The sequence below is a fragment of the Andreprevotia lacus DSM 23236 genome, assembly GCF_900176275.1.
Lineage (GTDB): Bacteria > Pseudomonadota > Gammaproteobacteria > Burkholderiales > Chitinibacteraceae > Andreprevotia > Andreprevotia lacus.
Genome location: NZ_FWXD01000012.1, coordinates 79,018 through 136,688, shown reverse-complemented (window position 1 = coordinate 136,688; position 57,671 = coordinate 79,018). Strand labels below are relative to the sequence as shown.

The window sequence follows — 57,671 nt, the reverse complement described above, 5'->3', positions numbered from 1 at the left end:
GCCCAGCTCAAAATCGTCAGTGCCGTTACCGTTGCCGCCTTGCTCGGCCTGGGGGTATGGATCAGCACACAGATCAGCCTGCTGCAGAATGACTACCGCCGCTATCACGACAGCCAGCAAGCACAGGCTGCGGTAGCCGCCATGCGCAGCACCATGCTCATTGTCTCCCGTGCCGACCCGCTGGCACCGGATACTGGCGAGCGCCTTAACGAAGCCGAGCAGGCAGTGCAGAAGCATGCCGCCGGGCTGCTGGACAACAGCGATGCCGGCAAGGCACTGAGCGCCGCGCTGAACCAGCACTGGCAGGAGTACCTCAAGCAGTTCCGCAGTGCGGTCAGGATTTCCGAGACCAGCCCGCAGGATGCGCTCAACATTCCCGAGCAAATCTACAAGAACGAGCTGGTGCCCGTGCTCGGCGCGCTCGACACCAGCAGCGGCGCCATGCAGTCCGAAGCGCGCGAAGTCACCAATGCCATCGGCAACCGGATGCTGGCGCTATTGGCCAGCACACTGGTGCCGTTGACGCTGACCGCGCTGCTGATCGTTGCCAGCCAGCTCTACTTCGCCCGCAAGCTCAAGGCCCGCCTTGCCACCATGAGCGCCGCCAGCGAGCAGCTGGCCCAGGGCGACCTGACCGGCCGCATGGTCGAGAGCGACGACGAAATCGGCGACCTGGGCCGCAGCCTCAACCGTTTTCTGTCCAGGCTGACCGAGACATTATCGCAAGTCAGCCTGGCTGCACAGACCACGCGCAGCGATGCCGGCGATGTCACCCGGCTGGCCGATGCCATCCATGCCGACGCCGCGCGCCAGACCGCCCACCTGCAGGATATCGGCGGCGCCAGCCAGACACTGCAGAGCGCCGTCAATGCGGTTGCGGAGCAAGCCGAACAGGCCGCCGAAGTAGCAGCAGAAACCCGCGATGCAGCCGGTAGCGCCACCGCTGCCGGGCGGAACTCCATCGTGCGCCTCAACGCGCTCGGCAGCGAGTTTGCCGATGCTGAAACCGCACTATCGACGTTGACCGACGCCGTGCAGGACATCGTACGCGTAGCGCAGGGCATCGAGGACATTGCCGGCCAGACCAATCTGCTGGCATTGAACGCCGCCATTGAAGCCGCTCGCGCCGGCGAGGCCGGGCGTGGCTTTGCAGTAGTGGCCGATGAGGTACGCAAGCTGTCGGTGCAGACCGCCAGCTCGACCCGCGATATCCATCACATCCTCGATACCACGCGCGAGAAAGCCCGCCAGACCCTGCAGGCCATGCAGGCCGCCAGCTCGCGCGTTGGCGAATGCCTGGGCGACGGCGAAGCCATCGCCAGCTCGCTGGGCCAGATCGGCGCGGATGCGCAGCGCGTCAGCGAATTGATGGATGCCATTGCAGTGGCGGTGGAAGAACAGGGCCAGGCCAGCGTAGCCATTCACGAACGTCTGGCCGGCATTGGCGACGGCGCACAGCAAAGCAGCCGCCGCAGCGAGGAAATGCTGGGCGACATGCGCGACCTGACCGAAACGGCCAACCAGCTGGATCGCCAGCTGGCAGCATTCAGATTCCGGCGTTGAGCGGTTGCACGGCGACATGGATGGCCAACGGCGCCGCATCGAAATACTTGAACAATGCTGGGCATAGCCAGCCTTCCTGTGCCAGCTCAGCGCAGTAGTACCAGTTGCCCGTCTCGTCTTCGCGCCGCCACAGCAAGGTAAGCTGGCTACCGGCAAACGGCTGGTCGGCAAAGTACAACTCGAACCCGTTGTCCGCGTCTGGTATGCCAGCTACTGCACGCTCAATCAGGGTATCGGTGCCTTCGACGAAGGGCTCTTCAACCAAGCCGACAGTCGCATCATCAAAGACCCAAAGACCCTGTAACAGATAGGGCTGGATATGGTGTATCACGCTCATATGGTGCACTCCTGCGTCGTGTGGGAACCCTCCGCACATTAGCAAAGCTGCGCAGCTTGAAACAGCCTTGGTGAATAGTGCCCCGGCGCTGGAACAAGCCATATGGATTTGCCAGCCATGATGTGAAAACTCACGTCACGGCTGGTGAAGCTGCATCAGAGTTGAAAGCGCATCGACAAGTCGATGGCGCGCACGTCCTTGGTGAGCTTGCCGACCGAGATGCGATCGACGCCGGTTTCGGCAATCGCCCGCAAGGTGCTCATGTCCACGCCGCCCGAGGCTTCCAGCACGGCACGGCCAGCGGTGCGGGCCACTGCTTCGCGCAGCAGGTCGAGGCTGAAGTTGTCCAGCAGTACCGACGGTGCGCCGGCGGCCAGCGCGGCGTCGAGTTCGGTCAGGTTTTCAACTTCGATCTGCAGGGTGACGTGGCTGGGGGCAATGGCACGCGCGGCAGCCAGCGCCTCGGCAATGCCGCCGGCAGCCATGATGTGGTTTTCCTTGATCAGCACGCCGTCATACAGGCCGATGCGCTGATTGGCGCCCCCGCCGACCAGTACGGCGTATTTCTGCGCACGGCGCAGACCCGGCATGGTCTTGCGCGTATCCAGCACTTTCGCGCGCGTGCCAGCCACCACGTCGGCATAGCGGCGGGTTTCAGTCGCTACGGCAGACAGCACCTGCAGGAAGTTGAGGGCGGAGCGTTCTGCCGTCAGCAGGCTTTGCGCACTGCCTTCGATCTCGCACAGCACGGTATCGGCGGCAACCTGCGCGCCCTCTTCCACCAGCCAGCGCACCGCAACACCGGCGTCGACCTGACGGAATACCTCGTTGAACCACGCCTGGCCACACACCATTGCGGCCTCACGCACCAGCACGGTGGCGCGGCCGATACGCTCGGCCGGGATCAGCCGGGCAGTCCAGTCGGCTTCGCCCACATCCTCTTGCAGGGCGGCGGCGACATTGGCGGCAATGATGTGTTGCGGGGGCAAGGCAAAGGTCATATTGGATCAGCAATCAAAATCGGGCAGGGTCAGCGGGGCAATGGCGGCCGCCAGCTCGGCGCGGATGCGCCATAGTGCAGGCGCATTGTCGGCCTCCAGCCGCAGAGTCAGCAAGGGCTGCGTGTTGGATGCGCGGATGAGGCCGAAACCATCGGCATATTCAATGCGCAGGCCATCGATCTCGGCCACGCGTTGCGCGCTGGGAAAGCGGGCGGTTTGCGCGATCTGTGCCACCAGCGCATGGCCGGGGCCATCCAGCGCGATCTGCAATTCCGGTGAGGCCAGCGGGGTCGGGAAACCGGCCAGCTCGGTATCGACGTCCAGTCCGGCGGCAATCAGCCGCAACAACTTGGCGCCGGCATACAGCGCATCGTCGATACGCCAGGTGGCAAAGGCAAAATGGCCGGACAGCTCGCCCGCCAGCAAGGCCCCTGTCTCACGCAGCCGCTTCTTCATATGCGTATGGCCGGTCGGTATCGTCTCGCTGGTGCCACCGTGCTGCGTCACCCAGGCCGCAACGGCGCGGCTGGATTTGACATCGTGCAGCACATGGCCGCCACCGTGCTCGGCCAGCTCGGCACCGGCAAACAGCATCAGCAAACGATCGCCCGGCACGCTGGCGCCACGGCGCGTCACCACGCCCAGCCGGTCACCATCGCCATCGAAGGCGAGGCCGACATGCGCGCCATGCGCGGCAACAGCCGCTTTCAGGTCGACCAGATTGGCTTCATCCTGCGGGTCGGGATGATGGTTGGGAAAGTGCCCGTCCACCTCGCAATAGAGGGGAATCACTTCGCAGCCCATGCGCCGGAACAGCGTTGGCGCAAAAGCACCGGCCACGCCGTTGCCACAATCAATCACCACCTTGAGCGGGCGCATCAAGGTGAGCCGGCCGGCAATGGCGGCCAGATAGTCTTCGGCAATATCCAGCACACGTATCGGCGCTGGCGTTTCGAGCGGGGGGGCCAGCTCATCGGCCTCGATGCGCTCGCGCAGGCGCTGCAGCGCAGCCCCGCCCAGCGCTTCGCCACCCAGCATGATCTTGATGCCGTTGTAATCAGGCGGATTATGGCTGCCCGTGACCACCGCACCGCAGCCATCGGCCACGTGGTTGGCGGCAAAGTAGAGCATGGGTGTGGCGGCCAGGCCAAGATCGCAGACAGCGATGCCCGTTTCGCTCACGCCTTGTGCCAGCGCAGCAGCCAGCGCCGGGCTGGACAAGCGGCCATCGCGCCCCAGCGCAAAGCGCACGAAGCCACGCTCGCGCAGCGTGCTGCCCAAGGCACGGCCGATCAGCCGGGCCGCATCGGGCGTGAGCAGTTCGGTGCGCGCGCGCACGTCGTAGGCTTTGAAGATTTCAGCAGGAATACTGGCCATGATGGCTCGCTTCAGCGCGGCAATGGCGCGTAATGCTGGAAGAAACGCCACATGACATCGGGCAGCCAGTTCAGCCGCCCCGGTGGCGCACCACCGACAAAGCCGACATGCCCCCCTTCGCGCGGCTGCAACAGGCTGACCCACTGCGAAACATCATCCGGCCCCGGCAGGCTGTGCGCGGGAATGAACGGGTCGTTCTTGCTGTTGATCAGCAAGGTGGGCACGGCGATATGGCGCAGCAGTGGCTTGGCGCTGGCGCTGTCCCAGTAGTGCTCAACCCCCTTGAAGCCGTGCAGCGGCGCGGTCACCAGATCGTCGAACTCACGCAAGGTACGCGCACGCTTGACGCGATCCCGGTCGATATAGGGATTGTCGGTCATCTTGAGCTTGAGCAGCGTTTTGCGCTTGAGCGTGCGCAAAAACTCGCGGGTGTAGATATGCCGGTTGACCCCGACATCCAGCATGTTGCCGCAAGCGGTCAGGTCCAGCGGCGCGCAAACCACGACGGCAGCGCTGATCAGCTCACCAGCCGATTCGCCCTGCTCGCCCAGCCACTTGGCCAGTGCATTGCCACCCAACGAGACACCAACTGCATACAGCGGCGATTCGGGGTTGCGGTCGCGGATGCGACGCAAAATCCAGTCGATTTCATTGCTGTCGCCGGCGTGATAGGCACGCGGCAAGCGGTTGGACACATTGCCGCAACTGCGGAAATGCGGCACCACGAAGCGATAGCCGCGCGGATAGAAATACTGCGCAATCGACAAGGAATAATGGCTTTTCGAGCCGCCCTCAAGCCCGTGAAACAACACCACGATGGGGGTGCCGGCACGGCCATCCACCCAATCGACCACGATGCTGTCCAGATCGGGCGTCACCCAGCCCTCGCGCCGGTAGCGCGTCAGCCGCTGCCAAAGGAACAGCGCGGGATAAAGCGTCTGCGCATGCCCGCCCGGCAGCCAGGCTGGGGCATGGTAATGGGGCAGTTCAAGATTGCGTTCACGTTGCATGGCTGCAGGCTAGTGATTTTGCGCAGGTCGCACAAGTTGGGAACGCACTTAGCGTGGCGTTGTTGCCGACGGAAGAAAAGCGGATTTGTCACAGTGTGGTGACATTCACACAACGACAGGCTGCAGCCGTTTGTACGACCGCAGCCTGCACAAGCAGCTTACTCAAGACCCTTGCTGGCAAGGTAGTCTTCATAGCCGCCAAGGAAGTGCTCGTAGCTGCCGTCGCCATTGAGCTCCAGAATCTGTGTAGCCAGCGACGACACGAATACACGGTCATGCGACACGAAGACCAGCGTGCCCTTGTACAGATCAAGCGCCAGGTTCAGCGATTCGATCGACTCCATGTCCATGTGGTTGGTCGGTTCGTCCATGATCAGCACGTTCGGCTTTTGCAGGATGAGCTTGCCGTACAGCATGCGGCCCTTTTCGCCGCCGGACAGCACCTTGACCGACTTCTTCACGTCATCACCGCCAAACAGCAAGCGGCCGAGGATGCCACGGATCACCTGATCGTCATCGCCCGGCTGGCCCCATTGCTTCATCCAGTCGAACAGCGTGATGTCTTCGGCGAAGTCTTCTTCGTGATCCTGCGCGAAATAGCCGAACTCGGCCTTGTCGGCCCACTTGATGCTGCCTGCATCCGGCTTGAGCTCGTTCACCAGCAGCTTCATCAAGGTAGACTTACCCACACCGTTGCCGCCGATCACCGCCAGCTTGTGGCCGGCCTCGAAAATCAGGTTCAGGCTCTGGATCAGCGGTTTGTCGAAGGACTTGGACAGGTTGGCGGCCTCGAATGCCTGACGATGCAGCTTCTGCTTGTCGTCCATCTCGAAGCGGATATACGGGTTCTGCCGCGACGACGGCTTCACCTCGACCATATTGTCCTTGATCTTGTCGGCAAGCTTGAGGCGCGAGGTGGCCTGACGGCTCTTGGACTTGTTGGCGGCAAAGCGCTGTGCAAATGCCTGCAGTTCAGCCACTTTTTCCTTGGCCTTGCTGTTGTCGGTCAGCAGGCGTTCACGTGCTTGCGTAGCGGCCAGCATGTAGTCATCGTAGTTGCCCGGATAAATGCGGATTTCGCCGTAGTCCACGTCGGCAATATGCGTGCACACCTGGTTCAGGAAGTGACGATCATGCGAGATGATCAGCATGGTGGAGTTGCGCTGGTTCAGCGTCTCTTCCAGCCAGCGGATGGTGTTGATGTCCAGGTTGTTGGTCGGTTCGTCCAGCAGCAGCACGTCCGGGTTGCTGAACAGCGCCTGCGCCAGCAGCACGCGCAGCTTCCAGCCTGGCGCCACTTCGGACATCGGGCCGTTGTGCAGCTCGATCGGGATGCCGGCGCCCAGCAGCAGCGCGCCAGCGCGCGCCTCGGCGGTATAGCCGTCGTATTCGGCGACCTTGCCTTCCAGCTCGGCAGCGCGCATGTAGTCGTCTTCGGTCGCTTCGAGGTTGGCGTAAATCGCATCACGTTCGTGGATGGCATCCCACAGCTCGGCATGGCCGTGCAGCACCACGTCCAGCACGCGCATTTCTTCATAGGCGAACTGATCCTGCTTGAGCTTGCCCAGGCGCACGCCCGGATCAAGGCTGACATTGCCGCCTGTCGGTTCGAGATCGCCACCCAGAATCTTCATGAAGGTGGATTTGCCGCAGCCGTTGGCGCCGATCAAGCCGTAGCGGTTGCCGTCGCCGAACTTGACGTTCACTTTCTCGAACAACGGCTTGGCGCCGAACTGCATGGTGATATTGGCGGTACTGATCATGTGTCTGCTGGCCTCGTGCGTGCGCCCTTGCGGGCGCAGCGCAGGTAAAATGCGGGAAAATTTCGAATCGCCGGATTCTACCACATGCCCACCCCACCCTTCGCGGCGCGCCTGCAGCAGATCGAACCCTTCCACGTCATGCGCATCCTCGCCGATGCACAGGCGCTGGAAGCGGCTGGCCGCGACGTCATCCACCTGGAGGTCGGCGAGCCCGATTTCGCCACCCCGCAACCCATTGTGGATGCCGGCATGCGTGCGCTGGCCGAGCGCAAGACCTTCTACACCGGCGCCTGCGGGCTGCCCCAATTGCGCGAGGCCATTGCCGGTTTTTACGCGGATCGCTTCGGCGTGCGGGTTGATCCGGCACGCATCGTCGTCACCCCCGGTGCATCGGGTGCGCTGCAGCTGATCCTGGCGCTGCTGGTCGGCCGTGATGACGAGGTGCTGCTGACCGACCCCGGCTACCCGTGCAACCGCCACCTGGTCAGCCTGTTCGAGGGGCGGCCGGTCAATGTGCCGGTGGGGCCGGATACCCGTTATCAGCTCAGCGCCGATGCGTTGGCTGCGCACTGGACTGATCGCACGGTGGCCGCACTGGTCGCCAGCCCCGCCAACCCGACTGGCACGGTGCTTGAACCAACCGAGCTGGCAGCCTTGGCTGCGGCAAGCCGAGCACGCGGCGGCCAGCTCATCGTCGATGAAATCTACCAGGGACTGGTATATGGCCGACCGCACGAAACAGTGCTTTCGGTGGCCGACGACGTATTCGTCGTCAACAGCTTCTCCAAATTCTTCCAGATGACGGGCTGGCGGCTGGGTTGGCTGGTGGCACCGCAATGGGCCGTGCCGGCGCTGGAAAAACTGGCGCAGAACCTCTTCCTTGCCCCGCCAACGCCGGCGCAGCATGCAGCACTGGCCGCTTTCCAGCCGGCAACACTGGCAATACTGGAGCAGCGCCGGCAGGAACTCGCCGGGCGGCGCGATGTACTTGCGGCCGGCCTGCAAGCCCTGGGGCTGGCCATTCCCTGCCTGGGCGATGGCGCCTTCTATCTATGGGCAGATGCCAGCGGGCATACCAGCGACGCAGCCGATTTCGCCGCCCGCCTGCTGGCCGAACAAGCCGTTGCCGTTACGCCGGGGCTGGATTTCGGCCTTGCGCCCACCATGCTGCGCTTTGCCTATACCCAGCCCGTGCACCGGCTTGATGCTGCATTGCAACGGATTGCACAGTTCTGTGACCGCCGTCTGTCCTGAATTTGCGACTCTCGCGCGCTTTGCCTAATCTGATGAACGGCGATTTGACTTACAATCGCAGCCAATAAAAATACCGAGAGATGGAAACTGATGTTTGATTTCAAAGGTTTGGTTGGCGCCTTGTTCGGCAAGCGCGACCAAGAGGGCGTTTACGACCTCAAATCTGCCACCGTCATGATGCAGGAACTGCCCGAATCGGACATCCTGCAAGCGCAGATCGAAATCGTGAAGGCGTTGAAACAGCTCAACACCAATCCGAAGATCAGCCTGAAAGACAGGATGAAAACCGTCCCCTATCTGGACGAGAAAGCAAGAACCTTACAGCAGCATCTGGTCGACATCTATCTTGGCCGGGTCATAGTCGAGCACGTCGGCCCGCCCCATGTGCTGCCCACGCTGCTCGCCTTCTGGGCTGAAATGGGTGATGCCTACCGCATCACGCTCAAGCAGGCACAGCAAGCCAGCAACCGCCCGCTCGACAAGAGCATGCACACCTTCATTCTGCGTGGACTTGCCTACTTCGGCCAGCAGGCCAAATGGGCGTATCTGCGCTATCTGGAGCTGGACCCCAAGGTCTGGCGCAACCTGAACCGCCTTTACCTGCTGGCCGAGCAACAAGGCTGCGCCGCCACGCCGATGCAGGGCTATGCCGACGGTGAAATCACCGAAATCCGCCGCGAATACCTGCAGGTGCTGATGCTGGCGCTGGCCAACCCCGAGCGTCTGCAATCAACACAAATCGAAGTCTTGTCGCAATGGCTCAAACGCTGGGCCGGCCGCATCGACCTGGAAAGCCAGATCCGCCCCAACCGCCAGCTGTTTGCCATCAATATCGCCGGCTCCACACCGCCCAAACGACTGCGCCGCGACATGGTGGGCGAAAACTGGCGTTACTGGACCACCGAGCCGCTGGTGCAGCACATGCGCGAAACGCTGGAACAGCTGCTGCATGACAGCCCGGATCCGATTGCGCACGGACTGCCGGCTGAATCAGCCGCTCCGGCCAATATCGATTTGCTGCAAGGGCTGGTCGAGCTGTGGTCGCGTGACACCCCCGCCCCCATCCGCAAACACGAGCGCCGCACCGCCAAGAAAGTCATCAACGTCATCCGCGGCCTGGACGATGTGATCCAGTTCCTGCGCGGCGAGCGTACCGTGGACGGGCGCGGTCCGGCTGGCGGCCGCTGGGAGATCGAGAACGAAAGTGCAGGTGGCGTCGGCGTCACTTATCAGGCTGCGGGCGAAGACAAACTGCAGGCCGGCGAAGTACTGGGACTGTCCGGCATCGGCAACCAGCCATTCTCGGTCGGCATCGTGCGCCGCATCAGCAAATCGCTGGATGGCATCGTCCATGTCGGGATCGAAGTGCTGACCCAGACCGCCGTGGTGGTCGAAATGACCCCGCTGCTGAGCGACCGCAGCTTCAGCGGCGTCTATTCACCCGACGCCACCGCCAACCCGCGCGGGCGCTTTTTGCTGCTGCCGCAAGCCTTCTTCGCCGACAGCCGCGAATTCCGCCTCTCTGCACAGGGCAAGAGCTACCGCATCCGCCTCAACGCCGCGCTGGAGCACACCGCTGACGCCACCCTCACCCGCTTTGCAGTACTGGAAAAGCTGGGCTAGCTGACGGCAGCGACGGTATTTGCTACACTGCGCAGCTTCGGAAGCGTGGCTGAGCGGTTTAAGGCAGCGGTCTTGAAAACCGTCGGGGATGCAAGTCCCCCCAGAGTTCGAATCTCTGCGCTTCCGCCAGAACTAACGAAAAAGCCCCTGATGTCTCTGGGGCTTTTTCTTTGTTATAGCAGTTAATGTGCCCTTCAGTCTGCTTAACCCATGTGGGCGACGTCGATGAGGCACCTTGATGCGAGGATTGCAACCTAGGCTTGAGATCAGGCATCCAGCGTCGCCCCACCATCAACGCGCAGATCGTGCATGGTGATGTGGCGGGCGCGGTCAGAGGCGAGAAAGCAGACGGCCTCGGCAATGTCGTCGGGGTGGGCAATACGCTGCAGCGGAATCCCCAGCCGGTAGGCAGCGAGGTTGCCGGCGATGACGGCGGCCTCGCTTTCCGGGCCGGTCCAGAGCTGGCGCTGCATTGTGGTATCGGTCGAGCCGGGGGACACCAGATTGCAGCGCACGCCATGGCAGGCCAGCTCCAACGCCAGGCAGCGTGCAAACTGGGCAGTGGCAGCCTTGGAGGCCGCATAGGCAGCCATGTGCAGCCGTGGTGTGCTGGCTGCATTCGAGCCGACGATGACGATGCTGCCGCTGCGCCGTGCTGCCATTTGCCGGCCCACGCTGCGGCACAGCCGGAATACAGCCGTGGTATTGACCGCGAAGGTGTCGTCCCAGTCGGCATCGCTCAGGGACAGCGCATCGCCGGGGCGCAGGATGCCGGCGACGCTGGCAAGGATATCGACCTGGCCCAGCTCGCGCGCAACTTGATCAACAGCGGCTTCCAGCGCCTGTGCGTCGCACAGGTCCAGTGCAATCGGCAGTGCCGGACCGTTGGCTGCGCAGATGGACTCTGCGGTACGTGCCAGACCGGCAGCATCCCGGTCCAGCAGCGCCACCGCTGCACCACGCGCGGCCAGCATGCGGGCGACAGCTGCACCTATACCCTGCGCCGCGCCAGTCACCAAGGCCACACGGCCGTGAAATTGATGATTGTTGTTCGAGATTGGGCTCATCGCTGTTCCTGTTCAAGCTGGGCGGCATGCAGCATGGCCGGGGTATCCGGCACGGCTGGCTGCTTGGCAATGGCAGAGGCACCCAGCGGCACCACCACCGGTGCGCCGTCACCGGGTGCGGCCAGCACGGCAGCCTCGATGCCATACACATCGCGGATCAATGCTGGCGTAACCACGTCGCGCGGTGCCCCTTGTGCAATGACCCTGCCTTCGCGCATGACCAGCAGCACGTCGGCATAACGCGCCGCAGCGGCAAGGTCATGCAACACGATGACGACACTGCGGCCGGCAGCAGCCAGCCTGCGTATGCACTCCAGCACGTCAACCTGATGGCCGAGGTCCAGCATGCTGGTGGGCTCGTCCAGCAACAGCAGTGGCGTCTGCTGTGCCAGCACCATGGCCAGCCAGCAGCGCTGCCGCTGTCCGCCCGAGAGCTCGTCGATGCGAGCCCCTGCCAGATGCAGCGTATCGGTCATCGTCATTGCATCGCGTACGGCTGCATCATCGCCGGGTGACCATTGCCGGAACCAGCCTTGATGCGGATGGCGGCCATAGCGCACCAGCGCGGCAACGGTAATCCCTTCGGGCGCCGTCAGCGCTTGTGGCAACAGGGCCAGCCGCAATGCCACCTCGCGTGGTTTCAACTGCCAGAGCGGGCTGCCCCCCAGGCGAATCTCGCCGCCATCGGGCCGGTGCAACCGCGCCAGACAGCGCAACAAGGTCGATTTGCCGCAACCATTGGGGCCGACAATGGCCACCACCTGCCCCGCATCCACGTTCAGATCGATACCCTGCAGCACCGGCCGTTGCCTGTGGCTGGCCCTGAGCTGCCTTACTTGCAACAACGTCATTCCCGCTTCCCTGCCGAGCCCTTGCCCAGCAATACCCATAACAAAAAAGGCCCGCCCAGCAGATTGCAGATCACCCCGGCCGGCAGCTCGGCATTGGGCAGCAATATGCGCCCCAGCAAATCAGCCAGAACCACCAGCATGCCGCCAAGCAAAGCGCACGCCGGCAACGGCATGGCTGCGCCACCGGCCCAGCGCTCGGCAATGATGGGGGCTGCAAGCGCAACAAAGGCCAGTGGCCCGCACAGCCCAACGGCAAGACCGGCCAGCGATACGGCGGTCAGCAAGGTCAGCCACTGCACCGCCCGCACCGGCACACCCAAGGTCGCGGCGACATCCACATCCAGCCGCAATAGCGCCAGTTGCCGGCGGCACAACATGGCCAGTGGCAACAACACCGCTAAACCTGCCGCCAGTGGCAACAGGGTTGCCGTCCCCTTGCCGGCCAGACTGCCCGTGGTCCATGCGTAGATGGCGCTGGCGTGCTGCAGCGATTGCTGCGACAGCGCCAACTCGGCCATTGCGCGCAACAGGCAGGCCAGCCCGATACCTACGATCAGCATGCGCTGGCCGCGTTGCCCCACGCCGCCAGACACAACCAGCAACGAGGCCATGGCCAGCAGTGCACCCAGTGGCCCTACCCACCACGGGCCAAAGCTGCCCTCGGGGCTAAGCACCAGCGCGATCAGCATGGTGCAGGTGGCACCATCGGTCAGGCCCAGCAACTCGGGCGAGGCCAGGCGGTTGCCGGTCAGCGTCTGCAACAGCCCTCCCGCCAGTGCCAGCGCCATGCCGGCCACGACAGCCACCAGCACCCGGGGCAAACGGAATTCAAGAATCAGCAGACTGGACGACGCATCGCCCTGCACGACCTGCCAGATGACGGCCGGGCTCAGCCACTGGCTGCCCACCAGCAAGGCCAGCACCACTGCGCCCAGCAAACCAGCGGCCAGCAAGGTGGTGACGCACAGTGGCCGCCAGGCCAGCAGCCATGAACACGCCCGCCAGCGCAGCACCAACACGCCGGATTCCAATACCTGTGGCTGCGCGCTCATGCCAAACCCTCCCGGCTGCTGCGCCGCGCAATCCACACCAGTAATGGCGCACCGAGCAAGGCAGTGACCACGCTGGCAGGCGTCTCGAACGGGCGAGCCAGCAAGCGCGCAGCAATATCGGCAGCCAGCAACAAGGCCATGCCGAACAGGGCGGCCAGCAGCAGGCGGGCCGCCGGCGTGGTGCACTTGCACTGGCGCGCCAGAAACGGCGCCAGCAGGCCAAGGAAAGCAATCGGCCCAGCCAGCGCCACCGCGCTGCCGGTCAGCAGGGTTGCCGCGCAGGCAATGCCGGTGCGAACCAGTGCCGGGCGATGGCCCAGCGCACACGCACTATCGTCGCCCAGCTGCAGCGCGGCCAGCGCACGGGACAACAGCAACGCCAGTGCGGCGCCCGTTACGATGGCCGGCGCAACCCAGCCCAATGCAGCCGGGCTGATGCCGGACAGCGACCCCATGATCCAGAAGCGGTACTGGTCATAGCCGCTCTGCTGCGCCAGCAGAATGGACGAGGTCAGCCCGTGAAAGGTCGCACTCAATGCGGCCCCGGCCAGCACCAGGCGCAGTGGTGCATCGACATACTGGTCCAGCCGGGTCGCCAGCAGTACGCAGCCATTGCCCAGCGTTGCCCCCAGCAGGGCCCACAGCAGATAGCCCGCACCGACATCCGCACCGGCACACGCAATGCCGATCACCACGCCCAGTGCAGCGCCAGCGTTGACGCCGAGCAAGCCCGGCTCGGCCAGCGGATTGCGCGTCACCGTCTGCAGCAGCATGCCCGCCATGCCCAGTGCTCCGCCAACCAGCACGGCAGCCAGCATGCGCGGCAGGCGCATCTGCCACATCACCATGGCCATGTCCTGCGGCAGCTGCGCCGGGGCGGCCAGCCCGAGCAGATAGCGCAGGCTGTCGGCCGGGCCGATCTCGCCAGCGCCAAGCAGCAGCGAGGCCAGCATCAACAAGGCCAGCATCAACAAGGCGAGCACCACCAGCAACGCGCCCTGCTCGGCCCCGGAAAAAACCCGGGCTGTCATCTTTTGACCATCGCCTTGTCGACATCATCGACGATGGCCAGCGCGGCCAGCGGCCCGCCCAGGCTGGTCCACAGCGAGCCATCAATCACCACCATCTGCTGGCGCTTCACCGCAGCCAGTTGCTGAAAGGCCGGCATGGCCTTGGCACTGGCCAGTGCGCTGCTGGCCTGACCGGCCGGCGCCAGGGTGCCAATGAACAGCCAGTCGGCATCGATGCGGTTGAGTGCTTCCAGGCTGAGCGGCGGCGAGTGGGCAATACCGGGCTGCAGCTGCCCGGCCGGGCGCTTGAGCTGCAAATCGGCCAGCACCAGGCTGGCAAAGGCATCCTTGAGCATGTAGGCCGGCCCTTGCGGGTTCCAGCGCACCACGCTGACCGTAGCCCCGGCCTGCTTGCCCAACTGGCTACGCACCTGGGTCAGACGCTGCTGGTACGTCGCCATGAAACTTTGTGCTTGCGCATCGCGCGCGGTGATTTGCGCAATGCGGGCAAAGGCCGCCTTCCAGTCGTCACCCAGCTTGTAGGTCACTGCCGTGGGCGCGATGCGGCGCAGCTGCGCCAGCAACTCCGGGTCCGGCAGGCCGCCGGCGAGGATGAGGTCAGGCTGCAGCGCGATCACCTTGTCGAGTACCGGCGTACCGAAATTGCCCACACTGACCAGCTTGCTGCCCACAGCCCCCAGATAGCGCGGTGCACCGTCCTGACCGCGGCCATTGGTGGTGCCCACCGGCTTGATCTTGAGTGCCAGTGCGGCATCCAGATCGAGTTCGGACAACACCAGGATGCGTTCGGGGTGGTCGGGCACGCTCAACTGCGTGCCATTGGCATCGGTGATGGTGCGCGCCGCCCATGCGGCCGTGCTGGCGGTCAGGCAGGCCAGCAGCAATGCCGGCAAAAACAGTGATTTCATGTTGGCTCCGTTGTAACAGTTTCGGGCACCTGGTTTGGCACGGCATCCAGCTCGTCCATGATGCGATGCCGCTCCAAGTGGTAGGCCTCCTCGGTGTAGCAATCGCGCCAGTACGGCACTGCATACAACTGCCGGCGTGGCAGCTGGCGTTGCTGCAGCAGGAAATCGCGGATGGCCACCACCTGGGCGCTCTCCCCTGCCAGCGTCACCGACGGCGTGGCGGGCCATGGCAGTGCAGCCACGGCATCCAGCAGCAGACGGCTCTCGCCAGCCGGCGCACCGTGGCGCACCAGCCAGCGCAGGCGCATGCCGGCCGGATGCGCAAGGGCCTGGATTTCACCCTCATCAGGCACCTCGATCAGCACCTCGCCTTGCGCATCTGCCGACAAGGCGCGCAGCACCGCGGTCAGCAGCGCCAGCGAGCTGGGGTCACCAATCAGCAGGTACCACGGCGCACCGGGCTGAAACAGCGCCGGCCCGGCCGGGCCGGCCACGCCGATGGCATCGCCCGGCTGTGCGCGTAACGCCCAGGCCGAGGCAGGGCCGCTGTCGCCGTGCAGCACGAAATCGACATCCAGCTCGCCGCTTTCCGGGTGATAGCGGCTGACGCTATAGGTGCGGGTGATTGGCCGCTGATCGGCCGGTGGCCAGACCGGGCCATTCGGCCCCAGGGTCGGCAACATCGGCTCGTTCTGGTGCGCCTGCGGCAGCATCAGTTTGATATGGCTGCCATCCATGCCCAGCGGAAAACCGGCCATGGCCGGGCCACCCAGCGTGATGCGGCGCATTTGCGGGCTGAGATCAACAGTGCGAATCACGCGCAACAGGCGTGGCGGGGTACGGGGCGTGCTCATGCTTGTTCCTGTGGCCAGCATCTGGCCAGTTCCTGCCCGATATGGGCCAGCGGTGCCGGCCGGGTCATGGCTGAATGCGTGCAATCGACATCGACCACCTGCACCCGTCCGCCCACATGCGGCTGCCAGCTTCCGCTGTCGGGCGCATTGGGCTGGCGCTGCGCTGCGCGGAACAGCAGCATGTCACCATCGAAGTGCGGGGTCTCGGCAGCGCGGAACAGCTGCATGGTATGCAAGGCCACGCTGCTCATCTGCTTGATGCGCTCGCTGCCGAAGCCGGCCAGCGCGCTGCCGGGGCGGCACAGTCTGGCCAGGATGGCGTCTTCATCCAGCGGCTGGCCGTCCGCGTCCAGCGCATCGTCACCGGTCACATCGAGCAAGGCTTCGAGCGCATCGCGCCCGGTCGGTTGCGGGCGCCCGATCCACGCGCTGGCCGGATAGCTGTCGAGGATGGCAAGCAGGTCGACTTGCTCGCCCATGGCGCGCAGCCCGGCCGCAATCGCATGCGCCACCGCCCCGCCGGACGACCAACCCAGCAACTGATACGGCCCCTGCGGCTGTTGCTGGCGGATTTGCTGCAGGTAATCGGCCACCATGTCGTCGAAGCTGGCTGGCAGTGCGCCAGTCAGGCCGCGTGCCTGCAAGCCGTGGATGGCGGCGTCCGGCAAATGACGCGCCAGGCCAAAGTAGCACCAAGCCAGCCCTTCGGCGGGATGAATGCAGAACAGCCCGGCACCCTCACCGCGCTGTATGGTCAGCAGCGGTGCGAACTCGTTGCCCGCAGTAGCCGGCGGCTGATGGCTGGTCGGCGCATCCAGTGCCTGCGCCAGCGCGGCCACCGTGCTGTGACGGAACAGCCACGACACCGGCAGCTCGCGCGCCAGTGCCGCACTCAGGCGGTTGGCCACCTGGATGGCCTGCAATGATTTGCCGCCCAGCGCGAAGAAATCATCGTGCGGTGCAATGTCATGCGCACCCAGCACGGTCTGCCACACCTCGGCGATGCGTAACTCGGTCGCAGTCATGGCAGCGGCCTGTTCGGACGGTGCCGGCGCGGGCAAGGCACGCAGGGCATGACGGTCTATCTTGCCGTTGGCATTGCGTGGCAGCCGCGCCAGAGATACGTAATAGGCAGGAATGGCCGGTGCGGGCAGCAGATCAGCCAGCGTGCGCCGCATGGCAGCTTGACCGGGCAATTCAGCCCCTGCCGCCTGCACCACAAACGCCACCAGCCGCTTCAGGCCAGCCGGCAAGGTCTGGCCGATCACGGCAGCCTCATGCACGCCAGCCATGCCGAGCAAGGCCGTTTCGACCTCGGCCGGATCAATACGGTGACCGCTGATCTTGAATTCATCATCCAGCCGGCCAAGGAAATAAAGCTGGCCGTCGGCCTGCAGTTTTACCCGGTCCCCCGTGCGATAGGCGCGCGGTGCGCCCGGCAAGGCATTCAGCTGGATGAAACGCGCCGCCGTAAGGGCTTCGCGCTCGAAATAACCCAGCGCCAGCGCGGGGCCAAGCAAGCACAGCTCACCCTCGCTACCCTGCGCCACAGGCTGCATGTGCGCATCGACCACCACGCACCCCACGCCCGGCAAGGGGCGACCCACCGGCACGGCATCGCCATGCCAGTCCAGTTGATCAGGCCCTGCCAGTTCGGCCGTGGTGCAGATCACCGTGGCCTCAGTCGGGCCATAGGTATTGAGCAAGCGCGCGGCTGGGCCGACCTGGCTGCGCCAGCGGCTGATCCGTTCGGCAAGCGCGGCTTCGCCACCGATGATGACCAAGCGCACGCAAGCGGGCAGCGCCAGTGCGCCATGGTCAAGCGCAAACGCCAGCTCGTGCCAGAATGCGGTCGGCAGATCGAGCACGCTGATGCGCAAGCGGGCCAGCTCGGCCAGAAAATGCGGCAGCGAATCGAGCATGGCATCGGTACGCAGCACCAGACTGCCGCCATTGCACAGCGGAAGGAAGACCTCCTCGATGCTGGCATCGAAATGCAGCGGTGCAAACTGCAATACCCGGTCGTTTGCATCGATGCCGTAACGCTGGCCGGCACTGACGACAAAATGCGCCAGTGCACCCCGGCTGATCATCACGCCGTTGGGTTTGCCGGTAGAGCCGGAGGTGTAAATCACATAGGCCGGCGCCACATCATCGACCTGCACCGCAACGGCAAGCGGTGCTGCCTGCGGTGCAGGCTGGGTATCCAGGCTCCAGCCCGGCCCCGGCCATGCCAGCCGTCTGGCGTATTCCGACAGCGTAAGCAGCAGCGCCGGGCGGCTGTCGTCCAGCACCATGGCAATCCGCGCCGCCGGGCTGGCCGGGTCGATGGGCACATAAGCCGCGCCGACCCACAACACGGCCAGCAAGGCCACGATGGTGCGCGGTTCGCGCGGCAGCAACAACGCCACGCGGCTGCCCGGCCCCACGCCCAGCGCATGCAGCTGCCCGGCCAACTGCTGCACGCCGGACAGCAATCCGGCATAGCTGATGCGGACACCCGCTTGCTGCAAGGCCAACCCTTGCGGTGCTGCGGCTGCTTGCGCAATCAAACGCTCAAGCACATCGCGTGGCACGTCATTCAATGCCTCACCCTGCAGCACGGCCAGCGGCAAGGCATGGTCGGATGCGACCTTCGGCAGCAAGCTGGCGATCGGCGCCAGCGGGTCGGCCAGCACGGCCTCCAGGGTGTGCAGCAGGCTGGCATGCAGCTCGTTCAGCAATGCCACCGGATAAGCATCGGGGTTGGCTTCCAGATCAATGCGCACCCCGCCCTGCCCCGGCGCGATGGTAATGGACAGGTCCTCTACCGGCCCGGCGGCCAGCGGGTGGTTTTCCACGGCCAGATCGCCAAATTGCAGTGGGCGCTCGAATGGCATCAGGTTCAGCACTGGGCCAAACAGCCGGCGTCGGCCACCGGCCAGGCCCAGATCGTTCTTCAGGTGTTCGTAGCGATAGCGTTGATGCGGCCGGATGGCGCGCAGGCTGGCAGCCAGCTGCTGCGCCAGCGCATCCAGCGTGCCGCCGCAATCAATCTGCATGGGCAGCGGCACGATATTCATCGCCATACATGGCACACCCAGCGCCACCGAGCCCAGCCGCCCCATCACCGGCCAGCCCAGCGTTTGCGCTACTCGCCCGGAGTGCTTGCGCAACCACAGGCCGACCACGCTGGCCAGCCACGACGGCCAGTCCACACTGCACAGCGCGGCGGCAGCCTGCCAGCGCTCGAATGCCGCCGCCGGCAACAGCCCGCGCTGCTTGCGCACGCTGCGCGCCAGCGTTTTCGGCACGGCAATGGTGGCTGGCTCCGGCAAGCCGGCCATGCGGGCCAGCCAGAAATCGCGGTCCTTGCCGGCACGTTCAGCCTGGTAGCGTTGGTCTTCAGCCACCACCGCCGCCAGCGTAGCCTGCTTCTCCGGCATCGCAGTCCCGGCACGCAAGGCCCCATAGCGCTGGGCAACGCGCTGGCTGAACAGTGCATGACCAAAACCATCGAGTGCGATGTGATGCGCGCACAGGCACCACACATGGCGTTGCGGCCCCAGGCACAGCAGGTAGTTGCCGTGGAGCGGGCCGGCCGCCAGATCAGCAGGCACGGCCATCTGCTGTTGCAGCCAGTGCAATGCAGCGGCCAGCGGATCGGCCTCGGTGCTGAAATCGTGCCGCAGCAGGCCCGCACCGGCCGACGGCAGCCGGCTTTGCCAGACTGCGACCCCATCGCTGTGGTAGCACATGTGCAGTGCTTCGGTTTCATCCACCACCTGCGTGAGCGCGGCGGTAAAGACGGCCTCATCCAGTACGCCATTCAATAGCAGCGCTTCGGCAGTCCAGTAAGCCGGGCTGGCAGGATCGAGTTGCTGGCCCAGCCAGATGCCGTATTGGGCCGAGGTCAGCGGCAGGCGGTTTTCATGCGGGCTTTGCGCCATCTCAGCACCCTGCGCCCTGCAGCAGCACCCACCAGCGCGCCAGCACCGGTTGCTCGGCCAGTGCGACAAAACCCACGTCAGCGCCGGCATCGCGCCAGCGCTCGGCCAGCGCCATCAGTCGGATCGAATCCAGCCCGTAATCCAGCAGATTGTCGTCGTCGGCCAGATCAGACACAGGCACTTGCAACAGCTTGGCCACTTCCTCGCGCAACCCTGCCAGGCTGGCCGGCAGTTGTGCCTTGGGCTTGGGGGCAAGCGCTGCCACGGTCTGCGCCGTCGACAACACCACGCCGCAGCGGCGCGATGCATAGTGCAGTGCCATTGCGTGCTCTTCGGCCGAGAAATCCGCCACCGCATCGCCAATCATGAATGCCTGTACATCGTTCATGAAGGCATCGGCCGTCGTCATCATCACGCCGATATGCGCATAGATGCCGCAGACGATGAGCTGGTCACGCCCCTGATCGCGCAAACGCTGCAGCAAGTCGCTCTTGGCAAATGCGCTATAGCGCCATTTGGTCAGCACCGTATCGGTATCGCGCGGCACCACCGGTTCGACCACCGGATACAGCTCCGGCTTGGCCGTAATGCCCGGCCCCCACCAGTCATTGAGCAAGCCACGTTGCTCGGCCGATTGCACCACCGGCTGGGCGGTATACACCACCGGCACGCCGGCCGCATCGCAGGCATCGCGCAAGGCTCGCGCATTGCGCAGCAGCTCGGGAATCGGGCTGGCGCTGGCATCGTAGAAATCGAGGAAGTATTGCTGCAGATCGTGGATCAGCAGCACGGCGCGCGCCGAATCGGGTTGCCAGGTCACACGATTGGCCGGCAGTGCGTCGGCGGTGGGCATGGGATAGGTGGCGATGCGGGGAATGGTCATGCGGTATGTCTCGGTATGCTTGGAATATCAGCCCTGCGCGGCAAGCGACAGCTGGGCCTGGATGTGTTCGCGCAATGCGCGCTTGTCGACCTTGCCCACGCCCGTTTTGGGGAAGCGATCAACAAACACGATGCGGTCGGGAATCTTGTAATCGGCAATGCCGCGCTGGCGCAGGAAGCGGTTCAGCTCCACCGGTTTGACCGGTGCGCCCTGCGCAATGATGAAGGCGCAGCTCTTTTCGCCCAGATAGGCATCGGGCATGGCCACCAGCGCAGCATCGTGTACTGCCGGGTGGGCAAGCAGGTGTTCTTCGACCTCGGCTGCGGCAACTTTCTCGCCACCCCGGTTGATCTGGTCCTTGGCACGCCCTTCCACCACCAGATGGCCCGACGGCAGTTGACGCACCAGATCGCCGGTGCGGTAAAAACCGTCGGCAGTGAAGGCACGCAGGTTGTGTTCCGGCGCGCGGTAATAGCCGCGTATGGTGTAGGGGCCACGTGTGAGCAGGTGGCCCACTTCGCCGGCTGGCACCGGCTGGTCGTCATCGTCGAGAATGCGGATTTCGTCATGCGGCGAGATGGCATGGCCTTGCGTGCCGGCCACCAACGCGTCGCTGTCGTCATCACGCGTGTAGTTGACCAACCCTTCCGCCATGCCGAATACCTGCTGCAAGCGGCAGCCCAGCCCGGCCGGAATGCGCTGCGCCACTTCGGGCGCCAGCCGCGCACCGCCCACCTGCAACATGCGCAAGCTGGCCATGTCCTGCCGGCGGCGCTGGGCGGCATCCAGCCAGATCATCGCCAGCGGCGGTACCAGCGCAGTGATGGTGACGCGCTCGGCAGCAATCAGCGGAAACGCAGTTTCCGGCCCCGGCTGCATGGCCAGTACAACCTTGCCACCTGCATGAAACACCCCCAGCGTGCCAGGCGAGCTGAACGGAAAATTGTGCGCAACCGGCAGCGCGCACAGATAAACGTCATCGACACCCAGCCCGCAAATATCGGCGCTGGCGCGCACGCTGTATAGATAGTCATCGTGCGTGCGCGGAATCAGCTTGGGCAGGCCGGTGCTGCCGCCCGAAAGCTGCAGGAAGGCAACATCGCCCGCCGCCGGGCCGGGCAAGGCGCACGGGGTGTCATACAGGCTGTCCAGTGCGATGAACTCTTCGGCCTCGCCCACCACCACCACCTGCAGTGCTGGCGCTACCTCCGCCTTCACCTGCCTAGCCAGCGCCCGGTAGTTGAAGCCCAGCGCCTGATCGGCAATCACATACGCCTTGGCCTCGGCAAACGTCACGAAATGCCCGATCTCGGCACGGCGATGTGCCGGCAATGCAAATACCGGAATCGCGCCGATACGGAACAGCGCAAAGCAGACGGCGAAAAACTCAGCCACGTTGGGTAGCTGCACCACCACCCTGTCCTGTGCAACCAGGCCGATGCGCGCGAAACCTGCCGCCAGCGCATCGGCGCGGCGATCCAGCTCGGCGTAGCGCCAGCGGCGCTCACCGCAGATCAGCGCTTCGCGGTTGGCATGGGTCTGCGCGCGTTCACGCAACATGTCGCCCATGGTCTGGCCCTGCCAGTAGCCCAGCGCACGATAGCGCTCGGCAAACTCGGCCGGCCAAGGGGTAAAGCCGTCGAGCGTGCTCACGACTGCACCTCTGGGGTGTCTGCCAGCGCGGCTTCAAGCTGCATCGCACCCAGCATGGTATTGAGCTTGGCACTGGTCTCGCGCCATTCCAGCGCCGGTTCCGAGCCCGGCACGATGCCCGCGCCGGCATAGAGCGTGGCGTCGTGCGCGCCGACCTCGGCGCAGCGTATGGTCACCGCCCATTCGCCGTCGCCATCAGCATCGCACCAGCCGGTCAGGCCGGTGAAGTAGCGCCGGTCGAAGCCTTCGACCTCGGCAATGAAATCGCGCGCGGCAGCAGTCGGGTGCCCGCATACCGCCGGTGTCGGGTGCAGCGCCAAAGCAAGTTGCAGCGAGGTCGTTGCCGGGTCAGCCAGCTCGCCACGCATTTCGGTGGAAAGGTGCCACATGGTTGGCGTTGCCAGCAGCGACGGGCCGGCAGGCACATCCAACCGGCTGCAGAAGGGGCGTAGCGCAGCGGCAACCGCGTCGATCACGACCGCATGCTCGTGCAGGTCCTTGGCCGACTGCAGCAGACCCCGGGCGCGACGCTGATCCTCTGCCGGATCGGCACTGCGCGGGATCGAGCCGGCCAGTGGATTGGACACCACATGCCTTCCACGCCGCGCCAGCAGCAGCTCGGGGCTGGCGCCAATCAGGGTGCGCTGCGTGTCACCCAGCGGCACGGCAAAGGTGTAGCCCAGCACATTGCGCTGCGCCAGACGCTGCAGCAGCCCGGGCAAGTCGATCTGCGCAGCCACCCGCAACGAACGCGACAGCACCACTTTGTCCAGCACACCCCGCTGCATCAGTGCCAAGGCCTGGCTGACATTGGCCTGATAACCCTGTTTGCCCGGTTGGTGGCGGATATCTGTCGCCGTGGCAGCGGCCACATCGGCAGCCGGCGTCGCCACGCAAGGCTGCATGCGATCAAGCAGCTGTGCCGCGCTGCCGCTGCCGTAGTGAACACGGGCCGGAATGCACAGCTGCGCCACCGCATCGCTGCGGAATGGAATCGCGCCGATCAGCAACGGTAGTGGCTGACCCGGCCGGCGGTGAGCGGCCAGCAAATCGCGGGCGGCGTCAGCCAGCGCCTCGACAGGCAGTGCCGGCAATGTCGCGGCTACCCCCTGCGCAAGCAGGGTCTGATGCGGGGAAGAGAAAAATGCATCGCCGCCGTGATAGCTGCCAAGCAGGTCTGCAGCACTGGCTGCCGCGGTGGGCACGCGAAAGATGTCGTTCATGGTCGGGCTTCCTGTGTGGCGCACTGCTGCATAGACAGCGGTGGCAGGGAGGTCGGCCTGGCTTGCACGCATGCTGGCTTGGCCCGTACCCGGTGGGAACCGGGCTTGCGGCAGGGATTTACATACAAAACCAACAACAACGCAAATGAGATTGACTCTCATTATCTACACAGGCATGATGTTGGGCAAGAAAAACTTTCCGATACTTTTCAAAAACAAAAGAGAAAGTGCGGTTTTTCACAGCAAACAAGTTTCTCCATGCTTTTTGAATGCGTTTGCAAAACGCAAGCAAACAGATACGGCAGGAGAACGCCCGCTCATTTACCAACCAAGAGAAAACCATGTCCACTCCGCTTCGGCAGGCCATCCGCCTGGCCTTTTCGCCCTTGCCACTGTCGTTGGCCACCCTGCTTTGCGCCGCCACCGCGCATGCGGCCGATGATTCGGCCGCACTCGATCCGGTGCTGGTCACCGCCGAACGCGGCAGCGATACCAATACGGTGGTACGGGCCAATCGCATCGAAGTGGAACAGGCCAGCAGCCTGCAGGATCTGTTCAAGCAGACGCCGGAAGTCAGCGTCGGCGGCGGCCTGCCGACCGCACAAAAGCTGTACGTGCGCGGCCTGAGCGAGCGCATGCTGAATGTCACCATCGACGGTGCGGTACAGCCTGAATCGGCCTACCACCACACCGGCCAGGTCATGATCGACCCCGATCTGATCAAGCGCGTCGAGATCGAAGCCGGCACCGGCGCCGCCACTGCCGGCCCGGGCGCACTGGCCGGTGCGGTGCGCTTCACCACCAAGAGCGCCAAGGATTTGCTGCAACCGGGCGAACGCGCTGGTGGCTCGCTCAAGGGCAGCTATCAGAGCGTGAACGACGGCTACAAGCTGGATGCCAGCGCCTACGGCCTGCTGGGTGACGTGGCCTCCATCCTAGCCAGTCAGAGCTATGAAAAAGGCCGCGACTACAAGGATGGCAATGGCGACCGCGTGGTAAACAGCTCGTCCGATGTGCGCGACAGCTTCATCAAGCTGGACCTGGGCGCAGATGCACACAAAGTGCAACTGGCCTACGAGCACTATCAGGACGAGGGTCTGCGCAACAAGCGCACCAACCTCGGTCCGGCGCCGTTCAACCCGACCGAGCGCCAACGTACCGAGCGTGATTCCTTCACCGCCAACTACGACTACGTATCGGGCAACCCGTGGCTGAACCTGCATGCTACGGCGTTCTTCAACAAGAACCAGATCAAGCTGAACCTGGACAAGCCGTCGATGGAAAACGACGGCACGCGCAGCCAGGGCCTGAACCTGACCAATGTGTCGCGCCTGGGCGATCACAAGCTGAGTTATGGCTTGAACTACCGCCACGACACCGTTTTTGCCAACATCCCCGATACGCCGCTGGACAACGAAACATCGAGCGTGGTTGGTCTGTTCCTGCAGGATGACTGGGCGCTCAATGAACAGTGGACACTGACTGCCGGTGGCCGTTACGACCGCTACAGCTATACCGACAAATACAAGCAGGATTACAGCTCCAGCGGCTTCTCGCCCAGCGCCAGCGTGGCTTACTCGCCGATCGAATCGCTGACCCTGCGCCTGAGCCATGCGCGTGCACTGCGCGGCGTGGGCATTACCGAGCCCTTCCTGCTGCAGTATCAGGACAACGCACCGAGCATCGCCCCGGAAAAGGCCAGCAATACCGAGCTGAGCGCGACCTGGGAACAGAATGGCTGGCATGCCTCGGCTACCGTATTCCGCCAGAAAATCGCCAATTTCATCGGCTACGACGACTTCCACCAGAATCTGGGCACCGTCAAGGTCAGCGGTTACAGCAGCAGCTTTGGCTACCAGACACAGCAATGGTCGGCCAGCCTGGGCATGTCGTACAGCAAGCCGACGCTGAACGACCAGCCGCTGTCGGATGACAACGCACTGCTGCTGGGCCAATCCACCGGCCGCACCTGGGTGGCGCAGGTTGACTACGCCTTCCCGGCGCAGTTCGTGAAGCTGGGCTGGACCGGCCGCTATGTCGAGGCTTATGACTACCGGCCCACCGGCGCCAAGGACCCGGGCAGCAAGCCTGGCTACGCGGTGCACGACATCTACGCCCAGTGGCTGCCGACCGGCAAGGACAGCCTGAAGCTGACGCTGACGGTGAAGAACCTGTTCGACCATTTCTATTACGACCAGAGCAGCTTCGGTTATCGCACCCCATGGGGCGGCCAGTCGGCACTGGCCGAACCGGGCCGTGACGTACGCCTGGCCCTGGCAGTGAAGTTCTAAGCCAGCCCATCCAACCGGGGCCACTCGCCCCGGTTTTTTACCCCCTGGCGACCTGCTCGGCATTGCCAGCGCCAGACCACCTTACCCCCTTGCCCATGTCCCTCCCCAATCCCCGCCAGATCATTGCGCTGATTGCAGCGCTGCAATTCGTTTACATCCTCGACTTCATGATGGTGATGCCGCTCGGCCCTGACCTGGCAAAGGCACTGGGCTTTGATGGCGAGCACCTGGGCTGGCTCACCGCAGCCTATGCACTGGCCTCCGGCGCGGCAGGCCTGGCAGGCAGTCGCTATCTGGATCGCTTTGACCGCCGCAAGGCACTGCTGTGGGGGCTGGGCATTTTCGCGCTGGCGACCCTGGCAGGCAGCCTGAGCACAAACCTGCCCATGCTGCTGCTGGCACGCGCGCTGACCGGCCTGGCTGGAGGGCCAGCCATTGCGGTGGCCATGGCCATCGTGATCGACGTCACCCTGGTGCAAGCGCGCGGGGCGGCGATAGGCAAGGTCATGATCGGTTTTTCCCTTGCCGCCATACTCGGCGTGCCCCTCTCGCTGCAACTGGCAGGGCTGTGGGGTTGGCAAGCCCCGTTTGTACTCGTCGGCGCAGCGGCCGTCCTGGTATGGTGCTGGGCGGCAACAGCCTTGCCAGCGCTGCGCGGCCACATGAACCATGGGCCGGCAATTTCGCTGTCGACCTTGCTGCGCAAACCTGCGGTACGGCATGCCTACGTGTTGCAGGCACTGGCGCAGTTCTCCGCCTTCCTGATCATTCCGCTGTTTCCACTCTTTTTGCTGGGCAGTGCCGGCATCGCACGTGATCAACTGGGCATGCTCTACCTCATCGGCGGATGCTGCGCGTTTGTGACGCTGCAATTGCTCGGGCGCCTGGCCGACCGTACCGGCCCGCGGTTGCCGGCAATCATTGCAACCCTTGCACTCTGCGCCGGCTTGCTGCCCATGGTCGGAATCGCCGGTGGCGCGGTCATCGGGCTGTTTGCCGCCTTCATGGCCGGCAACGCAGGCCGCAACATCACCTTGAGCACCATCTGCAGCGCTGCCCCATCCCCGCAGGAACGGGCCGGCTTCATGGCGCTGCAAAGCATTGTGCAGGACCTGGCCATCGCCGCAGCTTCATATACAAGCAGCCTGCTGCTGATACAGCGTGAGGGGTTGCCACCGGATTTCAGGCCCGTGGCATTGCTCGCCATCGGTATGTCGCTGTGCTTGTTCGGGCTGATGGCACTGAATCGCCGTACTTCACCACAGACTGCGGAATCAACGTCGGCGCCCTAGGGCATCACCGAGCGTGTTGTTGGCCAAGGGCGGGCGTGAGTTCAGTGGCAACCATGCCAGCATCCACCTGTGCGAACCAACCCTTGCAACAGTGTCAAACGCAAGGCGAGCTTGTGTCAGCAAAGCGGGCCAGCATCAGCTATAACCCTAATACTGCCTACCATCACGTTGCAATGAACAACACCACCCTCTGGCTGATCGCAGCCACCGCGCTGATCGTCGCTGAAATGTTCAGCGGCACCTTCTATCTACTGGCCATCGCCGCCGGCTTGCTGCTGGGCGCACTGTGCTCCTGGATTGGACTGGATACCACGGTGCAGTTGCTGGTGGCCAGTGTGGGCACCTTGCTGGCCGTCTGGCTGGCACGCAGCTGGAAACGTCGCATCCAGCCAGCAAGCAACACTGCCAATCAACTGGATGTCGGCCAGCGGGTCGACGTCGACAGCTGGCTGGACGAGCGCCACGCCCGCGTGCGCTATCGCGGCACCCTGTGGACCGGCGAGCTGGCCGCCGCCAACACCCCGCGTGCCGACAGCTATTTCATCGTGGCCCAGCGCGGCAATACGCTGATCCTCGATTCACAACCTCACTGAACCGGAGCCTGCATGCCGTTTGCCCTTGCCCTGCTGTTTGTTGCCCTCGTCTTTGCCGTCAAAACCCTCAAGATCGTGCCGCAGCAGCACGCCTGGGTGCGTGAACGCCTCGGCCGCTTTCACGACGTACTCGAACCCGGCCTGCGCATCGTCATTCCCTTCATCGACCGCATTGCCTACAAGCACAATCTGAAGGAAATCCCGCTCGATGTACCCAGCCAGATCTGCATCACGCGCGACAACACGCAGCTGCAGGTGGACGGCATCATCTATTTCCAGATCACCGATCCGCGCCTGGCGTCCTACGGGTCCAGCGATTACATCCTCGCCATTACCCAGCTGGCGCAAACCACCCTGCGCTCGGTGATCGGCAAGCTGGAAATGGACAAGACCTTCGAGGAGCGCGACGACATCAACCGCGCCGTGGTGCTGGCGCTGGACGAAGCCGCCACGAACTGGGGCGTGAAGGTACTGCGCTACGAAATCAAGGATCTGACCCCGCCCAAGGAAATCCTGCACGCGATGCAGCAGCAGATTACTGCCGAGCGCGAAAAGCGCGCGCGCATCGCCCAATCCGAAGGTGTACGCCAGGAGCAGATCAACCTGGCCAACGGCCAGCGCGAAGCGGCCATCCAGAAATCCGAAGGCGACAAACAGGCCGCCATCAACCAGTCGGAAGGCCAGAAGCAAGCTGCAATCAATCGCGCAATGGGTGAAGCCGAAGCGCTGCGGCTGGTGGCGCACGCCAACTCGGAGGCCATTGCCGCCGTTGCCGCTGCCATCCAGCATCAGGGCGGCAGCGATGCGGTCAACCTCAAGGTGGCCGAGCAATATGTGGCCGCCTTTGCCAATCTGGCCAAGACCAACAACACCATCCTGCTGCCCGCCAATGTCGGCGACGCAGCCGGACTGGTCGCCACAGCAATGAGCATTGTGAAATCGGGGCAAAAAGCCTGAACCAAAGAGGGGAATCGGGATGTCAGAACAGAAATACCGCCTGGTAACGCGCAGTGACTTCGATGGGCTGGTCTGCGCGGTGCTGCTCAACGAGCTGGAGCTGATCGACGAAATCCTGTTCGTCCACCCCAAGGACATGCAGGACGGCAAGATTCCGATCACCGAGCGTGACATCACCACCAACCTGCCCTTTGTACCGGGCGCGCATCTGGTGTTCGACCATCACCTGTCGGAAACCATCCGCAACGAGGGCGAGCGCACCAACCACATCATCGACCCCAAGGCGCCGTCGGCGGCACGTGTGGTCTATGACCACTATGGCGGCAAGGAACGCTTTCCGCAGATCAGCGACGAAATGATGGAAGCGGTCGACCAGGCCGACTCGGCCGAGTTCAGCAAGGAAGAAATCCTGCACCCCGAGGGCTGGGTATTGCTGAACTACCTGATGGATGCCCGCACCGGGCTGGGCCGCTACAAGAACTTCCGCATCTCCAACTACAACCTGATGATGGATCTCATCAAGTATTGCCGTGACCACAGCATCGAGGACATCCTCGCGCTGCCGGACGTGAAAGAGCGTGTGGAACTTTACCGCGAGCAGGAGCCGCTGGCGCAGGAGCAACTCATCCGCTGCGCACGCGTGTACGACAATCTGGTGGTGCTGGACCTGCGCGACGAGGAAACCATTTACGCCGCCAACCGCTTCCTGATCTACGCGCTCTACCCGCAGTGCAATATTTCCATCCACGTGCTGTGGGGGCTGCACAAGCAGAACACGGTATTTGCCACCGGCAAATCCATCGTCAACCGCTCGTCACAGACCAGCATCGGCGAGCTGATGCTGCAATACGGCGGCGGCGGCCACGAGAATGCCGGCACTTGCCAGGTCGCCAACGAGAATGCCGACCGCGTGTTGCGTGAGCTGGTCTTGAAGATTACGGCAGATGGTTGAACGAGCGCCGCTCAAACAAAACGCCGGCGATATCGCCGGCGTTTTGTTTGCATTCAAAGCCACGGAGCATTACTCCAAAACCCGCTTGAAGCCGGCCTTGCCGGGCGTGCGTCGCTCACAGGAAGGACGACGGTCTACAACAGGCACTCAGCGCTGGTAGCGCGTCAGAAATGGCTCGATCTTGGCCTTGACCTCAGGCGCAGCCAGATTGCGCCGGGTCAGCATGATGGCCGGGGTCTCGAATCGGGCGGGCACCGTCTTGCCGGCCAGCTGGTCGGCCATCAGGAGCATGGCCTTCTGCCCCATCGCGTAGGGGTCCTGGATCACGACGCCAGCTGCCGTGCCATCCTGCAGTGCCTGGAATATGCGCTTGTTGAAATCGAAGCCGTACAGCCTGGTCTTGCCGGCCAGCCGCGCATCACGCAGCCCCAGGATCGCCCCTTCGGTGCTGGATTCATTGGGCGTGAAGATGAGGTCGATATCCGGATGCTGCCGGAGCATGTCACCCACAGTGTCCTGGGCAGTTTGCACCGTAACCCCGGCAAAGCTGCCATCCAGCAATTCGGCATGCGGTAACAAACGGCGTATGGCCTCGGCAAAACCGCGCTCGCGCTCGCTGGTTGAGCCATGCCCGGCGGCATAACGCAGCAGCAGGATTTTTTTGGCCGTCGGCATGTCCTGCGCAGCCTGCGCTGCGGCCAGCATGCCTGCCTGATGGTTGTTGGTCCCGACGTAGGGCAGGCCGTTCTGCTCGGCCAGCGGTGAATCGACGATGACCATGGAAAGGCCGGCCGCTTGCGCTGCCGAGATGGGCTTGCTCAGCCCCGTCGCCGAATCAGGCGCCAGGATGATGCCGTTGAAATGCGCGCCAACATAGAAATTCATGATGCCAAGCTGCGCATCGACGTCGTTCTCCAGCGACGGGCCGCGCCACACCATCGAGACCGACATCTTGCTGGCCGCATCCTGCGCCCCGCGCGCCATTTCACGCCAGAAAACGTGCGTGGCCCCCTTGGGGATGAACACGACCTTGGGGTCGGCCCAAGCCATACCGGTGAAAAGCAGCAGCACCCAGCATGCCGCGCGTATTGCCCTCATCACTTCCCGCCTTGCTCACTAACGCATGATCAAAGTTTAATCGCTACGTTGTAAGCAACAATGAAAGGACTGAGAAGTCGTAAGAATATCCTGACAAGCGGGGGCACCGCATGCATCTGCCCGCGCGGTGGCGGGCAGATACGACCGGAAATCAGGGGAACAGCGCGCCCTGCAGGGCCAGCGTGCCGCTGCGGCCGGGAACCTCGCCCATCTCGACGTGGTGATACGGCAGATTCTGCAAATCCAGCGTATCCAGCAGCTCACCGGTGCTGACCAGTTTGTAGCCCTGCTCGGTCCAGCCAGCCAGCAGTCGCTCGAACACCGGCAGCAGTTTCATGCCTTCCAGCTCGGCATGCAAGGTATAGACATGTCCGGTCGGCAAGGCGCTTTCGGTCAGCTTGAGCAGGTACGCATCCACATTATGCACGTCGAGGCCATCAACGCCGATCAACTCATCCAGTGTCGGCAAGGTGGTAGGCAGCTGCGGCACGCGCACCAGCTCGCCATTGATCACCGGCCAGAAGGGGTGTGTGCCGCGCCCGTCGGACGCATAGGTCAGCCCCAGACGCTGCTCATGGCGATAGGCATGTGCGTTCATCTGCCAGCCGGCAGCACCATGCGTATGCGGCGGTTCACCAAACACGGTTTTGTAACGCTCCACCGCTGCGTTCATTTCAGCTTCGGTCCAGGGTGCATCGGCCTGCGCCACACCATCCTGCCAGCGCACGTGATCCCAGGTGTGGATACCATTCTCGAACCCCTGCGCCGCGACCTCGCGCATGGTGGCAGCGCAGCGCTTGCCAATATCCGGGCCCGGCAACAAGGTGCCATACATCAGTGTTTTCAGGCCATAGTGTTCCAGCACCGAGGTGCGTGACACCTTCTTCATGAAGCCCGGGCGGAAGGCGCGCTTGATGGCGCGGCCGGTATGGTCGGCCCCCAGGCTCCACAGAAAGGTGGCGTTGGCATTATGGCGCTTGAGCGCCTCAACCAGTCTGGGTACGCCTTCACGGGTACCACGGTACGTATCGATATCAATCTTGAGTGCGAGCAGACGCATGCATGAAGCCGGTGAAATTGAATGCGGGAAAACAGGCAGGGCGAGCTATGGTATGGCTGCCGTCTGTGATGAGTTGCGTGCTGCACGACGCAGCATTTCTTGCCGCATGGCGCCAAACTGCTCGCCCAGTTGCGACTTGATCAGGTCTACCCCCAAGCTGGCCATGAAGCCGGACGTGGGCTGCCATTCGGCGTGGTAGCTTATCACGGTCTGGCGGCCTTGCTGCGTCAGGGTGGCCACGCTTTGCATCGGCCCGTTGTTGCCGCCGATGGCGCGTGAATCGAGTTCACCCGGGGGCTTGAGCTGGATTTCGCGTGTCGAATCAAACGGGATGTCGAAGAAGCCGACATGTACGCTGCCATGCTGATTGACGGTGAGGCGGTCACCCTCGCGCTGCACCACGCGGCTTTGCGCCAGCCGCGGCATGAACTCGGCCATGTGGTCGAAATCGATCATCACCTGCCAGACCAGCTCCTTGGGCACATCGGCCGTGAACGAGGCCGAGATCAGCACCTTGTCGCCATCGCGTTTTGCATCCACCTGCACGGGCGGATTGTCGGCCTGCGCCGCCACCATGACGACGCTGCTCCACAGCGCCAGCGCAACCGGTATGCATCGTTTCATCGCACGATCTCGCAGATTTCCAGGCCCAGCTCGAACAGGCCCTTGTTCTTGTCCACCCGGTGACAGCGTACTACGCGTGCCTTTACCGTCAACGGCGCCGAAATGCTCCCGCCCTGCTTGGGGGGCATCACACAGACTTCGAGTAATTCATTGGGACGCGGCACGAACATGCTGCGTATCGTCAGGCCGGATACGCTGAGGTCGATGCAATCACCGTAATACGACATCCCCAGGTCCAGCGTACGGATGCGCGCACCGCACTGCATGGGAACGCGCACCGCACTGCGCTGATCCTGCGCGCGTAAACCTGACCGCATTCCCCTCTCCCACTGTCGTCTGCGCGATTCACTATACGCGACCGGACGGCCCTGCTGCAGGCTGGCCGACAACCGCTAGCCCGGGCTGCGCACTGTCAAGCGTCGCGCGTCACGCGCCAGACTTCCTCCAGACTGGTACTACCTGCAGCAGCCCGGCGCACGCCATCCTGCCGCAAGGACAGCATGCCCTTGGCAGCGGCGTCGCGCTTGAGTTCCTGCTCGGCCGCCTGTGCGTGGATCATGCCCTGCAGCTCTGCATCCACCACAAACAGCTCATACAAACCGGTACGGCCACGATAGCCGGTGTGGCCGCATTCCTCACAACCCACCGCCTGATACAGCGTGGCGCCGCCCGGTACGCCGGCTTCGGCTGCCTCGGCAGCCGTAATGGCATGCGGCTGCTTGCAGGCCGGGCACAAGGTCCGTGCCAGCCGCTGCGCCAGCACGCCCAGCAGCGACGACGACAACAGGAAAGGCTCGACGCCCATATCGGTCAGCCGTGTCACCGCGCTGGCCGCATCATTGGTGTGCAGCGTAGCCAGCACCAGATGGCCGGTCAGCGAAGCCTGCACGGCAATCTGTGCGGTTTCCAGATCGCGGATTTCACCGATCATGATCACGTCCGGGTCCTGGCGCAGAATGGCGCGCAGTGCGCGGGCAAAGCTCATGTCGATGCGCGGGTTCACCTGCGTCTGGCCCACGCCGTCCAGATCGTATTCGATCGGGTCTTCCACCGTCATGATGTTGCTGCTGGTGGCATCCATGCGCGACAGCGCCGCATACAGGGTAGTGGTCTTGCCCGAGCCGGTCGGCCCGGTGACAAGGATGATGCCGTGCGGCTGCTGCAGCAGTTTTTCCAGCTTGATCAGCGTATCGCCAACCATGCCGAGCTTTTCCAGATTCAGCCGGCCGGCCGATTTGTCCAGCAGACGCAGCACCACGCGCTCGCCGTGCCCGGTCGGCAACGTCGATACCCGCACGTCCACTGGTCGCCCGGCGATGCGCAAGGTGATGCGGCCATCCTGCGGCAAGCGCTTCTCGGCAATATCCAGCCCGGCCATGACCTTGATGCGCGACACCAGCGCGGCATGCAGCGCACGCTTGGGTTCGAGCACATCGCGCAACTGGCCATCGACACGGAAACGCACCACCGAGCGCGTCTCGAACGGCTCGACATGCAAGTCGGATGCGCCTTCGCGCAGGGCTTCGGTCAGCAGCGCATTGATCAGACGGATGATGGGCGCATCGCCCTCGGCCTCGAGCAAGTCTTCGACTTCGGGCACGTCCTGCGCCAGCCGCGACAGGTCGATATGCTGTTCCAGATCGCCCGCCACGGTGGACGAATGCGCGCCATCGCCGCTGTACAGCGTGCCCAGCCGCTGGTCGAAATCGTCGGCCTCAAGCAGCACGATATCGAGCGGCCGCGCGGCGATGCGGCGCAGCTCGTTCAATGCCGACAACGAGCCACCCTTGCGCAGCCACACCTGCACCGCACGCTCGTCGCGCGCGGCATCGACTACGCCGTGTTCACGCGCGTAGTGATAAGGGACAAGACGTTCGCTCATGGCTGCTTGGCCGGCTCGGCGGCTTTTCCGCTTGGGCTGGTCGCCGAATCCGCAGGAAGTTGCAGCTTGGGCAGGTCGGGCAGGCCGAAGCGCGACGGAATATCAAACGCACCTTGTTCACCGCGCAGGTATTGATAGCGCTCGTTGGACAGCACACGGCTGGCCTCGCCATCGCGCAGCACCACCGGGCGCAGGAACACCATCAGATTGGTTTTCTGCCAGCTGCGCGAATCGTAACGGAACAGGCTGCCCAGCCCAGGCAGATCGCCCAGCCCCGGAATCTTGTTGGCAGTATTGGACAGCTTGTTCTCAATCAGCCCGCCCAGCACGATGATCTGGCCATTGTCGACCAGCACCTTGGAGTCGATCGCCCGCTTGCTGGTGGCAATGCCGGCGCCGCTGGTGTTCACCGTGCTGTCGATATCCGACACCTCCTGATAGACATGCAGCGTGATGCTGCCGCCCTCGGAGACCTGCGGCTTGATCTTCAGCGTGATGCCGATGTCCTTGCGCTCGACCGTAGTAAACGGATTGGGGTTGCTGCCGGTGGAAGACTGCGTACCGGTCACAATGGGAATGTTCTTGCCCACCATGATCTGCGCTTCTTCGTTATCCAGCGTCAGCAGGTTGGGCGTGGACAGGATGTTGGCATCGCCGTTGTTCTGCAATGCGGTGGCCAGTATGCCCAGGGTCGGCGTCTTGCCGCCATCCTTGAACGGATTGCCGTTCACCACGCCAAAGGTGGCGCCCGTGCCCAACGAGGTCGGGTCTTTCTTGATGACGGCGCTGATGATGTTGGTCAGGCTGTTGCTGAGTGTGCCCAGCGAGCTGAAACCCACGCCGGACACATTGTCGCCACCACCGCCCAGCAGCCACTGCACGCCGAACTCGCCCACCTTGGACACATTGACTTCGGCGATCATCGCTTCGACGTAAACCTGCGCACGGCGCATGTCGAGCTTGTCGATCACGGTACGCAGGTTGTTATATACATTGTCCGGTGCAGTCACGATCAGCGAATTGGTCATCGCATCGGCCTGAATCAGCACCGTGGCACCGCCCACCTGCACGCTGGCCGCACTGTTGGTACTGCTACTTCCGGCACTGGTCTGGACTGGCGTGCTGGATGCCGTGCTGCTGCCACCGCTGGTACTGCTGGCATTGACCGACAGGGTCGGGCTGCTGAAGCCGCCACTGCTGCCGTTGCTGCTGCCACTGTCCTGGCCGGTGAGGATGCCCTTGAGCGTGGCAGCCAGTTTGGTGGCCTCGGCGTTCTTCAGATAAACCACATGGATATTGCCGGCTGCACCCGGTTGATCGAGTACATCGATCAGCTTGCGAATCTGCTGTGCGCTGACCGGGTTCTCGCTACGGATCAGCAGGCTGTTGGTGCGTACATCCGGCACCAGCGTGCTGCGCTTCACGCCATCGGCGTTGGGCACCAATGCCTGGCCGGTCTGCAGCGACAACTCGGGCATCAGGCGACTCAGGGTTTGCGCCACATCCAGTGCCGACGCGTATTTGAGACGGATCGGAAATACATCGTTGCTTGGCGGTTGATCGATGTTGCGGATGATCTGGTCCAGCCGGGTGATGTTGTCGGCGTAATCGGTGATGACCAGCGCATTACCGGGCAGATAGGCCGAAATGGCGTTGTTGGGCGAAATCAGCGGGCGCAGGATGGGCACCATCTGGTTGGCTGATTCATATTGCAGCGGAAACACCTGGGTCACGATACGGTCGCCCGACACCTTGCCCGCCTTGTCCACCGTGGCACTGTAGTGCTGTTTGGCATCTGCCTCGGGCAGGATGCGTACCAGATTGCCCTTCTCGACGGCGGTAAAGCCTTGCTGGCGCAATGCTGCCAGCAGAATGCCGTAGACCGATGATTTTTCGACCGGCTGGGACGACACGATATTGATCGTGCCCTTCACGCGCGGATCAATGATGAAATTCTTGCCGGCAATCAGGCCGACTGCACGCACGGTCGATTCGATATCGGCATTGACGAAGTTGAGCGTCATCTTGTCGTCCGCCGCATGGGCCAGACCGGCACATGCCAGCAACAGGGCGGCAGCAGAGCGCTTGAAGGAAAGCTTCATGGTAGATCTCAAGGTTGAATCTGGTATTTCAGGGAAAGCGGATTATCGTGACGCTGTATGACAAGCGTGACCTGGCTTTGCTGGCTGAATACGGTATAGAGGAAGGAAATCTCGGAAAGCTGGGTCAACGGTTTGCCGTTCACGCTTTTCATCACGTCCCCCTGCTGCAGTTGCAAAGTGCGGGCAAACGGTTGCTGTGCCACATTGTCAATCTGCAGACCGCCATCCTTGGCCAGGCTCAAGCCCTTGGACCAGTCTGCAATATTCACGCTTTGCATTGCGGCGGCCATCTGGCCACGCGTCACGTTATTGGCCGGGCCATCGGCCGGCGGCTCGACACCGGGTACCGCTGCGGCGGGGACGGGAATGCCACCGCTGGCCACCAGGCCAGCAACCGGTGCGCCATTGCGCAGCAGCGGAATCTCTTCACGGCTGCCATTGCGTTCGATCACGGCCACTTCGCTGGCCACGCGCACCAGCTTCACGCCGGGTTGCAGCTCCTCGCCCACTTTGACCGCCACGTTATTGGCTTGCAGGCCGGAGAAAATCGCCACGCTTTCTTTATCGTTGCCGGCAAAGACCGCAACCAGTTGTGCGTTGAACGTGCTGGCCTGCGTCTGCACGGGTGCAGCATGACCAAACCAGTCCAGCGCGCGCGTCCAGTTTACTTCTGCGGCGCGCGGCGGCGTGGCAGCAGGTGCCAGACGCACCGCCTTCGATGTACCGGCCAGTTGCCACAACAAGCCTGCCACAACCCAGGCGAGCACAATGACCAGCAGGGCTTCAAGCACCTTCAACATGGCCTGAATACGGACGGGATTCACGGACAGAAACGGTTTCACGAGCAAGCTTTCAGGCCAACGTCAGACAAGAGGTGCAGTGTATACAAAACATGTGACACTGCACTATCGCAAACCAGAAACAACAAAACTTCGCAAAAAGGTATTGACGACCCTAAAGGCCCATGGTTTAATTCGCCCTCTCTCGACGAGGGGGTGGTTAGCTCAGTTGGTAGAGCGTCTGCCTTACACGCAGAATGTCGGCGGTTCGATCCCGTCACCACCCACCAGCAACCCTGTTGCTGAGTACGTCAGAGAACCGCTGCGGAGCGGTAGTTCAGTTGGTTAGAATACCGGCCTGTCACGCCGGGGGTCGCGGGTTCGAGTCCCGTCCGCTCCGCCAGCATCTACCAAGATGCGTCACGCTGCCCCACCCTTCGCGGGCAAACCCCCAAGTAAAATTACGTTTTTATAATGTTCGCGCTGGTAGATGCCAAGCCGCCGGACTATCGTTACACTGTACCCCGTGTATATCAAAACCCTTACGGCATGACCACGCACGCACGCCAAGCTGCCGCTACGCCCAACTTCGTCCGCCACGTGCCGCTGGCTGTGGGCATGCTGCTGCTGGTGTTGATCGCAACTTTGAGTCACCCGCGCTACAGCTTCGTACTGGGCCTGGTCGAACTCGGGCTGCTGGCCTGCCTGGTTTACGCACTCTATTTGCGCCAGCCGGCACAAGCGGTCGAACCGGCGACCTCCACGCTCACCGTCCCTACTGAATTCGCGCTGGAAAAAACCCACGACATCTACGCCTGCCTGCCCGACCTGATCTGGCTGATCGACCACGGCAAACGCGTAGTGACACCACTGAATAAAAGCAGCCTGTCGCACCACCCCAGCACGCAGGAAAACGAAGCCAAGCTCACCACCCTGCTGCCGGCGCGCATTGCACGACAGTATCTCGAAGGCTTGATTGCCGTACAAAGCTCGCAGCAGCCGCAGCAGTTTGAATACCAGCTCACCGGCGATGACGGCAAAAGCCGCGCCTTCGAAGCCCGCCTGCAACCGCGCTCGAACAAGAACTGCGTGGCGTTGATCCGTGATATCACCGATCTGAAGGACACCGAAGAAGCGCTGTTCAATCAGCAGCTATTCGTGCACCAGATCATCGACTCCAGCCCCAATCTGATCTATGTGCGCGACAAGCATGGCCGCTTCCTGCTGGTGAACCGTGCCACGCAGGCCACCCTGGGCCACGAGCTGCTGATGCAGTCGCACATGGGTATCGACGATGGCGAGCAGCCGTTTACCGAGGGTGACAAAGAGGTACTGGAAGACGGCGCCACCATCCGCATTGTCGATCACTGGACCTTGCCCAACGGCCGCACGCACTGGTTCGACATCACCAAGCAGCCGCTGGTACGCGAGGGGGATATCTATATCTTGTCCATCGCCATCGACATCAGCCACGTCAAGGCGGCCGAAGCCGCACTGGCCGTTACCGACCCGCTGGCCGGCGATGTGGCCGATGCGCTGCCGGTCGCCTTCATGCTGGTGCGCGACGGCATTGTGGAATTTGCCAACCTGCACGTATGCGAGCAACTGAATACGCCGCCGTCGGCCATGCTGGGCCGGCCACTTGGCGCCTTTACCGCCGATGCCGATGCATTGCTGGCCGGCACGCACCACGAATTCATCAGCAACCACAGCGGCAAACGCTGGCCGTGCCAGATTCACTCCATTTCGCAGGGCGAACGCAGCGCCCAGCTGCTGATTTTCAAGGACTTTACCCCCAAGGTCCGCATCAACGCGTGATAAAATCGGCGCCGATTTAGTCCACGCGCCCGCCGATGTCCCACGCCAGTCTGTCCGAACTTAGCAACCGCCTCGAATTCGTCTCCGCCCGCGACCGTTGGGCGCTGGAAAGAAAGCTGCGCACCCTCGCCGGCCGGCTGGCCGATGGCAAGCCGTCAGAGCGTATGGCGGCCGAACTGGAGCGCGAGCTGATCACCGCTGCCGAGAAAACCACCCGGCGCCGCGAACGCCTGCCCAAGCCCGAATTCGACGACAACCTGCCAGTCAACCAGAAGCGGGACGAGATCGCTGCGGCCATCCGCGACAACCAGGTGGTGATCATCTGTGGTGAAACCGGCTCGGGCAAAACCACGCAGATTCCCAAGATTTGTCTGGAATTGGGTCGTGGCGTCAACGGTCTGATCGGCCACACCCAGCCACGCCGCCTGGCCGCGCGCTCGGTTGCCAGCCGCATCGCGCAAGAACTGCAATCCGAGCTGGGCAGCATCGTCGGCTACAAGGTGCGCTTTACCGACCAATCGACCGGCGACAGCTACATCAAGCTGATGACCGATGGCATCCTACTGGCCGAAACGATGTCGGATCGTTATCTGGCCAACTACGACACCATCATCGTCGACGAAGCGCACGAGCGCAGTCTGAACATCGACTTCCTGCTGGGCTTTCTCAAGCAGCTGCTGCCGCACCGGCCCGACCTGAAAGTCATCGTCACGTCGGCCACCATCGATGCCGACCGCTTCTCCAGGCACTTCAACGATGCCCCGGTACTGGAAGTCTCCGGCCGCACCTATCCGGTGGAAGTACGCTATGCCCCGCTGCAAAGCCGCGACGAGGACGACGCCGAAATCGAGATGGAAGAAGCCATCGTACGCGAGGTGGAATACCTGTGGCGCCACGACGGCAGCGGCGACGTGCTGGTATTCCTGCCCGGCGAGCGCGAAATCCGCGAAACCGCCGAAGAATTCCGCCGCGCCAAGCTGCGCGATGCCGAGGTCATTCCGCTGTTTGCGCGGCTGTCCAACGAAGATCAACAACGCATCTTCCGCCCCGGCAACGGCAGGCGCGTGGTGCTGGCGACTAACGTGGCCGAAACCTCACTTACCGTGCCGGGCATCCGCTACGTGGTCGATACGGGGCTGGCGCGCATCAAACGCTATTCGCCGCGCGCCAAGGTCGAACAACTGCAGGTCGAGCCGATCTCGCAGGCCAGCGCCCGCCAGCGTTCCGGCCGTTGCGGCCGGGTATCGAGCGGCATCTGCGTGCGCTTGTATTCCGAGGATGACTTCAATCTGCGCGCCGGTTTTACCGACCCGGAAATCATCCGCACCAGCCTGGCGGCCGTCATCCTGCGCATGGCGGCGCTCAAGCTCGGCGCGGTCGATCAATTTCCCTTCCTTGAGGCGCCGTCGGGCAAGCTGATTGCCGACGGCTATGCGCAACTGCACGAGCTGGGCGCGGTGGACGACGACAATCAGCTGACCCCGGTGGGCAAGCAGCTGGCACGGCTGCCGGTCGATCCGCGTATCGGCCGCATGCTGCTGGCCGGGCATGACAACCTGTGCCTGGCAGAAATCCTCATCATCGCCTCGGGCCTGTCGGTGCAAGACCCGCGCGACCGCCCGTTTGAGGCGCGCGAGGCGGCAGACCGGGCCCAAGCCAAGTTCACCGACGAAAAATCCGACTTCCTGTCCTACCTGCACCTGTGGACTTTCTTCGAGCGTGCACAGAACGAGAAAACGTCGAACAAGCAGTTGCTCAATCTGTGTCACGACAACTTCCTGTCCTATCTGCGCATGCGTGAATGGCGCGATCTGTATCGCCAGCTGGCCGATACGGTGGAAGACCTGGAATGGCGGTTGAACCAGACGCCGGGTACCTACGAGCAAATCCACAAGGCGCTGATGACCGGCCTGTTGGGCAGCCTGGGCATGAAGCAGCCCGAGAACGACGAATACCTCGGCGCACGCGGGCTCAAGTTCAATATCTTCCCCGGCTCGTGCCTGAAAAAAGCGCGCCCCAAGTGGATCGTGGCCGGCAGTCTGGTGGAAACCACCAAGGTGTTCGGCCGCACCGTTGCCGCCATCGAGCCGGACTGGGTGGAGCGCATCGCCGCCCACCTCACCAGCAAGCAATACTTTGAACCGCACTGGGAGAAAGACCGTGGCGAGGTCGTCGCCAGCGAGCGCGTCACGCTGTACGGCTTGCCCATCGTCAACCGCCGCCGCGTCAGCTACGGGCGCATCAACCCGGCCGAAGCGCGCGAGATTTTCATCCGTCAGGCGCTGGTGCAGTTCAACTACAAGAGCAATGCCAAGTTCTTCGATCACAACATGGAACTGTTGCTGGAGATCGAAGAGCTGGAGCACAAGGCGCGCCGCCAGGACGTGCTGGTGGACGAAGAGGCGCTGTTCCGCTTTTTCGACGCTATCGTGCCGGCCGACGTGGTGGGCGGCGCCAGCTTTGAACAATGGCGCAAGAAAGCCGAGCAGGCCGAGCCGAAAGTGCTCTACCTGACACGCGAATTCCTGATGAGCCACTCGGCCAGCAGCATCACCGAAGACCAGTTTCCGCTGTTCTTCCGCCTGGCCGAGGCCAAGCTGCCGCTGGCGTATCGCTTCGAGCCGGGCCATCCGCTGGATGGCGTCACCCTCACCCTGCCGCTGCACCAGCTCAATCGCGTCAACCACGCGGTGTTTGATTGGGTGGTGCCGGGCATGCTGCGCGAGAAGATCACCTTGCTGGTGAAGTCGCTGCCCAAGGCCATTCGCCGCCTGTGCGTACCGGTGCCCGAGTTCGCCACCCGCATGCTCACCGACCTGGACAGCGCCGATCGCGAAGCGCCGCTGCTGCCGCAGCTGGCGCAGGCGGTTACACGCGGCGCAGGCCAACCGGTCAGCGCCGATGATTTCGACGCCAGCGACCTGCCGCAGCATCTGTTGATGAACTTCCGCATCGTCGATGACGGCAGGCAGGAGCTGGCCTCCGGCCGCGACCTGATCGCCATCCGCGCCCAGTTGGGTGATGCGGCGCAACTGACCTTCCGCGATGAAGCCGACGACGGCGGTATCGAGAAAACCGGCCTGACCAAGTGGGACTTCGGCGATCTGCCTGCCAGCCTCACCATCAAGCGCCAGGGCCGCAAGCTCACCGGCTACCCCGCCCTGGTGGCCGAGGAAGCCAGCTGCGGCATCGCACTGTTCGATACCCGCCATGCTGCCGACACTGCGCACCGCGAAGGCGTGGTGCAACTGCTGCGCATTGAGCTGAAAGAACATGTGAAACAGCTGGAAAAGTCGGTCCCCAACTTTCAGCAACTGGCGATTGCACTCCGTGCGCTGGGCAACCCGGACATGCTGATGGCCGACATCGTGACTGCCATCTGCAACCGCGCCTTCCTTGGCGACGACGAAGCCCCGCGCAGCAAGAAGGACTTCGACTCGCAAAAAGCCCGTGCCAAGGTGCGCCTGCCCAGTGTGCGCGATGCAGTGATCCGTACGCTCACCGATGTGGTGGTCGAATACGCACCGCTGGCTGCGCTGTTGAACAAGCCGGGGCAAATCCATGGTGAGTTGAAACAGCAATTGGGGCAACTGGTCTATAACGGCTTTCTGGCCGCCACAACGTGGGAGCAGATGCCGCGCCTGCCGCTCTATATCAAAGCCATCCGCGTGCGGCTGGACAAGCGCGTGCAGAACCCGGCACGCGACATCCAGCGTGCGGCCGAGCTGGCCGAGCTATGGCAACGCTGGCAGCAGGAACTGGAGAAATGGCAGCGCGAAGGCCGCGATACCGCCCCACTGCTGCCCTTCCGCTGGATGTTGGAGGAACTGCGCATCAGCCTGTTCGCACAGGAGCTGCGCACGCCCTATCCGGTATCGCTCAAGCGCCTGAACAAGATCTGGGAAGAAATCACCCGCCGCTAGCGTCTTCATGCATATCGCTAGCGGCCTTTGCGGATAAGCGGCATCAAGGACCTGGCCAAGCCGGGTTCTCGCCAGTTTTGCCGATTGAACGAGCGATGCGCTCCATTCGATGCCACGCCCCCGCCCTCGCCGCCGTTTGGGAGCCTCGCTGCGCTCGTCAGTGGCACGAATGGTGGCGTGGACAAACAAATATTCAGTGCCCCATAGCCCCATAAGGTCTGATCCGAGATGAGCAACGCACCCCACATCGACCTGCGCGGCGCGCTGTACGAAGCACCCACCACCGGCGACCAGCGCCGCACCGCGCTGATTGCCGGTGCAGTGAACCGGCTGGGTGAAGCACTGCTCAACCGCTTGCTGGTGGAATACCGCCAGGTGTGGGTGCTGACCAGCAAACCCATGGTAAGCAGCACCGCGCGCTGCGACGACGTATTGCTGCGCGCCGAACCGCTGGATCACGCCGAGCTGGCCGCCGCCGTGCTGCCGCAGGTGGACGATGTGTATTGCCACGTCGGCCCGCGCGGCCTGTCCAACCAGCGCGATGCCGGCCTGCATGCCGTTGCCGAGCACGACATCCTGCCACTGGCACAGGCTGCCGCGCGCGCCGGCAGCAAGCGCTTCTGCCTGGTGCAGCCCATTGCTGCCAGTGTGCAGATGCTGACCCACCTGCCGCTGGCCGGCAGCGAACTCGGCCGCCAGTTGGCCCTGCTGCCCTTCGAGCATGTCAGCCACATCTACCCCAGCGTTTACCACAGCGGGCCTGCACCCAAGGGCTGGCTCAACCGCTTCAAGGCCGCTTATCTAAGCCAGTTTGCCTACATGCTGCCCAAATCGGTATCGCCACTGACCAGCGAGCGCGTAGCCCAAGCCACCACGCTGCTGATGCAGCAGGCACAACCGGGGCATGCGAGTGTGGACATACGCGGGCTGCGGGCAGCTCTGGGGTTGGCCTAGGGCCTGTTAACACTTATTTCACGCTTGCGTTCGGGGTAGTTCGGGATGGAGCGCAAGGGGCGGAGCGCGCCGCGGTACGGGTACCGCAAGCGGTTTGCAACGCAGCGAACCGCCCGAAATACCCCGAACCCGCAGGGCTGGGCCGCAAAGAGGCCATCTACGGCGTTACGCGCCTTGGCAATAACCGGTTATTGCCTGCGTTGCGTGCCTTGTAGCTGACCTCTTTGCGGCCCAGCGCAAGCGCGAAATAAGTGTTAACAGGCCCTAGTCCCGCACGCACAGGCAGGCCCGGCATGCCCTTTCATGCCGGATCGGAATCGGCGGCCTCCTGCCCTACGCTGTTGCGGCCGACGGCTTTGGCGCGATAGAGCGCATCGTCCGCCCGCTTGAGCAAGCTGTTTTCGCTGTCGCCACTGCGGAACGATGCCACGCCGAAGGTGCTGGTTTTGCTGCCAATCACCGGGAAGGCATGTGCCGCCACACTGGCGCGCATGCGCTCAGCCAGCAGGCAGGCGCCCTCCAGACCGGTTTGCGGACACAGGATCAGAAACTCCTCGCCACCCCAGCGACCGACGACATCGTTGCCACGGGCTTCCCGGATCAGGATGGCAGCAAACTCCTGCAACACCGCATCGCCGGCCTGATGCCCCCAGGTATCGTTGACAGCCTTGAACATGTCGATATCGGCAATGATGACCGACAGCGCCCGCCCCCCTGCATGGGCCGCACCCAGCTCGCGGGCGAAGGTTTCCTCCAGCCCCAGCCGGTTGACGAGGCCGGTGAGCCTGTCGGTGACTGCGAGCCTGGCCAGCTTGCGGTGCGCATCGCTCAGTTCTGCGGTGCGCTGCGCGACTTCCTCGCTGAGTATCTCGTTGTGGCGCGCTTCGAACTCATGCGCGGTGTACAGCCGTTGATAAGCATCGTTGAGGGCGTCGGCCAGCACGGCCAGCTCGTCACGCGGGGTTTTCGGATTGCGCCGCAATACGAAAGGCTTGAATTGCCGCCCCGGCTCGAATGATTTGGCAAAGCCGGCCATCTGGGTCAGGTGACGAGTCACCATCCAGGCGGTCACCAGCAGGATGCAGATCGAAATCACCAGCGATTTCACCCCCTGCGTGGCCAGCACGATGGCAATCCGGTCCAGCGTACGGCCGTAGAGCGTCTGCAGATTGGGCGCAATATAAATCTTGCCCACCACCACGCCGTTGCGCTGCAGTACGAAATCATGAATGCCGCGCTCGTCGAGCCGGATCTCGCCCGTGGTCAGTTCGGCCGACTGGCTGGGGCCATAGCGCACCGTCGCACCGGCCACCCAGGGCGAGCGGCCGATGCCATCAAGCTGCACGCGCAGGCCTGCCACGTTGAAGTTCCAGGCGGCATCGGCCAGCCCCGGCAGCTGGTTCTGCTCGATATAGCGCATGCCCTGTTCCAGATCGGACAGGTCACGCCGGTAGTCGAAAAACAGCTGGATCGAGGTTGCCATCAGCGCGGCAACCGCGCTGATCGACAATATCCACAGCAGCATGCGGCGTGCCAGCCCGGTGGCAATGCCGCGCACCCAGAAAGCATAATATTCGCGGTATCGGCCCCATACCCGGCGCTGTCGCATGGCATCTTCCCGTTCAGCGGCGGAAGGGCGAGTTGCGGGCATACACATCCTCGAAGCGCTTGGCGGCTGCAGGATCAAGCAAGCGGGCCTCGGCATCCACCCAGATCGGGCGCTTGCCGGCCTTGGCGACGATTGCGTTGACGCGCTCCACCACCTTGCGCCCCCACGGCCCCTTGGTGCAACCGACATGGCCAACCACATACTCAGGCAAGCCAGCGATAGGCAGATAGGCAAACTGCACCGATTCAGGCAATTTCAGACGCTTGGCAAACCAGTGGACCTCATCCGGATAAGTAATGATGTAGTCCACCCAGCCACCGGCCAGTTGCCGGAACGGGCCGTCGTCGTCGGCACTGGTCTGGATCACGTGGCGCTGCCCTGCCCCCGCTTTCAGGGCATCAGCAACGACCGGGGGATAGCCGCGTTTTTCCTGATAGGTCATTCTCAGACTGCCGTCCTTGAGCAGCCGGGCCACGTCGATGCTGCCATCTGCATTGCGGTATGCAGCGAGGCGGGCCACCCGGTCACTGCGCACCACGATGTGATGCGGCAGCACGAATTCGACCGGATCGCTGAAATCGACATAGGCCTCGCGCTCCGGCGTCTTGAGCAGGCTGGGGTGGCAAACATGCTGCCCCTGCTTCATCAGCCCGAACACCCGCGACATGCTGGCAGCCTCTATGCTGTGCCGGTATTCAGGCGTGCGCTCGACAAAATAGCGCAGGAAGATGTCCGCGTACCCCGTGCCTTTTTCCGGCCCCTGGATGATGGTGACCGGTGGATAGTCCGGCATCAGCCAGGTAACGGTGCTGTCTTCGGCCCTTGAGGCAACGCTTGGCGCCAGCACACCCAAGGCCATTGCGACCGTGCCGAGCAGTCGAACCAGAGCGGCTCGAACGCCCGGAAGGCTGCTTGTATTCATTTTTTGTTTGTCCTGTTGCGAGAGGCAATGCAGTTCGCTTTGGCTGTGTTTTACGCCATCCAGCCTTCATTCGCAGCGCCCCTCATGCATGATAGGGGACAGACGCTGTTTTGTAGCCGTGGGGCAGCAATTGCGCACCGGGCTTGCACCGGCGGCCTGCGTTTTGACACTGCGGCCGCGCAGTTCGTTTGGCAACCCGACGGAGCCGGCGCCCCCCACCTGCAAGCTGAATGCGGCAGGACAGGACGCCGCCGTGCCAGTTGCCGAGCTTGGCACCCTGCCTCGTGGATAAGCGGCATCAAACCCGCCCATGTTTACGCCGGGTAGCGCTAGGGCCTGTTAACACTTATTTCGCGCTTGCGCTGGGCCGCAAAGAGGTCAGCTACAAGGCACGCAACGCAGGCAATAACCGGTTATTGCCAAGGCGCGTAACGCCGTAGATGGCCTCTTTGCGGCCCAGCCCTGCGGGTTCGGGGTATTTCGGGCGGTTCGCTGCGTTGCAAACCGCTTGCGGTACCCGTACCGCGGCACGCTCTGCGCCTTGCGCTCCATCCCGAACTACCCCGAACGCAAGCGTGAAATAAGTGTTAACAGGCCCTAGCTACGCGCACCGGCATCACCAATGGTTTTGCGAATCCATTATTTGAATTCAATCGGGCTTCGGATATCAGGCACTTCCCCACTGCAAGACATCGGCGGGAGCCTGGTGCGCCGACAGGAAAACAGCATCACGTGCCAACATCAAACCAGGCATGGCAGCCTGCCCGAATGAAAAGTGCAGGCTATATTGTCAACAGAACGTGGAGACGGGGTTTTACAGTGCAAAAGATGCTGGCCACACTCTGCTTGCTGTTGGGCGCGCAGTCTGCACTTTGCGGCGACTTTACCGTTGGGGTAGAAGCAATCAATTTTTACCCGCTTTATGATGGCACGTCTGCGCAGTACCAAGGCTACGGCAGGGATGTGCTGGACAGCTTTGCCAGAAAGTACGGTCACCGTTTCCGTTATGTCGCCCTGCCGGTGGAACGCCTTTACCAGCGCTACTTCCACACTGCCAGCCTGGACTTCAAGTTTCCCGACAACCCCGCATGGCAAGAGCAACTGCGTGGCAACAGCGGCATTGCCTATAGCGGTCCGGTTTACCGCGCCACCGAAGGTTTGTTTGTGCTCCCCACCAACAGCAGGAAGTCGCTGCGTGAGCTTGGGTCGATCTCGACAATGCGAGGCTTTGGCGCCTGGCCCTATCACACGGACATTGCCAACGGCGTGATCACCATACAGTTTGCCGATACGCTGGACAGCTTGCTCGCGCTGGTCAGATCAGGCCGGGCCGGTGGCGTGTTCTATGAAGAAAGCGCCATTAACTGGCAGCAGCGCCAAGCGGGCCTCGCCACAGATCAATCCCTCGTTCTGCATGAGCAACTGCCTCACTATCACCCCGAGCTTTTCCTGTCGACGCGCACACATCCGGAGGTCATCGCGCAATTCGATCAATTCCTGCAGGAGGAGCGCCCGCTGCTGCAAAGCCTCAAGGCCAAGTACGGACTGTATGAAGCCCACACGCAACAGCATTGATTCTCACGCAGTACGAACCAGGCACCTGATCAGTCAGCACGCCTGACCCGGTTCCTTCCCGCATGCTTGGCGGCATACAGGGCGCGGTCGGCACGGGCCAGCAGCGCCTCAAAACCGGTGTCATGCTCGCCCAGCGTGGCAACACCTATGCTGGTTTTCTGATGGTGCAGTTGCGGGCCGGGCAGCGTGATGTCCAGCTCGCTCAGCCCGCTGCACAAGCGGCCAGCCAGCGCGTATGCGGCAGCCGCATCGGTATTGGGCAGCAGGATGGCAAACTCCTCGCCCCCCAGCCGGCCGATCAGGTCGGCCGTGCGCACGGTACGGCGGAAAAACCCGGCCACCGCCACCAGCACCGCATCACCACCGGCATGGCCGTAACGGTCATTCACGCGCTTGAAGTGATCCAGATCCAGCGCCAGCAAGGATAGCGGTTGCTGGTAGCGGCGTGCCTGCTCGACCTGGTGCAGCGCCTGCTCGATGAAATGGCGGCGGCTGCTGGTACTGGTCAGCGCATCGGTATTGGCCTGGCGGCGCAGCTCTTCCTTCAGTTGGTACAACTCGGTGATTTCGCTGGAGAACCCAATAAGCCGATCCGGGTAGCCCAGGTGATCGAGCGGCACCTTGATGCTCCAGTAATGCAGGGTGCGCCCGTCCGGCGCGGTGTAGCTCTCCTCACCCGCCTGCCGGGCGTGGGTTTCAAACGCCTTTCTGTCCATCTCCCAGAAATGGTCGGCCACCTCGGCCGGCAGCAGCTCGATATCGCGCTTGCCGGTGATTTCCTCTACCGGCCGGGCCAACAGACTGGCGCACTGGCTATTCACATACAAAAAGCGCCGGTCCAGCGACTTCATGTAGATATTGGCATCGGCATTGTTGAGCACGGTATCAAGCAGCTGCTTTTGCTCGGCCAGCGCCCGCTCCAGCGCCTTGCGCTCGGTAATGTCGGTGGAAATACCGCACATGCCGACGATCACGCCCTGTGCATTGCGCACAGGGGTCTTCACCGTCCAGTAAATTCGCGTATCACCCGTTTCGCGCACCACGTTGTGCTCTTCCCGCGTGATCGTCTGACCCGATTCCAGCACGAAGCGATCGTTGCGGCGCAGCTCATCAGACAAGTGCAGATCGAAGAAGGCCTCGTCGGTCTGGCCGACGATTTCTGCCAAGGTGCGGCCAAACAGCTGGCACACCAATGAATTGACGTAGGTGTAGCGCCCGTCAAGGTCCTTGGTATAGATATAAGCGCCGACGTTCTCCAGAATGGTGCGCAGACCGAGCACTTCGTCGAGCAGGGCTTGATCGGTCATGGCGGGCACCGGAAACGCGATAAACCCACCTTAGCACATGGCACGACGGCGGCCCGGCAGGCCGCCATGCACCTTATCTGAACTGCCGTTCCGCCAGTGCAAACGAGATGCTCATGCCCACGCCAGCGGTAATGGCGACAGCCGTCACACCCGGCGCCACCTCGCGGACCAGATAGTCGCCCTGCCCGCTGGCATATACACCCTGCCAGCGCTCCAGCACCGTCAGCGGCCGGTCCAGCAGGTCTTGCGCCAGCTGCAGCAAGCGCGCATCGACCTGCTCGCTGTGGAAAGGCGCCACCGAGCTACCATAGCGGTGCGAGTCACCAATCAGCAGCTCGCCATTCGTGCCGACCTGCTGCACGATCAAGTGGATGCCTTCGTCCAGCAGCCAGCCATCCTGTGCGCTGACTTCGGCACGCAGGGCAGCCACCGATGCCAGACCTTCGAAGGCCTCATAGCGCAGGGTGGACAGCCCGGTCATCAGCGCCGGGCCCAGCTGCAGGCCCGGATCGGCCACGCGCAGCATTTGCAACGCACAGCGCTGCAGGCCCGGCACGTCAAAGGCTTCAGGGTACAAGGTCTGGAAATCATGGCCGGCACAAACGAACACCCGCTCGGCCTGCCACAGCCCACGGCTGGTGCGCACACTGGGGAGGCTGATCTCATTGACCTGCGTACCGAACACGAACTCGACACCATGCACCTCGGCCAGCCAGCGCGCGATGGCCGGAATGGCAAGGCGCGATTCCAGCGCGATCTCCAGCGGGCTATAGAGGCCACCGCGCTGGTGTGTGGTCACACCATGCGTGCTGACCTCGACCGCGCTCAGCAAGCGGGTGCGGTACTCCTCTCCCATTGCGGACTGGAATTCCTCGATCACCGCCAGCTCTGCCGCGTTGCGGGCAACGGTGATGCTGCCCTGCGTCTTGTACCAGCACTTTGCCTCAGGCAGCACTTCCAGCCAGATGTCGCGGCTGCGCAGCGCCAGCTCACGCATGTCGCCGGGGCGCTGGCCCAGGGCCAGCCCCAGGCCAAAGTTGCGGATGGAGGCGCCGAACGCGGCGCTGTCACGCTCGAACACCACCACCTTGTGGCCGCGCCGCACGGCAGCCAGCGCATGCGCCAGCCCGACGATGCCGGCGCCGACAATGGCAACGTCGCAATACCTCATGGCCGCTCGCCGCGTGCGATGCGTGCCTCGATTTCGGCAATCACCGGCAGCAGATCGGCAATGGTATCGACCACGTAATGCGCGCCGGCCAGATAGAGCTTCTTTTGAGCCACCGCGCGCTTTCTGGCCTGCTCGGCCGGGCCGAGTGCGGCCCACTCTTCGGCAGTCAGGCCCACTTCATTGCCCGATGCCGACAACCCCACCGTCCACATGCCGGCGGCCAGGCCTTCGTCTATGCCTGGTACGGTGTCGTCCACCTTCACGCAGGCAGCCACGTCACTCACGCCCAGCTTGATGACGTTTTCCAGCGCCATCCAAGGGCCGGGGCGGCCACCCGGCGGCAGGTCGTCGGTAGCGACAATGCAATCGGGGCTGTAACCACGCTCGGCAGCAATCGGCGTCAGTGCCTGCATCACCACACCGGGGTAGCCGGTGCACGAACCGATCTTGATCCCCTTGGTACGCAACGCGGCAATACTGTCGAGCGCGCCGGCGATCAGGTGCGAGTATTCACCCACCTTGGCAATCTGCAGCGGCATGAAGGCCTCGTAGACCGCATCGACGTCGCCGTCGCTCATGGCGCGGCCATACTTGGCCTGCCAGCGCGCGCCGACTTGCGGCATATCGCCCAGCGCGCGGATGTGGTCCCACTTGGCCAGACCCATCGGGATGCGTGCTTCGGCCATGCTGATCTCGATGCCGAAGCCGGCCAGCGCATCGATCAACACCTGGGTAGGCGCAAACGAGCCGAAATCGACCACGGTGCCGGCCCAGTCGAAGATCACGGCCTGCACGGGGCCGGTGTAGCTGCGGGAATAGCGATAATTCATGACGGTCTCCTCGGTGTCGGTTCAGCGGGCCCAGCCCAGTTCGTTCAGTGCGTCGGCCACGGCGGCGACGGCTTGCTTGATTTCGGCAGCATCGATGGCGCCGATGCAGCCGACGCGGAAGGTCTCGACCTCGGTCAGTTTGCCGGGGTAAAGCACGAAGCCGCGCGCGCGCACTGCTTCATAAAAACGCTTGAATTCATAAGCCGGGTGCGCCGGTGCATGAAAGGTGACGATGATCGGCGCCTGCAGCTCTGGCTGCAGGAACAGCTTCAGCCCCAGTGCCTGCATGCCGGCGATCAGCGCCTGGCAGTTGGCGCTGTAGCGCGCCAGCCGTGCCGGCTGGCCGCCCTCTTCCAGATACTGGTCAATGGCCTCGCGGAACGCGGCCACCACATGGGTGGGCGGGGTAAAGCGCCACTGGCCGGTTTTCTGCATGTATTGATACTGGTCGTGCAGATCCATCGACAGCGAGTGGCTGTTGCCGGCACTTTGCAGCAGCGCGCTCCGGCGCACGATGACAAAGCCCATGCCCGGCACACCTTCCAGACACTTGTTGCTGGAGGCGATCAGCGCATCGAACGGCAGGGTGCGGGCATCAACATCCAGCGCGCCGAAGGCGCTCATCGCATCGATGATCAACTTGCGGCCGGCAGCGGCCACCACCTGCGCGATCTCGGCCAGCGGGTTGAGGATGCCGGTGCTGGTTTCGCAATGAATCACGCCCACGTGGGTAATGGCCGGGTCGGCCGCCAGGCGCGCAGCCACTTCGGCCGGCTGCGCGGGTACGTCATCAGCGGTTTCATACACGGCGACCTGGCGGCCGATCACCTCGGTCAGCCTGGCCATGCGCTTGCCATAGGCACCGTTCACCAGCACCAGCAGCTTGCCGTCACGCGGCACCAGATTGCCGATGGCGGCCTCGACCGCGAAGGTGCCCGAGCCCTGTAGCGGTACGCAAACGTGTTCGGCCTCGGCATGGGCAATGGCGAGCAGATCGGCGCAGACCGATGCAGTCAGCACGTTGAAGCGCGCATCCCACGAACCCCAGTCAGTCAGCATGGCGGTCTTGGTGCGCAGGCTGGTGGTCAACGGGCCAGGGGTCAACAGGATGGGTTCACGCATGGTTACTCCTTTCGGGCTTGGTCGCCCAATCATCTAGACGAATTTTTGCTTTCAAAAAAACCGGGGCGAACCCCGGCCGAGGAAGTGGTTCAATTCAGCGACGCCGCCACGCTTGTGTGCGGCGCTGCAACAGCCACGACAGCAGGCCAAACAGCAGGCACACCAGTGCCGAGGTACCGACAATGAGTGCTGCCATGCCGGCCGCAGCGGCGGTATCGCCGGCGTCATCCATATTCAGCACCGCCACCGAGGCCAGCACGGTGTCGGGCGTATAAAGGAAGATCACTGCCGATACCGTGGTCATGGCGGACACGAAGAAATAGCGGGCCACCTCCAGCACCGCCGGCAGGCACACCGGCAAGGTGACACGCCACGCGGTGGTCCAGAACGGCACCTTGAGCGATGCCGCGACGGCTTCAAACTCGCCATCCAGCTGCTTGAGCGCGGTCACCGCAGTCAGGTGGGCCGTGGTATAGAAGTGCGCCACCGAACACAGCACCAAGATGGCCAGCGTGCCGTAAACGACATGCAGCGGGTTGTGCGGATCGTTGAAGAAGAAGATGTAGCCCAGCCCCAGCACCAGCCCCGGCACGGCCATAGGCAACATGGCGAACAGGCGGATCAGCTGGCGGGCCAGCGGCGCAGCCTGCGTTTTCTCAGCCAGATAAGCGCCGGTGAACACCAGCACCGTGCCCGCCAGCGCGGTGATGCCGGCCAACTTGAGGCTGTTGCGGAAGGCCAGCCAGCCGCCGCCGTCCATATTGTCGAAATCGAAGTGCGCCAGCGTCGGGGCCAGATTGTACGGCCACAGCTTGATGAAGGCGGCGGCAATCGCGGTGCCTATGATGAGCAGCAGGCCGGCCGAGATGGCGCTGCAGGCCAGCATGCTCAGCCCATCCACCCAGCGCTGCGGTTGCGGCACCAAGGGCTGCGCGCGGGCGGTCAGCAGCGCGCGCTGGCGTTTTTGCAGCACGGCATCGACGATGAAGCTGAACACCGCGGGCAGCAGCAACAGCAAGCCAATCACTGCGCCCTTGGGGAAGTTCTGCTGGCCGATCACCTGCTTGTAGGCCTCGACCGCCAGCACGTTGTACTGGCCGCCGATTACTTTGGGCGCACCGAAATCAACGATCACCAAGGTGAACACCACCAGCGCGGCCGAAATCAGCCCGTAGCGCGCGGCCGGCAAGGTCACGGTGAAAAGGCGCCGCACCGGACCGGCGCCCAGCGCGCTCGCAGCCTCGTACAGTCGTGCATCGGCCACCGACAACGCGGTGATCAGGATCATCAGCGCATGCGGGAAGGTATAGAACACCTCGGCAATCACGATGCCCCAGAAACCGTAAATGCCGCCATCCGGGAACCAGCCCTTCAGCACGCCCTGATTGCCGAACAGGTAAACCAGCGCAATCCCCGGTAACAGCGACGGCGCCAGCAGCGGAATCAGCGCCAGGCCACGGAACAGCGGCTTGAGCGGCATGCAGGTACGGGTGAGCGCGGTGGCAAACACATAGGCCAGCGGCAAGACGATGATGGCCGACGTCACCGACACCGCCATGCTGTTGGCAACGGCATGCCAGAAATGCGCACCGCCAGCGATCTCGACGAACTGATCGATGCCGACGAAACCACCCTGCTGGTTGGTGACCGCCTTGCCAAGAATGGCCACCAGCGGCAAGGCCAGAAAGGCCAGCAGCAGCAGCGCGGCGCCCCAAGCCAGCACACCGGCCACGCGCTGGCTGCGCTCCACGGGTGGCTGTGCTGCAGCAAAGCCCGGCACGCCCAATGCCTGCAATACCGCGATCATGCCAGTGCCTTTGCGCCGAAGGCGGCGTCAGCCTTGGAGAAGGCGCGCAGTTTGTCGGCCGGCAAGGTCAGCGGCACACGGCGCTCGGGCGACAGGCGCATGCGCTGATAGGTGCTGCGGCTCACGTCCACGTTCAGGCGCAAATTGCCCCACAGCGGCACATTGATACCCAGGCGGTAGAAGCCGCCCAGCAGCTCGATCTTCTCGATATCGCCCAGCGCGGTATTGGCCTCGCCCATGGCGCCGCCCTCCCAGTGGGCATGCAGCTCGATGTCCTCGGGGCGGATGAACAAGGACAGCTCGCGCTGCCCCACCGCCAGCGCCGGCAGGGTTTGCAGCGCAATGCCAAGCTGGTTGACCTGCACACCGGCCTCGGCCGAGAACGTCGCATCAATCCAGTTGGACTGACCAACGAAATCGGCCACAAAGCGGCTGGCCGGCTGCGCATAGATTTCTTCCGGCGTGCCCACCTGCTCGATCACACCGTGGTTCATCACCACGATGCGGTCGGCCATGGTCAGCGCTTCTTCCTGATCGTGGGTGACCATGATGGTGGTCACACCCAGCTTTTGCTGCAGCGCCTTGATCTCGCGGCGCAGGTGTTCGCGCACGCGGGCATCGAGCGCCGACAGCGGCTCGTCCAGCAGCAGCAGGCCGGGCGAGGTGGCCAGCGCACGCGCGAGTGCCACGCGCTGTTGCTGGCCACCCGACAACTGCGCCGGGAACTTGGCGTCGATGCCGGCCAGGCCGATCAGGTCCAGCAGCTCATTCACGCGGCGCAGTTTGTCCTCGCGGCGGCCCTTCAGGCCATAGGCGATGTTGTCGGCCACATTCAGATTGGGGAACAGCGCATAGCTCTGAAATACGATGCCGTAATCACGCTCGCTGGGCGGCAAGCGGGTTACGTCGCGCTGGTTCAGCTGCAGGCTGCCGGCAGTCGGCACTTCCAGACCGGCAATGATGCGCAGCAGGGTGGTCTTGCCGCAGCCCGACGGGCCGAGCAGGCACAGGAACTCGCCCTTGCGCACGGTCAGGTCGATGCCGGACAGCGCCGAGAATTCGCCAAAACGCTTGGCAATGCCATCCACGCGCAGCAGCTCGGTTGCGGTGGTCGTGGAAACAGGGAAATCGGCTTTCATGCAGCAGCACTCGCTTGAACGGTCGGGCAGATGGATACGCTGCGGGCCAGCGCGAGGTAATGCGACAAAGACGGCGTGGGCAGGCCCACCACCTTGGCCTCGTCATCCCAGCGGCGCAGCGCCACGGCAGCATCGGCATGCGGGTTGGCGGCAAAGCGGCTTGTTTCCTCTGCACTCATCACTCCGCCCTGCAACTGCAGCGACAGCAGCGAAGCGGGCGACAGGCTGCTGGCATAGCCCGGCTCGGTCGCGCACAGGTAGCGTTTGGCCGACACATGCAGCGCAATCGGCGCCAGCACGTTGTTGCCGAACAGCTTGCTCAGCGCGGCCACGCCGGTCTGCTCGTGGCGATCATCAATGCCGCGCGCCAGCTCATCGTCGGCCTGACCGGTGACCAGATGGCCGACGTCGTGCAGCAGCGCAGCCGTCACCAGCGCAGCATCGGCGCCATCGCGCTCGGCGCACTGCGCGCTTTGCAGTGCGTGCTCAAGCTGGGAAACGGCTTCACCACCGTAGAGAGAGGCAGCGCTACCGATCAGCAGCGATTCGAGTTGCAGCCAGGTGAGGGGCATGTTCATGGTTCGAATACGGGAATGCCGGCAGTCTAGACATCCCGTGTTACGCGCTCATGACGTCTAGACGACTTGCGCATACATCGCACCAATCATCTATACCATCTCCAGGATCACAAGTGCAAAAAGCAAGCACAACCGCATTGCGGGCGCCTGTTTGCTACGCCTGGCGGCACAAAGCTGACGGCCGGCGCGTGGTGTTGAAGTTGGCTGCAGCTGTGCCACGCTGATAGCAGTGGCATTCGGTTTTTGCTGGCGCAACCCGCGCTTAAGCACACTCCGCAGAGGCCAAGGTATGCGCACGATCCGCATCCTCGCACCCTGCGTGCTCGGTCTGGGCTTGCTCAGCGGGTGCGCAACAGACTCGCAAACGCCTTACCAGCGCCCGGCGGTGGCCGTGCCTGCGCAATGGCAGAACGCGGCCCCGGATCGTCAACAGCTGCAAGGCACGCGCTGGTGGACGAAGTTTGGCGACCCGCAGCTCGATACACTGATCGACACCGTGCTGCGCAACAACGCCGATCTGGCCGTGGCCACCCTCAATCTGCGCCGCGCCCGGCTGCAAGCCGGCTTGCTCGATGCCGAGCTAGCGCCCAACTTCGGCGCCAGCGGCGATGCCAGCATCAGCAAGCCGCTCAACCCGCTGGGCGCCGGCTCGCAAAACTACAATGCCTCGCTCACCCCCAGCTACGAGCTTGATCTGTGGGGGCAACTGGCCAGCCAGCGCGACGAGAGCGCGTGGGAAGTCAACGCCACCGCGCAAGACAGATTGGCCGTGGCACTCAGCCTGATCGGCACCACGGCACAGCTGTATTGGCAGCTCGCCTATCTCGACCACCGGCTGGATCATGCGCAACAGGACGTGCGCGATGCAGAGCGCATCATCACCCTGCTGCCCGGCCGTGCCGACAGCGATGCCGGCCGGCTGGAAGCCGCCCAAGCCGCCCAAGCGCTGGCCGAGCGGCAGGCCGACCTCAGCAGCTGGCAGCAACAGCGTGCCGCCACGCAATACACGCTGGCATTGCTGGCCAACCAGCCGCCGCAAAGCACGCTGCCGGCACCACGCGCACTGGCCGAACAAAACGCACCCGATATCCCCGCCGGCATACCTGCCGAAGTGCTCTCGCGCCGGCCCGACCTGCAAGCGGCCGAATGGCGGCTGCGCGCCAGCCTGGCCCACGTCGACTCCACCCGCCTCAGTTTCTACCCCGCCTTTACGCTGACCGGCAAACTGGGCGGCAGCAGCAGCGCGCTGCTGGATGTGTTCAGCCACCCGATTGCGACTTTGGGCGCCACCGTCACGCTGCCTTTCCTGCACTCGCGCAGCAACAAACTGACCCTGCAAACCGTCCAGACCGATTACGACATCGCCGCCGTGCGCTTCCGCCACGCGCTCTATCAGGCACTGGCCGATACCGAAATCGCCCTCTCCGCCCGCCAGCACGATCTGGCGCGCGAACCGTTGCTACAGACCGCCCGCCAGCAAGCACAACTGGCCGAAACCGAAGCCGCACGGCGCTATCAGGCCGGCAGCGGCAGCCTCAAGGAATGGCTGGACCAACAATCTGCGCGCCACAATGCCGAAGGCGCCTGGGCAGAAAACCGCTACCGCCAGCTGAACGACAGCATGGCGGTGTATCGCAATATCGGTGGTGATCTGAGCACCGTGCCATCAACGACCGGCACAGATCAGACGCTGGCTGGCGGCCTTGAGTGACCGCAGCCTACGCGCAGACCAAAGTACCGGGCGGGCCTTAGGCCAACCCAGTACTTTGGATATTGCTCACCGTATGGCGTGCGATCTCAATGACGGGGTTTAGGGCCTGTTAACACTTATTTCGCGCTTGCGCTGGGCCGCAAAGAGGTCAGCTACAAGGCACGCAACGCAGGCAATAACCGGTTATTGCCAAGGC

At 63.4% G+C, this 57,671-nt stretch carries 44 protein-coding genes and 3 tRNA genes (1 of these 47 running past the window's edge); 16 read left to right on the top strand and 31 right to left on the bottom strand.

The window, feature by feature from the left end; all coding sequences use genetic code 11:
- Window positions 1-1,563 carry the 3' portion of a methyl-accepting chemotaxis protein gene (locus tag B9A19_RS22575; protein ID WP_084090990.1) on the top strand. 12 nt of this gene lie to the left of the window's left edge, so only the last 1,563 of its 1,575 coding nucleotides appear in the window; its start codon lies beyond the left edge, outside the window; the stop codon is at window positions 1,561-1,563.
- Here B9A19_RS22575 and B9A19_RS11740 read toward each other — a convergent pair.
- The 5 genes from B9A19_RS11740 to B9A19_RS11720 all read right to left on the bottom strand — a co-directional run bounded on the left by B9A19_RS11740 (window position 1,547) and on the right by B9A19_RS11720 (window position 7,051).
- On the bottom strand, window positions 1,547-1,900 hold the full coding sequence (locus B9A19_RS11740) for a DUF6717 family protein (RefSeq protein WP_084090989.1): 354 nt from the start codon (window positions 1,898-1,900) through the stop codon (window positions 1,547-1,549). The two genes, B9A19_RS22575 and B9A19_RS11740, sit on opposite strands and share 17 nt — an antisense overlap.
- Window positions 1,901-2,055: 155 nt before the next feature.
- Window positions 2,056-2,901 (bottom strand): carboxylating nicotinate-nucleotide diphosphorylase, encoded by an 846-nt coding sequence (nadC, locus tag B9A19_RS11735; protein ID WP_084090988.1) that lies wholly within the window; start codon window positions 2,899-2,901, stop codon window positions 2,056-2,058.
- Between the two features lie 6 nt (window positions 2,902-2,907).
- On the bottom strand, window positions 2,908-4,278 hold the full coding sequence (locus B9A19_RS11730; RefSeq protein ID WP_084090987.1) for a phosphomannomutase/phosphoglucomutase: 1,371 nt from the start codon (window positions 4,276-4,278) through the stop codon (window positions 2,908-2,910).
- 11 nt (window positions 4,279-4,289) lie between these two features.
- Complete coding sequence (locus tag B9A19_RS11725; RefSeq protein ID WP_084090986.1) at window positions 4,290-5,288, bottom strand: YheT family hydrolase; 999 nt, start codon at window positions 5,286-5,288, stop codon at window positions 4,290-4,292.
- 158 nt (window positions 5,289-5,446) lie between these two features.
- Window positions 5,447-7,051 carry an ABC-F family ATPase gene (locus B9A19_RS11720; RefSeq protein WP_084091000.1) on the bottom strand — a complete coding sequence of 535 codons (1,605 nt, stop codon included), beginning with the start codon at window positions 7,049-7,051 and terminating at the stop codon, window positions 5,447-5,449.
- A gap of 84 nt (window positions 7,052-7,135) precedes the next feature.
- Between B9A19_RS11720 and B9A19_RS11715 the strand changes: the two genes are divergently transcribed.
- The 3 genes from B9A19_RS11715 to B9A19_RS11705 all read left to right on the top strand — a co-directional run bounded on the left by B9A19_RS11715 (window position 7,136) and on the right by B9A19_RS11705 (window position 10,057).
- Complete coding sequence (locus B9A19_RS11715) at window positions 7,136-8,305, top strand: pyridoxal phosphate-dependent aminotransferase (RefSeq protein ID WP_084090985.1); 1,170 nt, start codon at window positions 7,136-7,138, stop codon at window positions 8,303-8,305.
- 90 nt (window positions 8,306-8,395) lie between these two features.
- Window positions 8,396-9,928: a cyclic-di-GMP receptor FimW-related protein gene (locus B9A19_RS11710; protein ID WP_084090984.1), complete on the top strand. Its 1,533-nt coding sequence runs from the start codon at window positions 8,396-8,398 to the stop codon at window positions 9,926-9,928.
- A 39-nt stretch (window positions 9,929-9,967) separates the two neighbouring features.
- Window positions 9,968-10,057 (top strand) — tRNA-Ser (locus B9A19_RS11705).
- A 137-nt stretch (window positions 10,058-10,194) separates the two neighbouring features.
- Here the strand turns inward: B9A19_RS11705 and B9A19_RS11700 are convergent.
- The 10 genes from B9A19_RS11700 to B9A19_RS11660 are packed head-to-tail and all read right to left on the bottom strand — an operon-like array spanning window position 10,195 to window position 23,379.
- On the bottom strand, window positions 10,195-10,995 hold the full coding sequence (locus B9A19_RS11700; protein ID WP_084090983.1) for a 2,3-dihydro-2,3-dihydroxybenzoate dehydrogenase: 801 nt from the start codon (window positions 10,993-10,995) through the stop codon (window positions 10,195-10,197).
- Window positions 10,992-11,846 carry an ABC transporter ATP-binding protein gene (locus tag B9A19_RS11695; protein WP_084090982.1) on the bottom strand — a complete coding sequence of 285 codons (855 nt, stop codon included), beginning with the start codon at window positions 11,844-11,846 and terminating at the stop codon, window positions 10,992-10,994. The genes B9A19_RS11700 and B9A19_RS11695 overlap by 4 nt, the downstream gene beginning before the upstream one ends.
- Window positions 11,843-12,898, bottom strand: a complete 1,056-nt coding sequence (locus tag B9A19_RS22570; RefSeq protein WP_176216901.1) for a FecCD family ABC transporter permease — start codon at window positions 12,896-12,898, stop codon at window positions 11,843-11,845. Before B9A19_RS22570 ends, B9A19_RS11695 begins: the two co-directional genes overlap by 4 nt.
- A complete protein-coding gene (locus B9A19_RS22565) occupies window positions 12,895-13,929 on the bottom strand; it encodes a FecCD family ABC transporter permease (protein WP_176216900.1) in 1,035 nt (344 codons plus the stop codon). The genes B9A19_RS22570 and B9A19_RS22565 overlap by 4 nt, the downstream gene beginning before the upstream one ends.
- Window positions 13,926-14,837: an ABC transporter substrate-binding protein gene (locus B9A19_RS11685; protein WP_084090981.1), complete on the bottom strand. Its 912-nt coding sequence runs from the start codon at window positions 14,835-14,837 to the stop codon at window positions 13,926-13,928. The genes B9A19_RS22565 and B9A19_RS11685 overlap by 4 nt, the downstream gene beginning before the upstream one ends.
- Entirely contained in the window at window positions 14,834-15,691 is an 858-nt protein-coding gene (locus tag B9A19_RS11680; RefSeq protein ID WP_217807050.1) for a siderophore-interacting protein, read from the bottom strand. The genes B9A19_RS11685 and B9A19_RS11680 overlap by 4 nt, the downstream gene beginning before the upstream one ends.
- The gene (locus tag B9A19_RS11675; RefSeq protein WP_139798794.1) at window positions 15,688-19,620 is read right to left on the bottom strand and encodes a non-ribosomal peptide synthetase; all 3,933 of its coding nucleotides are present in this window, start codon (window positions 19,618-19,620) and stop codon (window positions 15,688-15,690) included. Before B9A19_RS11675 ends, B9A19_RS11680 begins: the two co-directional genes overlap by 4 nt.
- Window position 19,621: 1 nt before the next feature.
- A complete protein-coding gene (locus tag B9A19_RS11670) occupies window positions 19,622-20,503 on the bottom strand; it encodes an isochorismatase family protein (RefSeq protein ID WP_176216899.1) in 882 nt (293 codons plus the stop codon).
- A gap of 27 nt (window positions 20,504-20,530) precedes the next feature.
- Window positions 20,531-22,156: a (2,3-dihydroxybenzoyl)adenylate synthase gene (locus B9A19_RS11665; protein WP_084090978.1), complete on the bottom strand. Its 1,626-nt coding sequence runs from the start codon at window positions 22,154-22,156 to the stop codon at window positions 20,531-20,533.
- Window positions 22,153-23,379: an isochorismate synthase gene (locus B9A19_RS11660; protein ID WP_084090977.1), complete on the bottom strand. Its 1,227-nt coding sequence runs from the start codon at window positions 23,377-23,379 to the stop codon at window positions 22,153-22,155. The genes B9A19_RS11665 and B9A19_RS11660 overlap by 4 nt, the downstream gene beginning before the upstream one ends.
- A 341-nt stretch (window positions 23,380-23,720) precedes the next feature.
- Here B9A19_RS11660 and B9A19_RS11655 point away from each other — a divergent pair, with 341 nt between their 5' ends.
- From B9A19_RS11655 to B9A19_RS11635, 5 genes are all read left to right on the top strand, one after another.
- The gene (locus tag B9A19_RS11655; protein ID WP_176216898.1) at window positions 23,721-25,670 is read left to right on the top strand and encodes a TonB-dependent receptor domain-containing protein; all 1,950 of its coding nucleotides are present in this window, start codon (window positions 23,721-23,723) and stop codon (window positions 25,668-25,670) included.
- 95 nt (window positions 25,671-25,765) lie between these two features.
- On the top strand, window positions 25,766-26,962 hold the full coding sequence (locus B9A19_RS11650; protein ID WP_084090975.1) for an MFS transporter: 1,197 nt from the start codon (window positions 25,766-25,768) through the stop codon (window positions 26,960-26,962).
- A 173-nt stretch (window positions 26,963-27,135) separates the two neighbouring features.
- A complete protein-coding gene (locus tag B9A19_RS11645; protein WP_176216897.1) occupies window positions 27,136-27,555 on the top strand; it encodes an NfeD family protein in 420 nt (139 codons plus the stop codon).
- Window positions 27,556-27,567: 12 nt separating this feature from the next.
- Window positions 27,568-28,512, top strand: coding sequence for an SPFH domain-containing protein (locus tag B9A19_RS11640; RefSeq protein WP_084090973.1), 945 nt, complete (start codon window positions 27,568-27,570; stop codon window positions 28,510-28,512).
- A 19-nt stretch (window positions 28,513-28,531) separates the two neighbouring features.
- Window positions 28,532-29,464 carry an exopolyphosphatase gene (locus B9A19_RS11635; protein ID WP_084090972.1) on the top strand — a complete coding sequence of 311 codons (933 nt, stop codon included), beginning with the start codon at window positions 28,532-28,534 and terminating at the stop codon, window positions 29,462-29,464.
- A gap of 147 nt (window positions 29,465-29,611) precedes the next feature.
- Here B9A19_RS11635 and B9A19_RS11630 read toward each other — a convergent pair whose 3' ends face one another.
- From B9A19_RS11630 to B9A19_RS11600, 7 genes are all read right to left on the bottom strand, one after another.
- Window positions 29,612-30,562 (bottom strand): ABC transporter substrate-binding protein, encoded by a 951-nt coding sequence (locus B9A19_RS11630; RefSeq protein ID WP_084090971.1) that lies wholly within the window; start codon window positions 30,560-30,562, stop codon window positions 29,612-29,614.
- Between the two features lie 151 nt (window positions 30,563-30,713).
- The gene (locus B9A19_RS11625) at window positions 30,714-31,622 is read right to left on the bottom strand and encodes a polysaccharide deacetylase family protein (protein ID WP_084090970.1); all 909 of its coding nucleotides are present in this window, start codon (window positions 31,620-31,622) and stop codon (window positions 30,714-30,716) included.
- A gap of 45 nt (window positions 31,623-31,667) precedes the next feature.
- Entirely contained in the window at window positions 31,668-32,246 is a 579-nt protein-coding gene (locus tag B9A19_RS11620) for an SRPBCC family protein (RefSeq protein ID WP_084090969.1), read from the bottom strand.
- Window positions 32,243-32,563 (bottom strand): PilZ domain-containing protein, encoded by a 321-nt coding sequence (locus tag B9A19_RS11615; protein WP_139798793.1) that lies wholly within the window; start codon window positions 32,561-32,563, stop codon window positions 32,243-32,245. The genes B9A19_RS11620 and B9A19_RS11615 overlap by 4 nt, the downstream gene beginning before the upstream one ends.
- 95 nt (window positions 32,564-32,658) lie before the next feature.
- Window positions 32,659-34,128, bottom strand: coding sequence for a type II secretion system ATPase GspE (gspE, locus tag B9A19_RS11610; protein ID WP_084090967.1), 1,470 nt, complete (start codon window positions 34,126-34,128; stop codon window positions 32,659-32,661).
- Complete coding sequence (gspD, locus tag B9A19_RS11605) at window positions 34,125-36,230, bottom strand: type II secretion system secretin GspD (RefSeq protein WP_084090966.1); 2,106 nt, start codon at window positions 36,228-36,230, stop codon at window positions 34,125-34,127. Before gspD ends, gspE begins: the two co-directional genes overlap by 4 nt.
- 8 nt (window positions 36,231-36,238) lie before the next feature.
- The gene (locus tag B9A19_RS11600) at window positions 36,239-37,030 is read right to left on the bottom strand and encodes a type II secretion system protein N (protein WP_084090965.1); all 792 of its coding nucleotides are present in this window, start codon (window positions 37,028-37,030) and stop codon (window positions 36,239-36,241) included.
- Between the two features lie 193 nt (window positions 37,031-37,223).
- Here B9A19_RS11600 and B9A19_RS11595 point away from each other — a divergent pair.
- The 5 genes from B9A19_RS11595 to B9A19_RS11575 all read left to right on the top strand — a co-directional run bounded on the left by B9A19_RS11595 (window position 37,224) and on the right by B9A19_RS11575 (window position 43,704).
- Window positions 37,224-37,299: transfer RNA gene (locus tag B9A19_RS11595), tRNA-Val, on the top strand.
- Window positions 37,300-37,335: 36 nt separating this feature from the next.
- Window positions 37,336-37,412 (top strand) — tRNA-Asp (locus B9A19_RS11590).
- Window positions 37,413-37,558: 146 nt separating this feature from the next.
- Window positions 37,559-38,827, top strand: a complete 1,269-nt coding sequence (locus B9A19_RS11585; protein ID WP_176216896.1) for a PAS domain-containing protein — start codon at window positions 37,559-37,561, stop codon at window positions 38,825-38,827.
- 35 nt (window positions 38,828-38,862) lie between these two features.
- The gene (gene hrpA / locus B9A19_RS11580) at window positions 38,863-42,750 is read left to right on the top strand and encodes an ATP-dependent RNA helicase HrpA (protein ID WP_084090963.1); all 3,888 of its coding nucleotides are present in this window, start codon (window positions 38,863-38,865) and stop codon (window positions 42,748-42,750) included.
- A 228-nt stretch (window positions 42,751-42,978) separates the two neighbouring features.
- The gene (locus B9A19_RS11575) at window positions 42,979-43,704 is read left to right on the top strand and encodes a Rossmann-fold NAD(P)-binding domain-containing protein (RefSeq protein ID WP_084090962.1); all 726 of its coding nucleotides are present in this window, start codon (window positions 42,979-42,981) and stop codon (window positions 43,702-43,704) included.
- Window positions 43,705-44,005: 301 nt separating this feature from the next.
- Here the strand turns inward: B9A19_RS11575 and B9A19_RS11570 are convergent, their stop codons facing one another.
- On the bottom strand, window positions 44,006-45,313 hold the full coding sequence (locus B9A19_RS11570; protein ID WP_176216895.1) for a sensor domain-containing diguanylate cyclase: 1,308 nt from the start codon (window positions 45,311-45,313) through the stop codon (window positions 44,006-44,008).
- 13 nt (window positions 45,314-45,326) lie between these two features.
- Entirely contained in the window at window positions 45,327-46,172 is an 846-nt protein-coding gene (locus tag B9A19_RS11565) for a TIGR02285 family protein (RefSeq protein ID WP_176216894.1), read from the bottom strand.
- Window positions 46,173-47,003: 831 nt separating this feature from the next.
- On the opposite strand from B9A19_RS11565, the gene B9A19_RS11560 reads away from it, so the two are divergent.
- Window positions 47,004-47,810, top strand: coding sequence for a substrate-binding periplasmic protein (locus B9A19_RS11560; protein ID WP_139798791.1), 807 nt, complete (start codon window positions 47,004-47,006; stop codon window positions 47,808-47,810).
- A 29-nt stretch (window positions 47,811-47,839) separates the two neighbouring features.
- On the opposite strand, the gene B9A19_RS11555 is transcribed toward B9A19_RS11560, so the two are convergent.
- From B9A19_RS11555 to B9A19_RS11525, 7 genes are all read right to left on the bottom strand, one after another.
- The gene (locus B9A19_RS11555; RefSeq protein ID WP_084090958.1) at window positions 47,840-49,117 is read right to left on the bottom strand and encodes a sensor domain-containing diguanylate cyclase; all 1,278 of its coding nucleotides are present in this window, start codon (window positions 49,115-49,117) and stop codon (window positions 47,840-47,842) included.
- 73 nt (window positions 49,118-49,190) lie between these two features.
- On the bottom strand, window positions 49,191-50,288 hold the full coding sequence (locus B9A19_RS11550) for a TIGR03364 family FAD-dependent oxidoreductase (RefSeq protein WP_084090957.1): 1,098 nt from the start codon (window positions 50,286-50,288) through the stop codon (window positions 49,191-49,193).
- Window positions 50,285-51,118 carry a phosphonoacetaldehyde hydrolase gene (gene phnX, locus B9A19_RS11545; protein WP_084090956.1) on the bottom strand — a complete coding sequence of 278 codons (834 nt, stop codon included), beginning with the start codon at window positions 51,116-51,118 and terminating at the stop codon, window positions 50,285-50,287. The genes B9A19_RS11550 and phnX overlap by 4 nt, the downstream gene beginning before the upstream one ends.
- A gap of 21 nt (window positions 51,119-51,139) precedes the next feature.
- Complete coding sequence (locus B9A19_RS11540; RefSeq protein WP_084090955.1) at window positions 51,140-52,240, bottom strand: 2-aminoethylphosphonate--pyruvate transaminase; 1,101 nt, start codon at window positions 52,238-52,240, stop codon at window positions 51,140-51,142.
- Between the two features lie 94 nt (window positions 52,241-52,334).
- Complete coding sequence (locus B9A19_RS11535; protein WP_084090954.1) at window positions 52,335-54,047, bottom strand: putative 2-aminoethylphosphonate ABC transporter permease subunit; 1,713 nt, start codon at window positions 54,045-54,047, stop codon at window positions 52,335-52,337.
- Entirely contained in the window at window positions 54,044-55,186 is a 1,143-nt protein-coding gene (locus tag B9A19_RS11530; protein WP_084090953.1) for a putative 2-aminoethylphosphonate ABC transporter ATP-binding protein, read from the bottom strand. The genes B9A19_RS11535 and B9A19_RS11530 overlap by 4 nt, the downstream gene beginning before the upstream one ends.
- Window positions 55,183-55,758 (bottom strand): phosphonate degradation HD-domain oxygenase, encoded by a 576-nt coding sequence (locus tag B9A19_RS11525; RefSeq protein ID WP_217807049.1) that lies wholly within the window; start codon window positions 55,756-55,758, stop codon window positions 55,183-55,185. Before B9A19_RS11525 ends, B9A19_RS11530 begins: the two co-directional genes overlap by 4 nt.
- A 295-nt stretch (window positions 55,759-56,053) precedes the next feature.
- Here B9A19_RS11525 and B9A19_RS11520 point away from each other — a divergent pair, with 295 nt between their 5' ends.
- A complete protein-coding gene (locus B9A19_RS11520; protein WP_084090951.1) occupies window positions 56,054-57,475 on the top strand; it encodes an efflux transporter outer membrane subunit in 1,422 nt (473 codons plus the stop codon).
- Window positions 57,476-57,671 lie beyond the last annotated feature (196 nt).

Bases quoted from the DNA above. Each gene is read 5' to 3' on its own strand.
- B9A19_RS11640 (WP_084090973.1), top strand. From the start codon at position 27,568: ATGCCGTTTGCCCTTGCCCTGCTGTTTGTTGCCCTCGTCTTTGCCGTC.
- B9A19_RS11625 (WP_084090970.1), bottom strand. From the start codon at position 31,622: ATGCGTCTGCTCGCACTCAAGATTGATATCGATACGTACCGTGGTACC.
- B9A19_RS11615 (WP_139798793.1), bottom strand. From the start codon at position 32,563: ATGCGGTCAGGTTTACGCGCGCAGGATCAGCGCAGTGCGGTGCGCGTT.
- B9A19_RS11725 (WP_084090986.1), bottom strand. From the start codon at position 5,288: ATGCAACGTGAACGCAATCTTGAACTGCCCCATTACCATGCCCCAGCC.
- B9A19_RS11550 (WP_084090957.1), bottom strand. From the start codon at position 50,288: ATGAGGTATTGCGACGTTGCCATTGTCGGCGCCGGCATCGTCGGGCTG.
- B9A19_RS11565 (WP_176216894.1), bottom strand. From the start codon at position 46,172: ATGGCCTTGGGTGTGCTGGCGCCAAGCGTTGCCTCAAGGGCCGAAGAC.
- B9A19_RS11670 (WP_176216899.1), bottom strand. From the start codon at position 20,503: ATGACCATTCCCCGCATCGCCACCTATCCCATGCCCACCGCCGACGCA.
- B9A19_RS11700 (WP_084090983.1), bottom strand. From the start codon at position 10,995: ATGAGCCCAATCTCGAACAACAATCATCAATTTCACGGCCGTGTGGCC.
- B9A19_RS11660 (WP_084090977.1), bottom strand. From the start codon at position 23,379: ATGAACGACATCTTTCGCGTGCCCACCGCGGCAGCCAGTGCTGCAGAC.
- nadC (WP_084090988.1), bottom strand. From the start codon at position 2,901: ATGACCTTTGCCTTGCCCCCGCAACACATCATTGCCGCCAATGTCGCC.
- B9A19_RS11740 (WP_084090989.1), bottom strand. From the start codon at position 1,900: ATGAGCGTGATACACCATATCCAGCCCTATCTGTTACAGGGTCTTTGG.
- B9A19_RS11645 (WP_176216897.1), top strand. From the start codon at position 27,136: ATGAACAACACCACCCTCTGGCTGATCGCAGCCACCGCGCTGATCGTC.
- B9A19_RS11600 (WP_084090965.1), bottom strand. From the start codon at position 37,030: ATGTTGAAGGTGCTTGAAGCCCTGCTGGTCATTGTGCTCGCCTGGGTT.
- B9A19_RS11720 (WP_084091000.1), bottom strand. From the start codon at position 7,051: ATGATCAGTACCGCCAATATCACCATGCAGTTCGGCGCCAAGCCGTTG.
- B9A19_RS11525 (WP_217807049.1), bottom strand. From the start codon at position 55,758: ATGCCCCTCACCTGGCTGCAACTCGAATCGCTGCTGATCGGTAGCGCT.
- B9A19_RS11630 (WP_084090971.1), bottom strand. From the start codon at position 30,562: ATGAGGGCAATACGCGCGGCATGCTGGGTGCTGCTGCTTTTCACCGGT.
- B9A19_RS11560 (WP_139798791.1), top strand. From the start codon at position 47,004: ATGAAAAGTGCAGGCTATATTGTCAACAGAACGTGGAGACGGGGTTTT.
- B9A19_RS11710 (WP_084090984.1), top strand. From the start codon at position 8,396: ATGTTTGATTTCAAAGGTTTGGTTGGCGCCTTGTTCGGCAAGCGCGAC.
- B9A19_RS11535 (WP_084090954.1), bottom strand. From the start codon at position 54,047: ATGATCGCGGTATTGCAGGCATTGGGCGTGCCGGGCTTTGCTGCAGCA.
- B9A19_RS11635 (WP_084090972.1), top strand. From the start codon at position 28,532: ATGTCAGAACAGAAATACCGCCTGGTAACGCGCAGTGACTTCGATGGG.
- B9A19_RS22565 (WP_176216900.1), bottom strand. From the start codon at position 13,929: ATGACAGCCCGGGTTTTTTCCGGGGCCGAGCAGGGCGCGTTGCTGGTG.
- B9A19_RS11685 (WP_084090981.1), bottom strand. From the start codon at position 14,837: ATGAAATCACTGTTTTTGCCGGCATTGCTGCTGGCCTGCCTGACCGCC.
- B9A19_RS11620 (WP_084090969.1), bottom strand. From the start codon at position 32,246: ATGAAACGATGCATACCGGTTGCGCTGGCGCTGTGGAGCAGCGTCGTC.
- B9A19_RS11655 (WP_176216898.1), top strand. From the start codon at position 23,721: ATGTCCACTCCGCTTCGGCAGGCCATCCGCCTGGCCTTTTCGCCCTTG.
- B9A19_RS11555 (WP_084090958.1), bottom strand. From the start codon at position 49,117: ATGACCGATCAAGCCCTGCTCGACGAAGTGCTCGGTCTGCGCACCATT.
- B9A19_RS11520 (WP_084090951.1), top strand. From the start codon at position 56,054: ATGCGCACGATCCGCATCCTCGCACCCTGCGTGCTCGGTCTGGGCTTG.
- gspE (WP_084090967.1), bottom strand. From the start codon at position 34,128: ATGAGCGAACGTCTTGTCCCTTATCACTACGCGCGTGAACACGGCGTA.
- hrpA (WP_084090963.1), top strand. From the start codon at position 38,863: ATGTCCCACGCCAGTCTGTCCGAACTTAGCAACCGCCTCGAATTCGTC.
- B9A19_RS11680 (WP_217807050.1), bottom strand. From the start codon at position 15,691: ATGAGCACGCCCCGTACCCCGCCACGCCTGTTGCGCGTGATTCGCACT.
- B9A19_RS11570 (WP_176216895.1), bottom strand. From the start codon at position 45,313: ATGCGACAGCGCCGGGTATGGGGCCGATACCGCGAATATTATGCTTTC.
- phnX (WP_084090956.1), bottom strand. From the start codon at position 51,118: ATGAATTATCGCTATTCCCGCAGCTACACCGGCCCCGTGCAGGCCGTG.
- B9A19_RS11675 (WP_139798794.1), bottom strand. From the start codon at position 19,620: ATGGCGCAAAGCCCGCATGAAAACCGCCTGCCGCTGACCTCGGCCCAA.
- B9A19_RS11730 (WP_084090987.1), bottom strand. From the start codon at position 4,278: ATGGCCAGTATTCCTGCTGAAATCTTCAAAGCCTACGACGTGCGCGCG.
- B9A19_RS11585 (WP_176216896.1), top strand. From the start codon at position 37,559: ATGACCACGCACGCACGCCAAGCTGCCGCTACGCCCAACTTCGTCCGC.
- B9A19_RS11650 (WP_084090975.1), top strand. From the start codon at position 25,766: ATGTCCCTCCCCAATCCCCGCCAGATCATTGCGCTGATTGCAGCGCTG.
- B9A19_RS11540 (WP_084090955.1), bottom strand. From the start codon at position 52,240: ATGCGTGAACCCATCCTGTTGACCCCTGGCCCGTTGACCACCAGCCTG.
- B9A19_RS11575 (WP_084090962.1), top strand. From the start codon at position 42,979: ATGAGCAACGCACCCCACATCGACCTGCGCGGCGCGCTGTACGAAGCA.
- B9A19_RS22570 (WP_176216901.1), bottom strand. From the start codon at position 12,898: ATGAGCGCGCAGCCACAGGTATTGGAATCCGGCGTGTTGGTGCTGCGC.
- B9A19_RS11715 (WP_084090985.1), top strand. From the start codon at position 7,136: ATGCCCACCCCACCCTTCGCGGCGCGCCTGCAGCAGATCGAACCCTTC.
- B9A19_RS11530 (WP_084090953.1), bottom strand. From the start codon at position 55,186: ATGAAAGCCGATTTCCCTGTTTCCACGACCACCGCAACCGAGCTGCTG.
- gspD (WP_084090966.1), bottom strand. From the start codon at position 36,230: ATGAAGCTTTCCTTCAAGCGCTCTGCTGCCGCCCTGTTGCTGGCATGT.
- B9A19_RS11695 (WP_084090982.1), bottom strand. From the start codon at position 11,846: ATGACGTTGTTGCAAGTAAGGCAGCTCAGGGCCAGCCACAGGCAACGG.